Genomic DNA, 57,671 nt, shown 5'->3' with positions numbered 1-57,671 from the left:
GAGCCGATCGCGTGCGCGAGCGCGGCCGGATCGTCCGGATCTTCCAGCACGATCCCGCATTCGCGCGTGATGATTTCCGCGCCGCCGGCGGTGCGCGCGGTGACGACCGGCAGGCCGGCCGCCATCGCCTCCAGCAGCGACAGGCTCATCGCCTCGTAGCGCGACGGGAACACGTATGCGTCGACCGAGCGCATCAACGTCGGCATGTTCTTCACGAGCCCGAGGAAATGCACGCGCGACGCGATGCCGAGCGCGCGCGCCTCGTCCGGATACGGGCTGCCGGGCAAGTAGCCGGCCACCGCGAGATGGACGTTGGCCGGCAGCTTCGTCAGCGCCTTCAGCACCGTGCCGAGGTTCTTGCGCGGCGTGCGCAGGTCGCCGACGAACAGCAGCAGAAACGCGTCGTCCGGCAGCTTGAACGCCGCGCGGTCGGCCTGCGCGTCCGCGAACGCGCTGCCGTCGACACCGTTGTAGATCACGCTGATCTTCCGGCTGTCGATGCCGAGGCCGGCGATCTCGTCGGCCACCTTCTGCGACACGGCCGTGATCGCGCGCGAGCGGCGGTACGCCCAGCGCTCGAGCGCGGTGTTCACGCGCGTATAGACGTACTGATACGCCGACCACAGCCCCTTCGTGAGCCCGAACGGGTAGTACGGGCTCTTGAACCAGCCGCCGTGCACGAAGTGCGCGGTATTCACGTCGGCCTTGATCCACGAAATGAAGCCGTTCACGTGCAGCACGTCGTACTCGCTGCGATGCGCGCGCAGCCATGCGGCGCTCTTGAGCGCGAACACCTGCTGCTTGACGAGATTCGACGGCCAGAAGCCGCCGACCTCGATGGGCACCCAGCGCACGCGCGGATCGGCCAGCAGTTCGGGCGCGACGTGCGACGCGACCAGCGTGACCTGATAGTGTTCGGCCAGCGCCGCGCGCGCGATTTCGTAATTGACGCGGCCCTGGCCGTCGTTATGACGCACGACGTGCGTGACGATCGCGATTCTCAATGGTCGCCTCCCCGTGAACGCGCGGCGGCCAGCAGGCGTTGCGCCTTCTGCCAGTGCGCCGCGGCAAGTATCGAAAAAATGGCTGTGAACATCAGCAGGCCGCCGGTGCCGATCAGCGAGTTCGTGAACACGAGCATCGCGAACGTCGACAGGCACAGACTCAGGCACGCGCCGACGAACTTGTCGTGGCGCAGCTTGAACGCCGCGCGCACCGTACGGCCGAACAGCATCACGACGCCCGCGAGATACAGCAGCGTGCCGGGCCAGCCGAGCACGAACGGCACGTTCATCACGCCGCTGTCGAAGCTGCCGTACTTGCCGAGCTCGCCGCTGTCGCTCGACAGCTTCGTCGACGCGCCGGTCGCGCCCATCCCCTCGCCGGCGACGTCGGTGAACGCCGTCTGCGCGAAGGTCGCGTAGAACTTGTTGCGGTCGTCGTAGCTGCGGTCGTCCTTCAGGTTCGCGATGGACTGCAGACGCTGGCCGAGCCGGTCGGCCACCGGCCCGACGGTCAGCAGCGGCACGCACAGCCCGACCAGCACGACACCGCTGATCAGGATCCGCATCCGCACGCGGTTGCTCGACTGCACGAGCTGGATCGCGAGCGCGATCACCCAGCCGCCCCACGTCGAGCGCACGAGACACAGCGCGAACGACACGAAGCCGGCGGCGCCCGCGAACCACCGGATCTTCTGCGGCGCGACCAGCACGAACACCAGCGCGCCCATCATCGCGAACGCGAACGGCCCGGACGAGTTCATCGTGCTGAACACGCGCACGCCGTACGGCACCGGCTCGCCCTGCGAGCCCATCTGCGAGCCGACCATCCACAGCACGTCCCACTGCGGCATCACGAAGTACTGCACGACGCCGTACAGGCCCATCACGAGCATCCCCCACATGAACGTGGACAGCAGCACGTCGCGATACTCGGGGTAGTCGCGCGCGTTCACCATGATGTGAAAGCCGATCAGGATCGGGTACAGCCAGTTCGCGAGGTCGTACGTCGCGGCCATCACGCCGCTCGACACGATCCCGACGAGATACGCATACGTGAGCCCGAACAGGATCAGCAGCACCGGAATCCCGCGCCGCTGCGCGAGCACGCGATAGTGCCGGATCAGCCCGAGCCCCGCGATCATCGTCACCGCGAGCGGCGCGACCTGGATCAGGCTCGTCGGCGTGAACGCGCCCTTCGACCAGTCGGCCAGACGCCGCACTTCCGGGCTCAGGAACCACACCCACCACATGAAGCCGACGTATCGCGCGGGGCTCTTGAAATACAGCCAGATGCCGACCGCGATCGCCAGCACCGGAAACGCGAGCGTCAGCACCTTGCCCTGATGAATGGCGATCAGCGCGGCGGTGAACGTCCACAGCCCCGCCTGCCCGGCCCAGTGCTTCGGCTCCCCGAACCGGCTGCGCTTGTGCGACGGTGCGCGTTCTGCGGCAATCGTGCTCATCGATCCTCACTCACCGCGACGACGCGCTCGAATCCGCGAGCGGCATCGCGAGGCCCGCGGGCGCCGGCGTGCGGCGCCCGCGCAGCATGTCGCGCGTGATCCGCACGTGCTGCTCGGCGAACGCCTGCGTGGTCAGGTCGCGCTCGCGCAGGCACGCCGCCGCGGCGCGCGCGCATGCGAGCGCCGCGACCGGGTCGGCCACGAAGCGATCGGCGGCCTCACGCATCGCCTGCGCATCGAACGCGGGCACGTACGCGGCCGTGTCGTGCGGGAAGTAATCGCTGAGACCGCCGACGTCCGACACGATCATCGGCTTGCCGACCGCCGCAGCCTCGAGCATCACGGTGATGCCCGACGCGTGGAAGTTCGGCCGCAGCGGCACGACGATCACGTCGGCCCATGCGTACAGTTCATGCTGCTTCGCGAGGCCCGATGCCGAGCCGATCCGCACGTTCGGCGCGTGCCATTCGCGCGGCACGCGGCGCCGCGTCGCCAACCGCACGTCGTAGCGCGCGTCGCCGCCGAACGCCGCGAGGAACGTGCGCCAGTCGCGATCGCGATCGTTGCCGATCGCGGCGATCCGCAGCGGCCGGTGCGGCTGCCACTGTTGCGGCTCGGCCGGCGGGAAATCCTGCGTGTTCAGCCCGTAATAGACGAATTCCGCTTCGCGCCCGAGAAAGCGGCGGCACAGCTCGGCGTTGTCGCGGGCGAGCGTCGTCAGCGCGTCGGCGCGTGCGAGCAGCTTGCGGTACAGCCAGCGGCGCGGGCCGCTGAAACCGTTCCACTTGTCGAACAGCCACACGCTCTGCGCGAGCAGCAGCGGGCGTTTGCCCTGCGCGCCGGCGAGCTTCAGGATCAGCGCGGCGGCGAGGTGCTCCTGCTCGGTGTGCGTCCAGATCACGTCGGTGTTCAGCAGCGCGGCGCGATTGCGCCACGCGTGCACGACGTCGAAGCCGAGCGCGGCCTTCAGCGCGCGGCGCGCGACGCTCGCGACGCGGCCCTCGCGGCGGTCCTCCGAATAGGTCAGCCTGAATTCGTCGGATTCGGCGTGGTGATAGCCGTACAGGCAGCCGATGTTCTCGCCTTTCCGGTAGGTACGCGGATCGGCGCCGTAGAACAGATGGACGTGAACCTTCGTGGAACTCATGTCAGCCTCCGCCGGGCCGTCGGACAGGCCGACGCTTCCGGGAGATGGGGGCACTGCGCCCCGCCAAGCGAACGTGGGGATTGCTTCATGTCGAGCCCTCCGGGAGTGGCCGTGCGCACCGCGCGCGGCCCGTTCAAGACGTCACCGGCGGCATTGCCGCACGGTGGGGGGCAAGCTCCGCGCGGCGCGCATCGCGTGCGCCGCGGCGCACCGCACGCCAGTGCTCGCGCACGCGGTCGCGCCGGGCGGTCGGCAGCGACAGCAACAGGTGCGCGAGACCGGGATAGACGCGCGTGCCGACGAGCGTCCACCACCACCACGCGATCTCGCGCCGCACCGGCGGCAGATGCTCGCGCAGGATCAGGTGCAGGTTGTACGCGCCGTTGCTGATCGCATTGAGCGATGCCGCGTCGCGCCGGTCGTCGTCGAACCGCTCGGCCGGGTAATGATCGACCGCGATCGCCGGGTCGTAGACGAGCTTCCAGCCGTCGCGCTGCACGCGCATGCTGAACGCCATGTCGTTGTGCACCTGCGCGCCGGCGCCGCGCAGCCGCGTGTCGAAACGCAGCCGCTCGATCGCCGCGCGGCGATAGCTCATGTTCGCGCCTTTGAGCATGTCGACTTCGCGCGCGCCGCCGACGCCGAGGTGATGGTTGCCGACGATCTTGCCGGACAGCGTGAGCTGGCCGACGAGCTCGCGCGACTCGTCGAGCACGCGACCCTTCTCGTGCACCCAGTCGCGGCCGCCGACCGCGCCGACGCGCGGGTCGGCCAGGAACACGGCCTCGATGCGCGCGAGCCAGTCGGCGCGCGGCGCCGCGTCGTCGTCGGTGATCGCGACGACGTCGCCGTGCGCGGATTCGAGCCCCTTGTTCAGCGCAGCGACCTGCCCCGGCACGTCGACCGGCACGATCCGCAGCGGCAGCGCGCCGCCGACCGACGGATCGGCGAGGCGCTCGTGCGTGGCATCGTCCTCCGGGCGCGCGACGACGATCACCTCGTCGGGCAGCCGCTGCTGGCGCTGCAGCGCCAGCAGGCAGCGCGCGAGGTCGGCGGGGCGCCGGTAGGTCGGAACGAGCACGGATATTTTCATCGGGGGTTCTCCAGTCGGCCGGGCAGGCGCGGCTCGCGCCGGCGCGGTGTCGTGAAATGCGATCAAGCGCTCAGGTATTCGTGGACGGCCGCATAGCCGCGGCCGTAGCCGCGCGCCTTCGGCGGCACGCCGTTGAAGATCCCGCCTTCGAGGTCGACGCCGGCGGTGCGCAGACGCTTGATCGCGTCGGCGATCTCGCCTTCGGTATGCATGCCCGAGCGCAGCACCAGGAACGTCGCGCCGGCCATGCGGCCGATGATGGTCGCGTCGGTCACGGCCAGCACCGGCGGCGAGTCGATCAGCACGACGTCGTAGCGCTTGCCGAGGCCTTCGAGGTATTGCGGCAGACGCGCCGACATCAGCAGTTCCGACGGGTTCGGCGGCCGCGTGCCGGCCGAGATGAACGACAGCCCCTGCACGGGCGTCTCGCGGATCGCTTCCTCGAGCGGCGACTGGTCGCTCAGCAGTTCGGACAGCCCCGGCTGCACGGTGAGGCCGAAGTAGCGGTCGAGCATCCCGCGGCGCATGTCCGCATCGATCAGCAGCACGCGCTTGCCCGAATGCGCGAGCAGCACCGCGAGGTTCACCGTCAGGAAGCTCTTGCCGATGCCCGGCGTCGGGCCGGTCAGCACGATCACGCGGTTCTTCGCGTCCATCATCGCGAACTGCATCGCGGTGCGCAGGCTGCGCATGCTCTCGACGCTCAGGTCCTTCGGACGCAGGCTCGCGAGAATCGGCCGCGCGCGGCCGCCGCCCTTCTCGGCCATCGCGTCGAGCTTCACCTGCTCGGCGCTTTGCGGCACCAGCCCGTACAGCGGCAGGTTGAACGTGCGTTCGACACGGTCCGGATCCTCGATGCCCTGGAACAGGTTGCGGCGCAGGAACACGACGCCGGTGCCGAGAATCAGCCCGAGGAACACGGCAGCCGACAGGATCAGCACCTTCTTCGGCTTGACCGGCTCGCCCGGACGCATCGCCGAATCGACGAGATGGATGTTGCCGCCCGTGCCGGCCTTCTGCACCGACAGCTCCTGCACGCGGTTCAGCAGCAGCACGTAGATGTCCTCGGCCACCTTCGCGTCGCGCTGCAGCTGCACGGCCTTCACTTCGGTCGCCGGCAGGCTGCGGAAGCGGTTGCTGAACTTGTCCTTCTCGGCCTGCAGTTCCGCGAGCTGCTGCTTCGCGGCGATCACCATCGGATGCGAATCGGTGAAGCGCTGCGCGAGCGATGCGAGCTGCAGGCGCTGCGCGGCGATCTGCTGCTCGTACTGCACGCTGCCTTCGAGGTAGACCTTCGCCTCGTCGCTCGCGTTGATCGAGCCGGACGTGCGCTGGTACTGCGTCAGCGCGGCTTCCGCGCGCTCGAGGTCGGCCTTCAGGCGCGGTTCCTCGCCCTTCAGGAACTCGAGCATCTTCGTCGCTTCGGCCTGCTTTGCGATCACGTGCTGGTTCAGGTACGACTGCGCGAGCGCGTTCGCGATCGCGGCGGTCTGGTCCGGATCCTTGCCTTCGAGCGAGATCTGCACGACACCCGTCTGCTTGCCCTGCTCGCTCACCTGGATGCCCGACTGGAAGCCGGTGATCGCGTCGAGGTCGTTGTAGCGGACCACGGTGAACTGCGTGCCCGGACGCGCGACGAGCTTCTGCACGAGCAGCGTGACGCCGCCGCCCTGCTCAGACTCGCCGACGCGGCCCGACAGCAGGCGGCGGCCGTCCGGGTCGACCAGCGTGTACGTGCCGTTCGGGCCGGCGGTCAGCGTCATCTTCTTGCCTTCGAGCGCGGGCACGACGTTGATCGAGTCGATGTCGGCCATTTCGCCGCCCCACGCATACGAGCGCAGCCCGAACCACGCACGCGACGGCTCGCCCGGCGTCGCGACGCGCGCGGCCAGGCTGCCGATCAGCGGCAGCGTCTTCGGCACGATCGAGAAGTTCAGCTTGAACTGCTCGACGACCGGCGCGACGACGCCGCGGCTCTTGATGATCTCGATTTCCGCATCGGTCGGCGCCTGCTGCGGACCGCTGTTGATCATCGCGCCGGTCTGCGTCTGCGTGAGCGCCTGCGTCGTGTTGTCGTTGCCCTCGACCCGCACGTGCACGTCGGCCTGATAGACCGGCTTCGCGACGTAGCAATACAGACCGGCGAGCGCGATGACCGTCACCGCGATGCCGAGCAGCAGCCAGATGTCGTCCATGATCACCTGGAGCAGCTGGCCGAGGACGACGTCCTCTTCCTCGGTTTTCGCGTTCAGGTCCGCGTAGGAGTGTTTCGCTTGCGTGTTCACCATTCGTTCCCGCTTGAGTGGTGCCGGGGCGGAGGCGCCGCCCCGGCGGGCTATCAGCGCGTGATCTGCCGCATGTAGAAGATCGTCTGGATCGTCGGCAGCACCTGCTGCAGCACACGGTTGAACTGCACCGAGCTGGCCGTGCTGACGTAGACGACGTCGAGCGGCTGGAGCGGGAAGCGGCTCGACAGCATCAGCGCATCCGGCTGCGTCATGTCGAGGCGGAACACTTCCGGCTTCGTCGGGTTGTCACGCATCCCGCGCATCACGTAGATCTTGCGCGGGTTCGCATCGGTGTCGAGGATGCCGCCGCCGGCCGTCAGCGCGTCGGCGATGGTCAGCCTGCCCTTGAGCATCGGCACCGTGACCGGCGTCTTCACCTCGCCCATGATGAACACGCGGCTGTCGCTGCGGTCCGGCACGTTGACGATGTCGCCCGGCTGCAGCATCACGTTCTGCTTCACCTCGCCGCGATCGAGCACGCCGTTCGCGTCGAGCGTGTACAGCTTGCCGTCGCGCGTCAGGCGCACGCGCTGCAGGTCGGCCTCGGCGGTCGAGCCGCCCGAGCGCGAGATCGCGTCGACCAGCGTCAGCGGCACGTCGCTCACCGCGAGCGGGCCCGGCTGCTTCACCTCGCCCGTCACCTGCACCTTCTGGCTGCGGAACGACAGCACGCGCACGTCGAGCTGCGGATTCTTCACGTAGCGCGCGAGCGTCGATGCCATCTGGTCGCGGATCTGCGCGACCGTCTTGCCCGCCACGCGAATGCGGCCGACGAACGGGAAGAAGATCGTGCCGTCGGCGGCGACCGTCTGGCCGTACGGATCGGCCTGGCCCGGGAGCGCGGTCGTATACGGCTGCTGCAGCGCGCCCGCGACCGACTGCGTCGTGTTGCCGCCGCTCGAGAACGACTGGCCCTGCGGCGTCGTCAGCTCGGGGTGATCCCACACCGTGACGCCGAGGATGTCCTGCGGGCCGACGTGATACACGTACTGCGACGGATCGGTGTAGCGGCCCGGCGGCAGCGGATGCTCGACCTGCTGCTTCTGCAGCTGATCCATCACCAGCTTCGCGTCGATGTAATGAACCGGATAGGTTTCAGGCTGGCCCTGCCGGCCTTCGTCCTTCAGGTTCGACGAGTCGAGATAGTTGCCGGGCGCGCTCGCGCAGGCCGACAGGAAAGTCGTCAGCGCGACGGCGAGCGCCAGCGGGCGCATGGGACGTTTCAGCATAGTTTTTGCAGCCATCCTTGAACCAGACGTTCGATCAATGAGTAGCTCTCGCGATAGTCGGCCTCAGGGCCGCCATGCGGATCCGCGATCTCGGCGTCCTCCCACTTGCCGAGCAGGTGGACCTTGCCGCGCGCGAACGGATCGACCGCTTCGACGGCCTTGATCTGATCGCGCTCGCTCACGAGAATCAGGTCGGCGTCGCGCACGATCCGGCGCGACAGCCGACGCGACCGGTGCGTCGTCGCATCGACGCCGCGCTCGGCGAGCAACCGCCGCATCACCGGATCGATGCCGTCGCCGTCGTTCGCACGCACGCCGGCGGAGTGAAAGGTCACGCGCGGGCCGCCGCGCGACGCGGCGTGCGACTTGAACAGCATCTCCGCCGCCGGACTGCGGCAGACGTTCGCGTGACAGACGATCAGGATGTTCCGGAACATGGCAGCTCGAATCGGTAACGGGTAACGGCGTGGTAACGACGACGGGCGGCGCGGCGGCGCGGCGCTTACGCGTTCGCGCGCGCGGCGCCCGGCACGCGGGCGGCGACGGCCTGGCGCGAGCCGGGCCGGCCGATCGGGTGATACTCGATGCCCTGCTCGCTCATCGTCTCCGGCTCGTACAGGTTGCGGCCGTCGAAGATCACCGGCGACTTCCACAGCCGGCCGAGCGCGACGAAATCCGGGCTCTTGAACGCCTTCCATTCGGTGACGATCACGAGCGCGTCGGCGTCGCGCGCGGCCTGCGCCTCGTCGTCGGCGAACGTCAGGCGTTCGAGCCAGCTCGGGTGGTCCGCGAGATCGAGCGCAAGCACGCGGCGCGCTTCCTGCTGCGCGACCGGGTCGTACGCGGCGATGCGCGCGCCGCGCGACAGCAGCTCGGCGATCAGCTCGCGGCTCGGCGCCTCGCGCATGTCGTCGGTGTTCGGCTTGAATGCGAGACCCCAGATCGCGAACGTGCGGCCGGTCAGGTCCTCGCCGAAGCGCGCGACGATCTTGTCGGCGAGCACGCGCTTTTGCGCGGCGTTGACCGACGACACCGCCTTCAGGATCTGCAGCGACTGGCCGTGCTCGTCGGCCGTGCGGATCAGCGCCTCGACGTCCTTCGGGAAGCACGAGCCGCCGTAGCCGCAGCCCGCATACAGGAAGTGATAGCCGATGCGCGGATCGGAGCCGATCCCGCGGCGCACGGCCTCGATGTCCGCGCCGAAGCGGTCGGCCAGGTTCGCGAGCTCGTTCATGAACGAGATGCGCGTGGCCAGCATCGCGTTCGCCGCGTATTTCGTGAATTCGGCCGAGCGCACGTCCATGTACAGCGTGCGTTCGTGGTTGCGGTTGAACGGCGCATAGAGCTTCTTCATCAGTTCGCGCGCGCGCTCGCCCGGCACGTCGTCGTCGCAGCCGATCACGATGCGGTCCGGCCGCGTGAAGTCGTCGACCGCCGCGCCCTCCTTCAGGAATTCCGGATTCGACACGACCGAGAACATCTGGCCGTCGTCGCCGCGCTTCGCGAGTTCCTCGGCGACCGCCGCGCGCACGCGCTCGGCCGTGCCGACCGGCACCGTCGACTTGTCGACGATCACCTTGAAGCCCTTCATGTAGCGGCCGATGTTGCGCGCCGCCGCGAGCACGTACTGCAGGTCGGCCGAGCCGTCCTCGTCCGGCGGCGTGCCGACCGCGATGAACTGCACGTCGCCGTGCGCGACCGCGGCCTCGATATCGGTGGAGAAGCGCAGGCGGCCCGCGGAGCGGTTGCGCGCGATGACTTCCTTCAGGCCCGGCTCGTGGATCGGCACGCCGCCGCCGTTCAGGATGTCGATCTTCGCCTGGTCGACGTCGAGACAGAACACGTCGTGCCCGATGTCCGCGAGACAGGCGCCAGTGACAAGTCCTACGTAACCGCTGCCGATGATAGTCAGATTCATGATGTGTCGGACCTCGTGACCAATGATTCGAAATTCGTGAAACCGGAAGGTGCGCGCGATGGCGCGCCACTGTCAGTAAGCGTTGCTGCCGGTGAAGCCTTTCCACAGCGTCAGCACGACGATCTTGATGTCGAGCCAGAACGACCAGTTCTGCATGTAGTACAGATCGAGCTTCACGCGTCCCATCATCTTCTCGATCTGGTCGGTCTCGCCGCGGTAGCCGTTGATCTGCGCCCACCCGGTGATGCCCGGCTTGATCCGGTAGCGGAACATGTAGCCCTTCACCAGATCCTTGTAGATGTCGTCGTGCGCGAGCGCATGCGGCCGCGGGCCGACCACCGACATCTCGCCCTTCAGCACGTTGATGAACTGCGGCAGCTCGTCGAGGCTCGTGCGGCGCAGGAAGCGGCCGACCGGCGTCACGCGCGAGTCGTTCCGCGTCGCCTGCGTGACCTGTCCGGCGACTTCCTGATGCACCTTCATCGAGCGAAACTTGTAGATCTCGAACTCGTGCCCGTCGATGCCCTTGCGCTTCTGGCGAAAGAACACCGGGCCGGGCGACGTGAGCTTGATCAGGCACGCGATCACCAGCATCAGCGGCGCGAGCATCGTCAGCGCCGCCAGCGCGAACAGCCGGTCGAACACGAACTTCGGCAGGATCCGCACGTCGGTGATCGGCGACGCCGCAAGGTTGATCGCGGGCACGCCGAGCAGCTCCACCACCTCCTGGTTGAAGAACGACAGCGTGCGCACGTCCGGGATGAAGCGGATGTTCACGAAGTCGTGGCGAAACACCGTCACGATCTGATGGATGCGCCGCTCCTCCGTGATCGGCAGCGTGAGCCACAGCTCGCTGATCGCGCGGCTGCGCACCAGCCACACCAGCGATTCGAACTGCCGCTCGATGCGCACGTCGTCGAGCGCGACCTCGCCCGGCGCCTCGCTTTCGTCGTACACGCACACCGGGTTGAAGCCGGCTTCCGGCCGCGCCCGCATCTGCGCGATCAGCCGCCGCGCGGCCGGCGTGCCGCCGACGATCGCGACCGCCTTCAGGTTGTAGCCGCCGCGGCGGAGCTGCCGCAGCACGACGTGCACGCAGGCCTTCGAGCCCGCGAGCAGCGCCATCGTGACGAGCGCCCAATAGCCGAGCCACAGCCGCGACAGGTCGCCCGACTGGTGAAAGCTGAAGCTCATCAGGATGCCGGCGAGTTCGACGACGAGCCACGCGAACGCAACGCGGACCACCAGCCCGACGAGACGCTTGCCGCGCCACGACTGATAGATGCCGACGGCCGGAAAGAACACGACGACGAGCAGGCAATCGAACAGCACCGTCGTGCGCTGCAGGTCGCTGAGCCAGATGCTGCCGCCGTGCAGCGCGGCGGCGATCAACGCCCCCAACACGACCATCGCGATATCGATGACTCTCGCCAGCACGCTCAACATGTCTGCTTCCTCTTCTGTGAACAGGCGTTAGCCGAACAGCTCCTTGCGCAACCCGTGCCGCGCATCCGATTCAAACGTTGCATGACGCTATTGAAGCGACAAGAAAATTCCGCCTCAAGCGCACAAGTATTTCGAAAAATAATCGGAAATTCTTGCCGCGATATTCTTGAATTAATTCGGCACGTTTTCCCGAAACGGGCGTGGAGCGCGAATGCTTCGGCAACTTTTCGGTTCCCGCCAACGCCTTGCGGGAAGGGCTGCCAGCCCGGCTCACCGAATTATTTTTTAATTTTTTGTTTGCGCCGGATGCTATCGCGGAAATTTTTCCCGGATACGTGCGCGACGAGTGCGCGACAAATATCGCGTGAGGAACGCCGGTTTTATTGTCGATTTACTTCATGCTACAAAACAGGCACTGACTTCAATCGAGGAGAGTGTCCATGAATGCTCCGGACGTGTTAGCCGATACGCGCCCTTCTTCTTCCGCCGCAGCCGATGCCGGGTCGCGCGTCGCGGTGCAGCCGGTGATCCTTGCCGGCGGTTCGGGCACGCGTCTGTGGCCAATGTCGCGCGAGCACTATCCGAAGCAGCTGATCGGCCTGCTCGGCGACCACTCGCTGCTGCAATCCACCGCGCTGCGGCTCGACGGCCTGACGACCGGCCATCCGCTGAACGACGACGTGCTGATCGTGTGCGGCGAGGATCACCGTTTCACCACCGCCGAACAACTGCGCCTGACCGGCAAGCGCGCGTCGATCATGCTCGAGCCGCTCGGCCGCGACACCGCGCCCGCGCTGACGCTCGCCGCGCTGCGGATCGTCGCGGGCGGCGCCGATGCCGTGATGACCGTGATGCCGGCCGACCATGCGGTGGCCGACCTGCCGCGCTTTCACGCGGCCGTCGCAGCCGGCGTGCACTGCGCGGCGCAAGGCAGGATCGCGACGATGGGCATCGTGCCGGGCCGCGCCGAAACGGGCTACGGCTACATTCGCGTCGGCGCGCCGCTCGGCGATGCCGGCACCGGCAATCTCGACGTGCGCCGTCTCGACCGCTTCGTCGAAAAGCCCCACCTCGAGCTCGCTCGGCAATACGTCGCGTCCGGCGAATACTGGTGGAACAGCGGCATCTTCATCGTGCGCGCGTCGGTGTGGCTGAACGCGATCCGCCAGCTCGAACCGGAGATCTACGCGGCATGCGAACAGGCCGTCGCGCGCGGCAAGGAAGACGGCGACTTCTTCCGCGTCGATCGCGACGCGTTCGCCGCGTCGCCGTCGAACTCGATCGACTATGCGGTGATGGAGCCGCTCGCGAACCAGCCGCAGCTGTGCGAAAGCGTCGTCGTGCCGCTCGACGCGGGCTGGTCCGACGTCGGTTCGTGGGACGCGATCTGGCAGATCCTGCCGAAGGATGACGCCGAGAACGTCGGCCGCGGCCGCGTGCTGTTCGAAGACGCCGAATCGACGTTCGCGCATGCGGAAAGCCGGCTCGTCGCGTGCGTCGGCACGCAGAACCTCGTCGTCGTCGAAACGCCGGACGCCGTGCTCGTCGCCGACAAATCCCGCGTGCAGGACGTGAAGAAGATCGTCGGCCGCATCAAGGCCGAACGCGGCGCGGAAGCGACCGATCACCGCAAGGTCCATCGCCCGTGGGGCCACTACGATTCGGTCGACAACGGCGAGCGCTTCCAGGTGAAGCGCATCGTCGTGAAGCCGGGCGCGCGGCTGTCGCTGCAGATGCACCATCACCGCGCCGAACACTGGATCGTCGTGCGCGGCACCGCGCGCATCACGCGCGGCGACGAAACGTTCCTGCTGTCCGAGAACGAATCGACGTACATCCCGCTCGGCGTGTCCCACCGTCTCGAGAACCCCGGCAAGATGCCGCTCGAGCTGATCGAAGTGCAGTCGGGCGCGTATCTCGGCGAGGACGACATCGTCCGCTTCGACGATACCTACGGCCGCCAGTGACGCGGTGCATGCCGGGCGCTTCGATCACGTGCCCGGCATCCGTCGCATCGGCAGACAAAACGACGGGCAAAAAAAACGCGCGGGCATCGTGATCCACGATGGCCCGCGCGTGTCCGCCCGGATGACGATCAGCCTACGCGATACGCATACTCGCGGCGCTCCGACTGCACCGGGTCGTTGCGGCTTTCGCCCAGCCCGCCCGTGCGGCGCTCGGCGATGAAGCGCTTGATGTCCGACTCCGCGCGCGCCAGCGCGGACAGGCCGGCCAGCACTTCGCTCTGCGGCACACGCACCGGTTCGTCGCTCGCACCGTGGCGATCGATCCACTGACGCGCCCAGTCGAGCGCGTACTGCTGCGCCTCTTCCGCGTCGGTGAAGCGCGGGCCGATCAGGCCCGAGCGTTCGACGCGCCGGTCGTCCTGCATGATCTCGGCCCACGCGCGGTACATCAGGTTCTGCACCGGCTGCGCGGTCCCGTAGATCGTATAGCCGCGATAGTCGTCGACTTGCGGCTCGGCCGTCGCGAAGCTCGCGGCGGACGGACGCCCGTGGCGCAGCGCCGCGGGTTGCGCGCCCGGCACCGCGAACGACACGGCGGCCGCTTGGTCCGCGCGCGCGTCGGCCCTCTCGGCCGCGGTCGCGCCCTCGCCCTCCCAAACGTTTGCCTGAGCGACCGGCAATTGCCACGACTCGGGGTTCTGCCAGAACACGCCGCGCAGACGGTCGTTGTCGGGCACCGGCTCTGCCCGGCACGTCGGCGCGGCCGGCGCGGGCGGCGGCGGCACGTATGCGAACGTGCGCCCGCTGAACTGCGTCAGCACGTCGATCATCTGCAGCAGCGTGCCGTTCGCGAGCCACTCCTCGTAGCGGCGGCGGCATGTCGGCCCAGACGGATAGCGTCCGGGCAGCTTGGACCACGCTTCGCCGGTCGTCAGGATCCACAGCACCGCGTTGGCGACCACACGTGGCTCCGCACGTGGACGGCCCCGGCGGTTCAACCGGATGGGTTCGTCGGCGATCAGTGCCGAAATCCGCAACCACTCTTCATCGTTAAGCTCATCGAAGAACATAGTTGATTTCTCCACGCAGCCAGGCCGGGGCTGCGATTGTCGGCGCCGTCGTCACGCATCGCGTCACGGGGCGACCCGGTTGCACATTATGGTTATCCGATTGTTGTGCATGCCGGCGCGACACCGCACTTTCCCGGTGCCGCCATTCCCGGCAATGGCGCACAAATCACGGTCTCACTCCAATGTGGGAATTTTTGTGCACGAAGCATACCATCCCTAGGGTTTATCTCAATATGACAATGACTTAATGTTACTCACTGAAACAACCTGCCAAGGAAGCGCAATCCATTTACCCTTGAATTTTTTTACGCGATCGTTATGCGTGCGGCTGGAAAGCCCCGTCCGGCGGGGCTTTCCGGGGTGTGCCAGCGGGCTGCGCCACGGCTGTTCGCGAGTGATCCGACCCTCGTCGGTAACAAACAGCGGGACTGCCGCCTAAAATCGGTAAATCAGGGATAAATTCGTAACAAGACATTCACGGATCGGTAAATCGTTCAAATTGCGCCGAACCGAATTATCTCCGTGCACAATCTTTTTATTGTTTCTCTGCGAGTCACGAAAGCGCGCTGACGTCCAATGCACATTGCTTCTCGGCATGCAAGCGCGGACACGCTTGTTACATCTTGGACGCGAAATGCGCACGGCGCCTGCCGGCGGACTGTGCCGCAGGGGCCGGCGAACGCAGTGGCCGCGATCGTTGCCCCGGCAACGAACGCGTCAGCGCAGATCACCGGCGAGCGATGCGGCCACGTCGGCATCCACGCGTTGCGGCGCGACCGTATAGGCCGAATGATCGCAGCCGATCGACAGCGCGGCGCCGTCCTTGAGCGCCGTGCGGATCGGCCCGCTCAATTCGAAGCGCACGAAGTGCACGGCCGACGTCTTCTCCGCGTTGTCGCGGTCGAGATCCTCGTCGGCGATCGCATACACGGCCGGATGGCCGTCCACCTGCAGGTACACGCGATCCTCGACGCCGATCAGCCGCGCGAGCGCCGCCCGCCGCTCGGCCTCGTGCTCGTATTCGATCTGCAGCGTCGCCTTCAGGTTCGTGCCGTCGGGCACGAGCGGCAGATAGGCTTCCAGCTCGCCTTCGATGCCGGCCTCGTCGAAGATCTTCTCGATGTGCAGCATCTCCTGGATCTGATAGCGGATCGTCGTCTCGTCCTCGAACAGCAAGCGCAGATGGTTGCCGAGCGCCACCGCGCGGCGGCGCTTGTACGCGACGAGCCGCGCGTGTTCGGCCTTGCGGATCTTCGCGTACGCTTCGAGCGTCAGCAGGGAGTTGCGGGTCAGCGTCATGGGATGTCCTCGATGTCGTCGGATGTCGTCGATGTGTTCGCAACGAAGGGGGTTCCAGCGCGTCAGATGCCGTACGCGCGGCGCAGCAGCGTGAGCGGATGCGCGAGCGGCGCGTCCGGCAGCCCCTTCTCGCCGATCCCCTGCACGATGTGATGACCGGCGAGCGCGCAGTCCGACGACACGACATCCGGCTTCGGCTCGGCCATCGCGTTGAACACCGGCGTGCCGATGCGCATCGCGTCCGCATGGAACGCCTTCTTCACGCCGAACGTGCCCGCGTGACCGGAACAGCGCTCGACGACGTTCACGCGCGTATCCGGCACGAGCGACAGCGTGTCGGCCGTCTTGCGGCCGATGTTCTGCACGCGCGCATGGCACGGCACGTGATACGACACGGTGCCGAGGCCCTGCTTGAAATCCGTCTTCAGCAAGCCGTCGCGATGCCGCGCGATCACGTATTCGAACGGATCCCAGAACGCATCGGCCACCGCGCGCACGGCTTCGTCATCGGGAAACATCAGCGGCAGTTCGCTCTTGTACATCAGCACGCAGCTCGGGATCGCGCCGATCAGCGCATAGCCGTCGCGCGCGTAGCGCTCCAGCACGGGGATGTTGACGGCCTTCTTCGCGGCGACACCGGCGAGGTTGCCCTGCTCGAGCAGCGGCATCCCGCAGCAGGCTTCGCGGCTGACGAGCTCGTACGGAATCTCGTTGTGCGCGAGGATCGCGAGCAGGTCGTGGCCGATGCCGGGCTCGTTGAAATTCACGTAGCACGTCGCGTAGATCGCGACCTTGCCGGGCGTGCGTTCGCCGTCGCGTACCGGCGGGCCGTCCGAGCGCTTCGCGGCGCGGCGAAATTTGCGCGGCGCGAATTCCGGCAGCCACGCATTGCGGTCGACGCCCAGCACCGCTTCGAGCGCGTGGCGCGCGGGCGGCGTGCGATTCACCGCGTTCACCGCCTGCGTGACGATCGGAATGCCCGCGAAATGGCCGAGCGCGTCGGTGTTCGACAACACCTCGTCGCGCAGCGGCGCTTCGCCGCGCTGGTAGCGGGCCGCCTTCGCGCGCAGCATCAGGTGCGGGAAGTCGACGTTCCATGCGTGCGGCGGCACGTACGGGCATTTCGTCATGTAGCAGAGGTCGCACAGATAGCACTGGTCGACGACCTTGCCGAACGCGGCCTTCGGCACTTCGTCGACGTCGCCCATCGGTGTGTCGTCGACGAGGTCGAACAGCGCGGGAAACGCGCCGCACAGCGACACGCAGCGCCGGCATCCGGCGCAGATGTCGAAGACGCGCGTCATTTCCGCGTCGATCGCGGCCTGGTCGTAGAACGCTTCGGACTGCCAGTCGAGCGGATGCCGGGTCGGGGCTTCGAGACTGCCTTCCTTGTGGGGCATGGTGCGCTCCAGCGTGGCGCGCATGCGCGCGGACGCACCGCCCGCGCGGCGGGCGGCGATCGACGCACGGCCGGCCGCCGGATGTTCCGCGCCGGTCGTGCGGGCTGGCGGCGGCTCGCGTCAGTCGACGAGCGCGTCCAGCGCCTTCGTGTAGCGGTTCGCGTGGCTGCGTTCGGCCTTCGCGAGCGTCTCGAACCAGTTCGCGATTTCGTCGAAGCCTTCTTCGCGCGCCGTCTTGGCCATGCCCGGATACATGTCGGTGTATTCGTGGGTCTCGCCGGCGATCGCCGATTCGAGGTTCAGCCGCGACGAGCCGAACGGCAGCCCCGTCGCCGGATCGCCGACGGCTTCGAGGTATTCGAGGTGGCCGTGCGCGTGGCCGGTTTCGCCTTCGGCGGTCGAGCGGAACAGCGCGGCCACGTCGTTCTGGCCTTCGACGTCGGCCTTCGAAGCGAAATACAGATAACGCCGGTTCGCTTGCGATTCGCCCGCGAATGCGGCCTTCAGATTCTCTTCGGTCTTGCTGCCCTTGAGTTGAGCCATTTGCGCCTCCGTTGAAGTCGGCGCGGCCGCGTGCGAAGCCGGGCCGATGATGTATGTGGGGAACGATGCGGGTGCGGAGCGCGCACGCATCGTGCTCTTCAATCTAGGCGCTTGCGTTCGCATCCCCCAATAGGCTTTTTCAATCCGGACGATAGGGGACGGATTTGGGGTCGGCTTGCGGCTTGCGGCTTGCGGCTTGCGGCTTGCGGCTTGCGGCTTGCGGCTTGCGGCTTGCGGCTTGCGGCTTGCGGCGCAGCATACCCATGCGGCGCCGCGAGTCACGCGTCACGCATCCGTCGCCCGCTTCAGCAGCAATTCCCTTTCGCGCTCGTTGCGGGTCAATTCGGCCGCGCGGCGGAATTCCGCCTTCGCTTCGTCCGCGCGCCCGAGCTTCGCGAGCAGGTCGCCGCGCACGCTCGGCAGCCAGTGATAACGCGCGAGCGCCGGATCGTCGCGCAGCACGTCGACGATCTCCAGCGCCGCGGCCGGCCCGAACGCCATTCCCACCGCCACCGCGCGGTTCAGCTCGATGACGGGCGACGGCGCGACCTCGGCAAGCGCGTCGTACAGCGCGACGATCTGCGCCCAGTCCGTCTCCGACGCATGCCGCGCACGCGCATGGCACGCCGCCAGCGCGGCCTGCAGCGCATACGGTCCGCGCACGCCGCCGAGCTTCGTTGCCCGGTCGAGCGCCGCGAGGCCGCGCCGGATCAGCAATGGATCCCACCGGCTGCGATCCTGGTCGAGCAGCAGCACGGGCCGCCCGTGCGCATCGGTACGCGCATGCATGCGCGACGCCTGCAGCTCCATCAGCGCGACGAGCCCGAGCACCTCGCTTTCGTCCGGCATCAGCCCGGCCAGCACGCGGCCGAGCCGCAGCGCCTCGTCGCACAGCGCCGGGCGCGTCCAGTCGTCGCCCGAGGTTGCCGCATGGCCTTCGTTGAACACCAGATAGATCACTTCGAGCACCGACGCGAGACGCGCGGGCCGCGCATCTGCGGCCGGCACCTCGAACGGCACGCGCGCCGCCGCGAGCGTGCGCTTCGCGCGCACGATGCGCTGCGCGATCGTCGGCTCCGGCGACAGGAACGCGCGCGCGATCTCGCCCGTGGTCAGCCCGCCGAGCAGCCGCAACGTCAGCGCGACGCGCGCATCGGTCGACAGCACCGGATGGCACGACGTGAAGATCAGCCGCAGCAGGTCGTCGCCGATATCGTCGTCGCGCGCATCGGCGATCGCGTCCGCGATGTCCGGGACGACGTGCGCTTCGAGTGCGTCCATTTCATGTCCGAGCTGGTCGCGTTTCGCCGCGTGCAGCGACTCCTGCCGGACCCGATCGAGCGCGCGCCGCTTCACGGCCGTCATCAGCCACGCAGCGGGGTTGTCGGGCACGCCATCGACGGGCCAGTGCTCGAGCGCCGCGACGAGCGTATCCTGCGCAAGCTCCTCGGCCACGCCGACGTCGCGCACCACCCGTGCGGCGCGGGCGATGATCTTCGGCGCCTCGATTCGCCAGACGGCCTCGATCGCACGATGGGTCGCCTCGCGCGTCACGACGCCGGCCCCTGGCCGGCCGCGTCGTGCTCCGCGTAGACCAGCCCCCATTCGTGGCCGTCCGGGTCGGCAAAGTCGTGGGTATACATGCCCGGATACGCGTGCGGCTCACGCGGCACCGCGCCGCCGGCCGCCCGCGCCTTCGCGACGAGCGCATCGACGTCGGCACGGCTGTCGCACGACAGGCACGGCAGCACCTGCACGTGCGTCGCCGGTTCGACCAGCGTCTTGCCGGTGAAGGTCTGGAAAAACGGCCGTACGAGCAGCATCACGAAGATCGCGTCGCCGACGCGGATGCACGCGCCCTGTTCGGTCGTGTACGCCGGCACGACGCCGAAGCCGAGCGCGACATAGAACGCCTTCGCGCGCGGCAGGTCGGCCACCGGCAAATTGATGAACACCATCCTGTGCATGAAGATCGCTCCTGGTGACGACGCGTTCACACGGGCCGGCTGCGCCCGACGTTGAGGTCGCGAAACCGCTCGACCGCTTCGCTCGGCGTCAGGTCGTCGAGTTCGAACAGCGGCCGCACCTCGATCTCGCAGTCCATCTCCGCGCCGAACGGCGCCGGAAAGCGGCGCGTCCATTCCAGCGCTTCGTCGCGCGAGCGCACCTGGATCAGCGTATAGCCGGCGATCAGTTCCTTCGTCTCCGCGAACGGGCCGTCAACGACCGTGCCCTTGCCGCCGGTGTACCGCACGCGCCAGCCGCGCTTGCTCGGGCGCAGGCCGTTCGCATCGAGCAGCACGCCGGCGTTGGCCAGTTCCTCGTGATAGGCCGTCATCGCCTCGACCAGCCGGTTGTCCGGCAATGCGTCGGATTCGCTGACGGCGTTCGCCCGGATCATGATCATGAATCGCATCGCTCACTCCTTGTCGGTGAATAGCGGCGTCCGCTCATCGGCGCCTCATACGGACGACGGGCGGCAAGCCGCCGGATCGACGTGCGGCACGACGAATCCGGGTTAACACCGAGAAGCGGCCGTCACAGGAAACACGGGCCGACCGCACGGACTTCGACCGTGCACCATTGCGCGGCCGGGCACTGGCGCGCGATCTCGATCGCTTCGTCGCGCGTGTCGACGTCGACGATGAAGAAGCCGCCGACCATTTCCTTCGCCTCGGCGAACGGACCGTCGACGAGGCGCGTCTCGCCGTCGCGCACCTGCACGCGCGTCGCGCGTTCGGAACGCTCCAGCGACTCGACGCCGCGCAGCACGCCGCGCGCTTTCAGCGTCTCGGCAAAATCGACCATCCGCGCGTAAAGCGCCTGCCCGTCTTCCAGCGTGCGCTCGGCGCGCTGGCCGGTCGGTTCGACAATCAACAGCATGTACGACATGGAGATCTCCTGTAGGGCCGTGCGTGCAAGCGTTCGGATCGCGGGCCGAAATGACACGCCAGATGCGAAGCGTAACAGCCCCGGCGCGCGCTGCCGCCATCGTTGGCCGTTCGGCATCGGCCTGATGGCCATTTCGACCGCAACACGCGATTTTGCCGTCAAGATGCCGTCCCGAATGCTCGAATTTTCTTCCTGGGGAACGCTCCATGTCACGCCTGCCGCCGCCGTTCGCGCTCGCCGCCTCCGTCGCCCTTTGCACCGCGCCCGCCAGCGCCGCGCTGCCGGTCAGCGCCGACTGCGGCGGCCCGACCATGGCGATCGCCGACATCCGGCATCCCGGCGGCCGCTCGCCGCTGGCCGGCCGCACCACGTCGATCGAAGCGGTCGTCACCGCGGCATTCGGCGGCGCCGACGGCTTCGGCGGGTTCTTCGTCCAGCAGGCGGACGCGCAGCGGCGGCACCGGCCCGGCGTCCCGGAAGGCCTGTTCGTCTATGCGCCGAACGCACGCGTCCGCCCGGGCGAACTCGTGCACGTCACCGGCAGGATCGAGCAGAAATACGGCCGCACGCAACTGACGCTGTCGGGCCACGCGGCCGTGTGCGCACGCGGGCAGACCGTCACGCCGGCCTCGCTGACGCTGCCGGTCGACGACGACGCCGTTTTTGCCGCGCATGAAGGCATGCGCGTGCGGTTTCCGCAAACGCTGACGGTCAGCGACACTTTCGAGCTGGGCCGCTACGGCAGCATCGTGCTCAGCCACGGCCGCCTATACGCGCCCACTCACGTGGCGCCGCCGGCGCAAGCCGCCGCGCGGGCTGCGGTCAATGCGCGCAACCGGATCGTGCTCGACGACGGCTCGAGCCGCGTAAACCCCGCGATCGCCCGCTATCCGCCGCCCGCACTGAGTGCCGCCAACACGTTGCGCGCGGGCTACACGGTTCGCGGCGTCGATGGCGTGCTCGAGAAGCGCTACGGCACCTGGCGACTGCAGCCCGTACCGGCGATGGCGCCCGTATTCGACGCCGCGCCGAATCCGCGGACCGATGCGCCGGCGCGGCATCCGCAGGCCGACGTGCGCGTCGCGTCGTTCAACGTGTTCAACTACTTCAACGGCGACGGCGACGGCGGCGGCCTCGGCGACCAGCCCGTTCGCGGCGCGAAGACACCCGCCGCGTTCGCGCGACAGGAAGCGAAGATCGTCGCCGCGCTGCGCGCACTGGGCGCCGACGTGATCGGCCTGATGGAGATCGCGAACAACGGCTACGGCGAAGCAAGTGCCGTGCAGCGGCTCACGGCCCGGCTCGGCGACGGCTGGCGCGCGGTCCACCCCGGCACCGCGCGGCTCGGCCGCGATGCGATCGCGGTCGCGCTGCTGTACGACAGCCGGACGATCGAACCGGTCGGCCGCGCGTCGACCGTCGCGCTCGACGGGCGCAACCGCCAGCCGCTCGCGCAGACGTTTCGACGCATCGGCGGCATCCGCGCATTCACGGTCGCGGTCAATCACCTGAAGTCGAAGAACTGCCCGCGCGCCGCCGGCGCCGATCTCGACCAGTCCGACGGCCAGGGCTGCTGGAACGCGGCGCGCACGCGCGCGGCCGAGCGCATCGCCGCGTGGCTCGCGACGACCCCGACCGGCGCCGCGGCCGACGGCGTGCTGCTGATCGGCGACCTGAACAGCTACGCGAACGAAGATCCGCTGCGCGCACTCGAAGCGCACGGCTACACGAACCTCGTTGCGCGCTTCGCCGGCCATGCCGGCTACAGCTACGTATTCCGCGGCGAAGCGGGCAACCTCGACCACGCGCTCGCGACGTCCCCGCTTGCCGCCCGCGTGAAGGCCGTGCACGCGTGGCACGTCAACGCCGACGAACCGGTTGCGCTGCAATCCGTGCCCGATTACAAAACGCCGGCGCAACGGGCGGCCTATTACGCATCCGATGCATACCGTTCGTCGGACCACGATCCCGTCGTGATCGACCTTGCGCTGGACGAAGGCGCGATTCGAGCCGCCGCGGGCACGAAGCGTGCTCGGTCACGACATGGCGATTAGTGCAATTGCATCAACGAAACGCATGCAACGGCACTATTTACCTGATTCACCAGGCGACGCCATATTTACCGGACTTTCGCTTCGTGCAACGAGCCCGCTACGCCGCTTCGGCCGATTGCGAAATTTTTTCAACCGCCGGCCTGCCCGATGGAGCGGGGCTTCCCGGGGATCTTGCCGGCGAATTGAAAATTTGTCTCGAAACTCAATTGGCTGATGTGAATCACACTGGTTGCTGGGATTCGTCTTATCTTCAAATTGGCCTGCAAATCAAATCGAAGGAGGATAAACACCATGGCGCTCACCGACTCGATCGAACACAAGCTGGACCGCGGCCTGTCCGACATCCGTCGCACCGGCCGGCGCGTGGGACGCACGACGCGCGCGGCCGCCCGCGACCTGCATGCGGACGTGACCGACGATCTGCGCGGGCTGGTCGACGAACTGGAAGACCTGCTGAAGAACGATGGCGACGGCGATATCGCCGCGCTGCGCAAGCGCGTGCAGGCACGACTCGACGAGGCACGCAGCACGCTCGACTACGCGTCGGGCACCGCGGCCGCCCGGCTGCGCGAATCGGCCGAACGCGTGTCGCAAGCGGTGCACGACAACCCGTGGCAGACCGCGGGCGTCGTCGCGGGCCTCGCATTCGTCGCGGGCCTGCTCCTTTCCCGCCGTTGAGCGGGTTCATCCCGTCCGTCCTCAACCCGACAACGAAGGAGAAACGCCATGCAGAAATCCCTCGCCCTGAAAGCCGCCGCAGCCGTGATGATCGGCAGTCTCGCGCTGGCCGGTTGCACCACCACGCGTGACAAACCCGATAACGCAGCGACCAGCGCGTCGAAGCGCCAGTCGATCGACTCGAGCGTGAACGCGACGCTGTCGCGCCTCTATTCGACGGTGCCCGGTTCGCGTGACCTGGTATCGAAGGCGCGCGGCGTGCTGGTGTTCCCGAACGTGCTGCAGGCCGGCTTCATCGTCGGCGCGCAGTCCGGCAACGGCGCGCTGCGCGTCGGCGGCAGCACCGTCGGGTACTACAACACGTCGTCGCTGTCGATCGGCCTGCAGGCCGGCGCACAGTCGAAGGCGGTCGTGTTCCTGTTCATGACGCAGGATGCGCTCGACACGTTCCGCAAGTCCGACGGCTGGTCGGCCGGCGCCGACGCGTCGGTCGCGGTCGTGAAGGTCGGTGCGAACGGCGCGGTCGATACCAACACGGCGACCGCACCGGTCGAAGTGCTGGTGCTGACCAACGCCGGCCTGATGGGCGACCTGTCGGTGAACGGCACCAAGGTCACGAAGCTCAACATCTGACGATCCGGCGCGGCGCGGCCGCGTGTGCATCCCGGCAACGCCGCGGCTCCGGCCGCGGCGTTTTCGCATGTGCCGCGCGCAGCGGCTATGATGGCGGCACCTTTGCGGGCATACTGCCGTTCGGGCCGCCGTGCGGCGCGCCGCGCCGCGAATGCGTGACGTTCGCGAGCCGATCGCGCGCGTGGCAACGAGATTCAATCAAACCAGACAACAATCTGCGCGAACCTTCCATGGACAGCGGACACGATCACCAAAAATTCTTCTATTTCCTGTTGTTCGCGGTCACCGTCGGACTCTGCTGGATCCTCGCGCCGTTCTCCGGAGCCGTGTTCTGGGGCACCATTCTCGCGATCCTGTTCCAGCCGGTGCAGCGCTGGCTCGCCGCACGCTTCGGCAAGCGGCGCAATCTGGCCGCGCTCGTGACGATGTCGCTGATCATCCTGATCGTGATTCTGCCGCTCGTGTTCGTCATGGCGACGCTCGTGCAGGAAATCGCGTACGTGTACCAGGAACTCAAGGACGCGCCGCCGAACTATTCGAAGTACGTCCACGACATCATTCAGGCGCTGCCGACGTCGATTCAGCACCTGCTGCAGAAGTACGGGCTGACCAACGTTCCCGGTATCCAGAAGAAGCTGACGGACGGCGCCGCGCAGATCAGCCAGTTCGCGGCCGCGCAGGCGCTCAGCATCGGCCAGAACACGTTCCAGTTCGTCGTCAGCTTCGGCGTGATGCTGTACATGGTGTTCTTCCTGCTGCGCGACGGCGGCGAGATCGGCCGGCGCGTGCGCCGCGCGATCCCGCTCGACGAAGAGCACAAGAACCTGCTGCTCGCGAAGTTCACGACGGTTGTGCGCGCAACCGTCAAGGGCAACATCGCGGTCGCGCTCGTGCAGGGTGCGCTCGGCGGGCTGATCTTCTGGATCCTCGGGATCGAAGGCGTCGTGCTGTGGGGCGCGCTGATGGCGTTCCTGTCGCTGCTGCCGGCGATCGGCGCGAGCATCGTGTGGGTGCCTGCCGCGCTCTACTTCCTCGCGACCGGCGCGATCTGGAAATGCGTGATTCTGGTCGCGTTCTGCGTCGGCGTGATCGGCCTCGTCGACAACCTGCTGCGTCCGGTGCTCGTCGGCAAGGACACGAAGATGCCCGACTGGGTCGTGCTGATCTCGACGCTGGGCGGCATGGCGCTGTTCGGCATCAACGGCTTCGTGATCGGGCCGCTCGTCGCCGCGCTGTTCATGGCGAGCTGGGACATCTACGCACGCGCCGAACAGGGCGAGTGACGCGCGGCCGCGCCGCCCCGCTCATGATCGGTGCGGCGCGCCACGGATGACGAAACCCTGATCACGACGGGCGCCGCGGCGCCCGTCTCGCTTTCCGGCGCCGGCCCGGCCACCGTCGGCACGCCGTCGCGACAGCGCATCGTTCGATCGCGCTGCGCTGCCGACGCTGCCTGTTCCATCTTCGTCCGCAAGCGGAGCCGCGCTTTTCGCCGCGCAAAAACACGGCGACGTGACGCGCACGCCACGCTGCCTTTTGCCGGCGATTCACTTCAAGAACAGCGCGCGAAACAATATATGTGGCAAGCCGTCGATCGATGCCCCCTGTTCGAAGTCAACGCGCGAACGCGCGGCCGGTCATGCGTCCGGATCGACGCGCAGCACGAGCTTGCCGCGATGGTCGCCGTCGAACAGGCGATTGAGCACGTCCGGCGCGTTCTCGAGCCCGTCGGCAACCGTTTCCTCGGCCTTGAGCCGGCCGTCGCGCAGCCAGCCGGCGAGCGTCTGCACCGCTTCGCGGCTGTTGCGGTAGTCGAGGATCAGGAAGCCGCGCATCGTGATGCGTTTCGAGATCAGCACGCCGACGTCGTCCGCCGCGCGGCCGCTGTTGTAGTTCGAGATCACGCCGCACAGCGCGACGCGCCCGCCGATCACCATCCGCGACAGCACCGCGCGCATCACCTCGCCGCCGACGTTCTCGAAGTTCACGTGCACACCGTCCGGCGTCGCCCGCTTCAACTGCTCGCGGAAATCGTCGGCCTTGTAGTCGACCGCCGCGTCGAAGCCGAGCGTCTCGGTCAGATAGCGGCACTTGTCCGCGCCGCCCGCGATGCCGACCACGCGCGCGCCGTGGATCTTGCCGATCTGGCCCGCAATCGAGCCGACCGACCCGGCCGCCGCCGACACGACGAGCGTCTCGCCCGCCTGCACCGGCGCGATGTCGGTCAGCCCGTAGTACGCGGTCTGGCCGCTCATCCCGCACGCGCCGAGCAGCGTCGGCAACGGCAGGCCCGGCTGCGCGGGCAGCTTCACGAGCTGCGCGGCCTGGTCGGCCGGCACCACCGCGTAATCCTGCCAGCCGACGAGCCCCTGCACGAGGTCGCCTTCGGCGAAACCCGCGTGGCGCGACGCGACCACACGCCCGATGCCGAGCGCGCGCATCACGTCGCCGATCGCGACGGGCGGCAGGTATTGCGGCACGTCGCTCATCCACACGCGGTTGGTCGGATCCATCGACAGATACAGCACGCGCACGAGCACTTCGCCGTCGGCGAGCGCCGGCACCAGCGTTTCGACGAACGAAAAGTGTTCGCGGCCGACTCGCCCTTCAGGGCGCGTCTTCAGCAACAGTTGACGGTTCACGAGTGTCGCCACGATGTTCTCCTCCGGTAGTTGTGTTCGGCGCGCGTCAGACCGCGCACATACCGCCGTCGATCACGAGTTCGGCGGCAGTCACGAAGCGGCTCTCGTCGGACGCCAGATAGACGGCCGCATGCGCGACGTCGTCCGGATCGCCGAGCCGGCGCAGCGGAATGCCGCGCACGAGCTTGCGCGTCGCATCGCGTTCGCCGAGCGACTCAAACAGCGGCTCGACGATTCCCGTGCGGATGAACGCCGGGTGGATCGAGTTGCAGCGCACGTCGAGCTCGCGGCGCGCACAATCGATCGCGACCGATTTCGTCAGCGACGCGACCGCCGCCTTCGACGCGTTGTATGCGGTGAAATCCGGCTCGACCTTGAACGCGGCCACCGACGAGATGTTGATGATCGACGCGGGATGGCTCTCGGCCAGGTACGACAGCGCATGCTTGCAGCCGAGCACGATGCTCTCGACGTTGATCGCCATCACGCGCCGCCATTCGTCCAGCTCGATTTGCGCGGGCGAGCCGATCGAGCCCACGCCCGCGTTGTTGACGAGCACCGACAGCCCGCCCATCGCATCGACCGCCTGCACGAGCAGCGCCTGCCAGCGCGCTTCGTCCCGCACGTCCTGCGTGGCTGCGAACGCGACCGGCGTCGCGCGTCCCGCATTGAGCTCGTGCGCGAATGCGTCGAGCACCGCCGCATCGGCGACGTCGGTCAGGAACACGCGCGCGCCCTGCTCAACCATCCGGCGCGCGATCGCGCGGCCGAGGCCGCCGGCGGCGCCCGTGATGTATGCGCACTTGCCTGCGAGGCGCGGGGAAACGACTGTCATGGAAGCTTGCTCCTATCGTGGATCGTCGTGGCGGAAGCGTACCGCGACGGCCGTTGCCGTGCGCGAGCGCGACGACCGCCGATTGCGCGAGTATAGCGACCCGGCCGTTGCGCATCGGACAAACCGCGCAGGCCGCCGTGGTCCGCGCCGATCGAATGCACGCCAGCGTACGCGAATGCCGCCAATCGATGAAATGAATATTCATCATGCCCGGTCATAGGCACGACTGATGACATTCGCGCCGAAACCGCGCAACGCGCCCGATCAACCGGGATACCGGTTCGGCGAAGGCCGAACCCCGGCCGGCTTGTGCGGACGACGGGAAGCGAATGGAATGAGCCGCGGGACAGCCGCCGGGCGACGGTCGCATCCGGCGCCGGCGCGCCGATGCCCGGACCCTTCCGGGCAAGCTCGTCAGAAACCGTCGCCGGACGCGCGCATGAACGCGCAGAACTGCGGGGAATGCGTGTCGATCATCTGCTGGAACGGCGCGCGATGCCCGTATGCGATGCCGGACACGAGCAGCAGGCAGACGGCCGCGATGCGCGGCGAGAACGCGCGCCGCGGCAAGCGGTTGTACGCGTGCAGGAACGCCAGCGCGACCGTTGCGCCGAGCAGCCAGCCGACGACGACTTCGGGCGTCGTGTGCGAATGGTCGAACACGCGCGCGACGGCCGTCAATGCGCCGACGATGAGGCCGGCCGCCACGCCCGGCGCCTTGCCGGGGAGAAACGCCTGCCACAGCATCGACAGGGCGACCGTCCACACGGACGTCGACAGCATGGTGTGGCCGCTGATCACGCGGAAGTCGAACTGCGGGAGCTCGATCCCGCAGCCCGCGTAGAGGATCTTCGTGGCGCCGACGACGCTCATGCCGGCCGCAAGCAGCACGACCCAGCGCACCGCGAGCCGCCAGTTCGACAGCGCGAGCCAGAGCGCGCAGGTCAGCGCGACCGGCAGGGTCAGTGCGGCATCGCCTATGTTGCTGATTTCACTCCACATAACGGACTTCTGACAGCGGGAGAAAGGCCGCAGTTTAACGCAAGCGGGCCGTGCGCCTGTTTCAGCCTGTGACAGGCTGTATCAGCCCGCGACACCCGTGATCAGCAGCAGGTTCGTCCCCGTGATGACGACGAACAGCGCCCAGGCGACGGCCTGCGTCTTGCGGCCGATCGCGTGCTCCCCCATCGTTTTGCGGTCGCTGACCGATCTGATCAGCGGCCACATCGCGAACGGCAGCTGCAGGCTCAGCAGCACCTGGCTCCACACGAGCAGCTGTCCGACCGAGTTTTCGCCGAGCCAGAGCACGCCGATCAACGCGGGCACCAGCGCGAGCCCGCGCGTGATCAGCCGGCGCTGGTAGCACGGGATCTTCGTGTGCAAGAAGCCGTCCATGATCACCTGGCCGGCGATCGTGCCGGTCAGCGTCGAACTCTGCCCGGACGCGAGCAGCGCGATGCCGAACAGCAGCGCGGCCGCGCCGCCGGCGATCGGCGTGATCAGCCGGTACGCCTGTTCGATGTCGGTCACGTTGTGCTGGCCGGTCGCATGGAACGCGGCGCCCGCGACGATCAGGATCGCCGCATTGACGAGCATCGCGACGAACAGCGACACGCAGGTATCGATGCGCACCAGCGCGAGCGTGTCGCGGATCAGCCCGCGCGCGCCGCCGACCACATGGCGCGTCTGCACGACCGACGAATGCAGATACAGGTTGTGCGGCATGATCGTCGCGCCGACGATGCCGAGCGCGAGCACGATCGCGTCCTTGCGGTCGCGGCCGGGGTCGCCCGGCACGAGCCCCTTCGCGACCGCATGCCAGTCGGGCGGCGTGATCGCGACCTGCGCGACGAAGCAGAACGCCATCGTCGCGATCAGCCCGAGCACGATCGCCTCGATCTGCCTGACGCCCTTGCCCTGCAGCCCGAGGACGATCACCGTGTCGAGCGCGGTGAGCACGATCCCCCATGCGAGCGGCACGCCGAGCAGCAGCTTGAACGCGAGCGCGCAGCCGAGCACTTCGGCGATGTCGCACGCGATGATCGACACTTCCGCCGTGACCCACTGCAACACGCGCCCGAACGGACCGTAGCGGTCGTAGCTGGCCTGCGCGAGATCCTTGCCGGCGACGAGGCCGAGCCGCGCGGCGAGCATCTGCAGGAAGATCGCGGCGACGCTCGAGAACGCGACGACCCACAGCAGCGCATAGCCGAACTGCGAGCCGGCCTGGATGTCGGTCGCCCAGTTGCCGGGGTCCATGTAGCCGATCGCGACCAGCAGGCCAGGGCCGAAGAAGCGCTTGAGCTTCATCCAGCGCGACGCGCCGGCGTCGATCGTGATGCTGCCCTTTACTTCCGACGGGCAGAAGGGGGCGGTGGCGGTGGTGGGAAGGAGGGGCATGAGTCGGACGCCGTCGATAATGCGCTGATTGTACGAAAAGGCGGCGGCCCCGTGGCGGGAGCGTCGAACGCCCCCGAACAGCTCAATGCCCGATACGCCGTGTCGGCATGCGGCGCGGCCGCGCCGCGAAACGGGCGCGCAACAACATCCACGCGAATCGGCTATTGGTCGTCCAGTAACGCCTCCACATGCGTCTCGGCTCCTGAAGCACCCGAAACAGCCATTCGAGACCGGCTTTCTGCATCCAGGCTGGCGCACGTCGGACTTTGCCGGCAACGACGTCGAACGTGCCGCCCACACCCATCACGAAATCGACACCGAGTTCGGCCTTCCATCGATTGATGAAATTCTCCTTGCGCGGCGACGTGATCGCGACGAACAGCAACCGTGCGCCGGACGCGCGGATCCTGGACACCACGGCTTCCTCGTCATCCCAGAAATAGCCGTGATGAATCCCGGCGATCTTCAAGTGCGGATATTTTCTTGCGATCGCAGATGCGGCCTGGGTGACGACGGCATCGGTTCCGCCGAGCATGAAGACCGGCAGTCCATCCTCCTGCGCCATTTGCAGCAAACGATCGAACAGATCGATGCCGGCGACGCGCTCGCCGACCGGATGGCCGAGCGCACGCGCGCCCCACACCACGCCCATGCCGTCGATGTTGATGATGTCGCACGCCGTCACCGACCCGGCCAGTTCCCGGTCGGCCTGCATATTGACCAGCTTGGCCACGTTGACGACCACGTGCTGGGTGAACTGCCGATGCGCGATACGATTGCGGATCAACTCGACGGTTTCCGACATCGTCGCGACGTCCATCGGACAACCAAACAACTCGATTCGATTCATAGGACTTCCGGTCTGGATAGGCAAGCGTTGGCGGTATCGGCGGCGTGAACCCGGTTCGCGAGCAACGCGATCGCGTAGAACGCCCACGCCTGGGTCCACCGCAAATAATCGACGCGGTTCGTGAAGCGCGCGCTGCGCTGGTAGACGAAGCGGCCGTCGTCCGGCATGTAGAGCGTCTCCACCGCCCGCTCGAATGCGCGCACGGCCAACGCGTAGTCGGCTTCCGACGTCGAGACGGTCAGCAATGTGATCAGCGCCTGTGCAACGGAGTGCATATCGAGCGGCCAGACGCTGTCGTCGTAATATTTGACGGTTCCATCGGGCAGAAAGAACGTGTCCCGATAGTAGGCGAGCCCCTGATCGATCGACTCGGCGAACACGCGGGTTCGACACACGTGCTGCAGCCGATGCAGCGCTTCGAGGTTGTAGCCGGTATGGAACCCGTCGACGAAGCCGTGATGGCCGCGTAAGCCGTACGCCCACGCGCCGTCCGGTCGTTGCATCGAAGCCGTCAACCGTGCGGCGGCGATCGCGCGTTCGCGCATCGACGCGTCGGCGGTCCGCACCGCCGTTTCGGCCACGAACGCCGCACTCCACAGATTGGCGTTGTGAACGAACGCGCGCTCGCCCGGGATATAGGCGAAATAGCCGGCGCCCTGATGCGGCAGGTACAGCGCATCCAGGAAATGGCCCGCATCGACCGCCACGTCGGTGAAGCGGGCTTCGCCGGTGACGTCGCCCAGCGCGTACAACGCACGCGCGACGTAGCAGGTACTGATCGCATTCGGCGTGCCGACCGGCACGAAGAATGCCCGGGCAGCCCAGTCGAAGTGATAGCCCCATGCGCTGTGGCGCCAGCGCTTGCGGTCCACGCGCTGCTCCAGCAGCCAATCGCCGAGCGTGCGGGCCTCGTCGAGGCTCGCTCCGTCGCCGATGCGTCGTTCGCGCTCGAGCAGGCCGAGCACGATGAGCGCGACGCCCTTCGGATTGCGCATTCGCGGAACACCGAGGACTTGTCTGAAATTGAACGGGCTGCGTTTGTGCATCTGCAACCAGGCGATGCGGGCCATCGGAAATTTCGACAACCCGGTGTATTTGAACAAGCGGCTGTTCAAACCGTCGAACGGGTCGTGGCCGGCATACGCGTGTCGGCGGCAATGCGCCAGCACGGCGTCCGAAACCTGCACGGGATCGGGCGTGGCGCTCATTGCCGGGCCTTCCTGGCGCCGATCGCGACCTTGCCGAAGTACAGCGTGATGATGTCGACGTCCGACGGGTCTGTCTGCCAACCCGGCTTGTATACGCCGAACTTCAGATAGGCGCTCACGTCGCCGGGATACGCATTCGGCTTCCCGCTTCCTTCGAAAACGCTCGTGCCGTTTTTCCACAGGTGCGTGATCGCACGCTCGCCGCTTGCATCGGGTGTGTACTGCAGCACCCAGTCGACCCATTTCCCGCGATCGGCGGACGCGCAGCAAAGCCGCCCGCCGAATCCATGGGCGGTATTGGTGCCGCCGCGCACGGAGAACGTGTACTCGTTGCCGAGCAGCGTCAGCATGAACGGCGGCGATCCGACCAGGCCGCTCTGATGGATCTGCGTGATGATCTCCATCTGCCGGGAATCGAATGCAAAGTCGCGCGGCAGATAAGTGCGCCACCAGATCAGATAATCGTGCCCCGGAGAAAAGACGACGTCGCGGGGCAACGCGAATTCCGCGCGCGGCAGTCCATTGATCAGATACGTGAAATTTTCGCTTTTCTGGATCTGCACGCGAATCGACCGACGTGCGGGATCCGCCGGATCCGCTGCCAACATGACGTCCGAGCGCCGTACCGCCTGAATTTCGATGTCGCCGATTCCGCTTTGCCAGTCGTTCGTGTAAATCGGCCGGTAGGATTCGACATGCACCGATTTCGTGAAATCCGACGCCGACGCCATCGCATCGGCCGCAATCGTCAAGCCGATGCATGCTGCCACCAGCGCACGTCGAAAATCTCGCTTCGTATTCATGTCAGCTCCTTCCGACTAGTTGTCGATAACAATCCACATACCGGGCAACGACCGCCTCGGCTCCGTACAAGCGCCGCGCACGCTCGCGGGCAGCCTGCCCCATGCGTTCGCGAAGCGCCGGATCGCCGGCGATCGCGTGCATCGCGCGCGCGAGTGCCGCCGCATCGTCCGGTTCGACGAGGTATCCGGTGACGCCGTCATCGACCAGCTCGGCCAGGCCTCCCACGCGCGTCGCCACCACCGGCACCCCGTAGAACATGGCCTCCAGCGCGGCGATGCCGAACGATTCGAACCGGCTCGGCAGGCAGAACAGCGTGGCTTCTTGATAGAAGCGGGATTTGACCGACCCGGTGAGCCAACCGGCGAATCGAACGCGATCGTCCAGGGCCAACGCCTCCGCATGGTCGCGCCACCGCCGTGTATCGCCATCGCCCGCCATCACGAGATCGATAGCGCCGCCCATTGAATTCACCACGGCCAGCGCGTCGATCAACGTCGCGATCCCTTTTTGCTCGGACAGACGACCGGCAAACGCAATGTACGGGCGGTCGGGCACCCCCAATGCCGGACGACGCGCGTTCTGCGCATCGACGGCCGTATTCGCGATCACGCGCGCGTCGCCCGCACCATCCCTGAACCGGTTCAGCACGCGCACACACGCGTTCGAGACGCCTACCGCCGCATCCGCGCTGCCCACGAACCGGGCAACCGCCATACGGGTCAATGGGCCCGCCCGCTCTGCAAAGCGATCGAAATTTCCCGAGTGCAGATGGAAGACGACACGTCGCCGACAGAGTTTCGCGATCCGCGACAGCAGCAGCTTCCGATAAAACGATCCTCGTTCGGACACGTGAAAGTGCACGATGTCCGCGCTCCATACGTCGCGGAGAAATCGCGCAACGTCCAGCCACATGAAGCTCGCCGCATCGCGTACCTTGCGAAATCCGTGCGTTCCGAAGAACGCGATCTGAATCGACGCGTTCGCAAACGCGTCGCGCTGCGCCATCAGTTCTCCGAGCACCGACGCAATGCCGCCGCGCTGGCCATACCCGGGTCCGACGTGCAGCACGCGTATCCGGCGCGTGCCTGTCGGCTCTTTCGCATCCGTCGCAACCTTTCTCATCAGCACGCCCTCTCCCGCACCGCCCGCTGCATGTCGCGCCGGATCATGACCGCGATCAACGCGAGAAACGGGCTGATCACGGCCGAACCGAGCACGTGTCCGGCCGTGGAAGCCATCGCGAACAGCACGACAAAGAACAGCCGACCGAATCTGCGCGACATGGTGCGCGGCCCGCGGCACAGGAATGCACGCGAAAGCGCAGCGAAATAGACGGCGAAGAGCGGCAATCCGAGCATCAGGATCAGATCGGGAATGTCGATCTCGACCATGTAGCGCACGACCGGATATCCGCCCGTCAGCAACGCGACGAAATTGCGTTGCTGCAGATCGTCCCAGACGTTTGCGAATTTCAGGTTCCGTCCGGACAGCAGCAGCGTGAGCATCTTGTCGTTGCCGATACGTCCGCCCTGATGCGAGAAATAGCGCAGGCTCAGTTCCACCGCGTCGTTCACCGCCGGAATGAACAGATACGCGAGGATCGCCGACGACACCAGCACCGCAGCAGCCATGCCGACATAGCGAGTCGCCTTGATGACGTCGAAGCGCGCGTAACAGTAGGCGCACGTCATCCCCAGCGCGCCGACCACCGCGCCTTTCGTGCCGGACAACATCGCCGCGACCAGCATGCACGTCGCGAGCGCCGCGCTGCGCGCGCGCCAGCCGCGTGTCAACGCGTGCAGGTACGCGAATCCCAGCGCGACGACGATCAACGCGGCGGCTTCGTTCTGCGCGTAGACGATCCCCTTGTATCCCGAGCGAATGTGCGTCTCGGCCTGATAGCTGCGGAACATCTCGATCGACATCGCCGCGCCCATCACGATCGATGCGCCATAGATCGACAACACGACGAACACCACCGATTCGATCTGCGCGAGGCGCCGATCGCTGAGCAGCGCCATGGCCGCCGGATAGACGAAGAACGAAAACACCTTCAGCACGAACACGCTCTGCTCGATCACCTCGCGATCGGTCAGCGTGCCGAGCACGTAGGCGCCAAGCGTCACGCAAACCGCCAGCACCGCCGCGATCGTGATGCGAACGCCCGACATCCTCGCGCGAAACCCGGATAACGTGAACGCCAGAAGGCCGGCGACCATCACGCCGCGGACCAGCAGGGAGATGCGCGCGTCGTTCCCGTGCGACGCCGCGCTGTTCGTCATGTAGACGGACAGGAAGTCGCCGAGCGGTGACAACACGAGCCCGATGCCGAGGGTCGCCCATACCAGCGTCGCGGCGATTCGCGTCGCCGGATCGGTGACGAATCGCGGCGAGCGCGGCCCGTACGAGAAGCGAAGGCTGTCATCCATGGCGAGCGAAGAGTCGGCCGCGCGATGCGGTGAGCGTCAGCGTGGCCACGATCAGCCAGCGAAAGACGGCACGCAGCACGCGCAGCGGTTTGAGCAACCATTCACGCGCGCCGTGACGCCGCGACGACAGCGCGGCGCGCCCGGCTTCGATGGCGCTCGGCATCGTCTCGAATGCCTCCCACACCGCATACGGACGCAACTCGGCGATGCGCAACCCGCCGTGATCGCGATGCCACGGCCAGTCGTCCAGCAGAGCCGCGACCGGACCGCGCGCATGTTCGAGCGCCTTGCGCGCGCCGTCTACGCTGATCCAGTAACCCACCGATCCACTCGTCCATTGCTTGAACGGCACGCCGATCCGCAGCCCGCCGATCCGCCGCGCCCGCTTCAGCGGTTCGTACAGGTAGGCCAGCGCCGCACGATCGCGGGACAGTTTCGAGCGGCCCAGCAGCACGATGTCCGCATGGTCGGAGAGCACCTCACCCGGAATCGACAGCAGACGTTCGAACAGCGCGTGATCGAGCATCGCGTCATCCTCGAGCACGACGGCCGCGCGCCCCGACCGCACGATTTTTTCCCACACGCGGACATGGCTGATGAAACAGCCGACTTCACCGCGGCTCAGCGGTCGTCCGTAGCGTGCGATGACCCGCGCGGCGTCCGTCATGGCCGAGCACGCTTGCGCGTCGAGCGCCCGTGCATCGAACGCGTCCTCGAAGTCGAACTCGACGCCGTGACGGCTCACGATCTCGCGAATCGCCGCGCGTCTCGGCGAATCGACCAGCGATATCACGCGAATATCAAATGTCATGGCGCGCCTTCGTTCTGGTTGACCGCGCAAAGTGTTCGCGCAGCGTCGCCGACCGCGCGATCCACAATGCAAAGACCGCGAGCAATGCGAGCTCCGCAACGAGGTACGCGGCAGCCGCGCCGGCCGCGCCCCATCGCGGCACCAGCAGCACCGCGAGCACTATGTTGAGCACGCCAGCCGCGAGCATCACGCGCGCGCGTCGGCGTGCGCCGCCGAACGGCACCAGCACCTGGAGCCCGAGGAAATACGCGAGATTGCCGAACAAGGTCGACAAGCAGAGGACGTTCACGATCGACGACGCGCCGGCGAATTTGTCTCCGAGCACGAGCCGCGTCAGCACATCCGAACAAGACAGGCAGATCGCAATGCCGATACTCGTCACGAACACGATCGCAATGCCGCCGGATATCGTGAGCCGGGCGGCTGCACGCGCGCCCTCCGGTTGCCGCTGTGCGAACAGCGCGGCAATCCGGGGATAGAGAACCGTGTTGATCTGCGCGGGCACCATGTTTCCCGCGGTCTTCAACTTGTCCGCCGCGGCATACAGTCCCACTTGATACGGTCCGCCGAGCGCCCCGACGATCACCGTGTTCGCAGCGCTGAACAGGCTGACCGATGCGGTGGACACGAACATGTCCGCCCCGTCGGCCAATTGCGCGCGAATTGCACGCCACGAAAAATGCCGGTGGCCGAGCAACCCGAGGCGGCGCGCCATCAGCATCGAACCGCCGGCCGCGAGCACCGACGTCAGCGACTGGATCGCGATCGCCATGTCGACGTCCGCCGGCGAGCGGACCAGCCAGAACGTCAGCGGCAATGCCGCGAACCGGCTCGCCAGCGCGACCGCGGTAAACGACGAGAATCGCTCGAGCCCCTGCAACAGCCAGTTGAGCGTCCACACGTTCGCGATCACACCCAGCCAGCCGATCCAGATCGCCGTGGACATGGCCGCGAGCGTGCGGTCGGCCATCAGCACGACGGCCAGAATCGCGCCGGACGCCACGCACAGGCACGCCTTCGCGCCGACGATCGACCAGACCAGCTCGCTCAACCGCCGCGGATCGCCGCGACACTGCGCGACCGCTCGCGGGCCGCTCAGGTTGAACCCCCATTCGGTCAGTATCGTTCCATACACCGTCAGCGCCGTGACATAGCCGACCACGCCGAATTGCGCCGGACCGAGCACGCGGGTCAGATACGGGAACGTCGCGAGCGGAATGGCATACATGCCGATCTGCCACAGCAGCATCGCGGCGAAATTGCGGCCGAGCCCTGCCCCGCCCGGCCGTGGGCCGGACGATGTGATCGCACGGGCTGCGTTCGACATGCGCGCCGTCATCGGATCACGCCGCCTGCCGCTCGCGCGCCAGCAACCCGCGCGTATCGATCACGATCTTCGTGTGCAGCTTCATCGGATCGATCTGCTTGAATTGCCGATGATCGACGAGGATCACGACGATATCCGCGCGCGCCAGCGCATCGGCAACCTCGCCGAGCATCACGCGCCCTTCCAGCGATGCGGGAAGCTGACGGATGTTCGGCTCGACCGCGATGACCTGCCCGATCTCGCGATTCGCCAGCTCGCGGACGATGCCGACGGCCGGACTCTCGCGCAAGTCGTCGATGTCGGCCTTGAACGCGAGCCCGAAGCACGCGATCACCGGCTCGCGAAAGCGCTTCGCGACATGCTCGATCCGGTCCAGCACGTGGTTCGGCTTGTCGTCGTTGACCGTGCGCGCGGTGCGGATCAGCCGCGCGTGCTCCGGCGCGGAATCGACGATGAACCACGGATCCACGGCGATGCAGTGCCCGCCTACGCCGGGCCCCGGTTGCAGGATGTCCACGCGCGGATGCCGGTTCGACAGGCGAATCAGTTCCCACACGTTGATGTCGAGCGACTCGCAGATGACCGACAGCTCATTGGCGAACGCGATATTGACGTCGCGGAACGAATTCTCGGTCAGCTTGCACATTTCGGCCGTACGCGCATCGGTCAACACGCACTCGCCGCGCACGAAGACCCGATACAGTTCCGCGGCCTGCTCGCTGCACCGCCGCGTCATGCCGCCGATCACGCGATCGTTTTCCACCAGTTCGCGAATCACGTGCCCCGGCAGCACGCGCTCGGGGCAGTGCGCGATCCGAATATCCGACTGTTCGCCGGCCTGCTGCGGGAACGTGAGATCGGGCCGCATCGCCGCGAGCCACGCGGCGATCTTTTCGGTCGTGCCGACCGGCGACGTCGATTCCAGCACGACGAGATCGCCCTTCTTCAGGACGGGCCCGATCGCGCGGCTCGCCGCCTCGACGTGGGTCAGATCCGGCTTGTGTCCCGCGCCGAACGGCGTCGGAACCGCGATCAGGAACGCATCGGCCGGCTCGATCGTGTCGGTTGCCCGCAGATGTCCCTGCGTCACGGCCGCACGTACCAGCATGTCGAGCTCCGGCTCGACGATATGCACGTCGCCGCGATTGATCGTATCGACCGTCGCGCGATTGACGTCGACGCCGACCACCGATTTACGTCGCGCCGCGAATGCGGCGGCGGTCGGCAAGCCGATATAGCCGAGCCCGATTACGGAAATGACATCGAAAGACATGGATGGATCTCGCTGTATTGGGAATAGGGTTCACGCAAACCGGGCGGCCGCCGCTGCCGCCGTGCATGATTCGGGCGCGGGAGCCGTCAGCAGGTCGACGATGCGCTCGCTCGCGTGGCCGTCGCCGTACGGGTTGTGCGCGCGGCTCATCGAGTGGTACACGTCCGGGCACTCCCACAGCTGCGTGACCGCGCTGACCAGCCGATGCGCGTCGGTGCCCACCAGCCAGACCGTCCCGGCCGCAACGGCCTCCGGACGCTCCGTCGTATCGCGCATCACGAGCACCGGCTTGCCGAGCGACGGCGCTTCCTCCTGAATGCCGCCGGAGTCGGTCAGGATCAGCCACGCGCGACTCATCAGATAGACGAACTGCAGATATTCCTGGGGTTCGATGAGCACGACGTTGTCAATGTCGCCGAGCAAGCGCGTCACCGGCTCGCGGACGTTCGGATTCAGATGCATCGGATAGACGATCCGGCACTCGGGAAAACGCGTCGCGATCGTCGCCAGTGCCGTGCAGATCCGTTCGAAACCCACGCCGAAATTCTCGCGGCGGTGCCCGGTCACGAGGATCATTCGGCGCGCGTCGCCGAGGAACGGAAATGCGGCACGCATCCGCGACGCCAGCTCCGGCTCATGCGCCAAACGTTCGGTCACTGTCAGCAATGCGTCGATGACCGTGTTGCCCGTCACGTGAATCCGTTCGGCAGCCACGCCTTCGGACAGCAGGTTCGCCTTCGACGTCTCGGTCGGCGCGAAATGATGCAGCGCGAGCGTGCCGGTCATTTTCCGGTTGGCCTCCTCGGGCCACGGCGCATACAGGTTGCCCGTGCGCAGGCCGGCCTCCACGTGTCCGACCGGAATGCGCCGGTAATACGCGGCCAGCGAAGCACCGAGCGTCGTCGTGGTGTCGCCGTGCACGAGCACCAGGTCCGGCTTGAACGATTCGAGAACCGGATCGAGCGTCGTCAGGATCTGACCGGTGAGGTTGCCGAGCGTCTGCCCGTTGCGCATCAGGTCGAGATCGAAATCGGGCACGATGCCGAACAGGTCGAGCACCTGGTCGAGCATTTGCCGATGCTGAGCGGTCACGCATACCGCGCATCGCACGCCGGCACGCGCCTTCAGCCGCCGCACGACGGGCGCCATCTTGATGGCTTCCGGCCGCGTGCCGAAAGTGACGAGAATGTTTTCATGACGGACAGTCATCGGCTTCTCCGTGAAACGGCTCACATCCGCTCGGCGCGTGCTTCCGCGTCGGCGCCTTCGTACGCATACGCGCCGTAGTTGCCGTACTGCGCGGAGCGCAGCCCCGGCCGGAAGCCGTTGAACACCACGCCCGTCACCGTCGCGCCCACGCGCTCGATCCGCTTCACCGATTCCAGGATCTCGCCCTGGGTCGTCATGCCGGAGCGGGCGGCGAGCAGAATCGTGCCCGCGTGCCGCGCGAACACCGTCGCGTCAGTGACCGGCAACAGCGGCGGCGCATCGAGCAGAACGATGTCGTAGCGATGCGAAACGTCGGAGAGCACCATCGCGAGGTCGTTCGACGCGAACAGCTCGACCGGCTGCCCGACGCGCGGGCCGGTGGGCAGGAAGTCGACATGCGGCGACACACCGCGCACGATCGCCTGATCGAGCACCGCTTCGCCGCGCAGGACGCTCGACAATCCGGACGCCGACTGGGCTCCGAAATCCTTCGCGAGACGCCCGCGCCGCAAATCGCCGTCGATCAGCAACACGCGCTTGTTCGATTGACCGAGCAGCGCCGCGACGTTTGCCGAGATGAACGACTTTCCGATGCCGGCGGACGGTCCCGTGACGAGCACCACGTTGTTTTTCGGCCGATCGAGCAGCAGGAACTGCAACGCCGTGCACAGGCTCCGCAGCGCCTCGACCGCCGGCTCGTGCGGCCGGGCCAACGCCAGAATCGTCGCGCCCTGGCTCGCGCCCGTGCCGGCCCGCGTCAGCTGGCGCTGCACGGGACTGAGCGGAATCGTCGCGACGACGTTCAGGCCGGCGTCGCGCTCGATGTCCGACGGATCGGTCACGCCGCCGAACAGCACGGCCCGCGCGATCGCGACGCACGCGCCCGCCACGAGGCCGATCACCGCAGCCAGCGCGACGACGAGCGCCGGCTTCGGCCACACCGGCTGATCCGGAACGATCGCGTGGTCGATCACGCGCACGTTGCCTATCTTGCTCGCCGTCGCGAGCCGCAACTGCTGGATGCTGTTCAGCAGCCCGACATAGATTTCCGTCTGTACGGTCACGTCCCGCCGCAGCCGGACGATGTTCTGCTGCGCGTCGGGCAGACGCTGGATCGCGTCGTTGAACGTGCCGACGTTGGCCTTGGCCGCGGCGATCTGCTGGTCGAGCGACGCAAGCTGCGGATGCTCCGGCGTGTAGACGGACGCCAGTGCCTTGCGCTTCTGCTCCAGTTCGAACAACGAGGTCTGCGCCGTGACCGACTGGTTCAGCATCGCCTTCGCCTGCTCGGTCAGGTCGATCACCTCATGCTTCGTCTGGTAGGCGTTCAGGCGATCCTCGACCGCGCGCAACTGCTTCTCGACGTCCGGAACCTGCTCGGTCAGGAAGCGCAACGATTTCTCCGCGGTCGCCGCCTTCCGGTCGGCATTCTGGCGAACGTAGTTGTCGGCGATCTCGTTCAGCACGGCAGCGCCCAGGACCGGATCGTCGTTCTCGTACGCGACGCCGATGACGCCGGACTGATCCTTGCCCTTTTCGGTGATGGTCAGCGCCTTCTGCAGTTTCGTCAGCATCTTCTGCTTCGAGAATGCCTTGACGACGAATTGCGCACCCGGGCGCCCTTCGATCGCCGCTACCGTCAGCGTTACGTCGCCGGCCGGCGTGCCGACATGCAGCGGGACGCCGATCCGGCCCGTTGCGTCGGCGTCCAGGTCGCCTCCCGAGAGACGAAAGCGGCCATCGCCGACGAACGTGACGAAGAACCGGTCCTCGAGGAAATCCCGCGGCACCTCGAATGCCGACACCGAAATACGTTCGCCGCCCCACACGAATCCGCCCATCCCGAACAGGCCAGGGGTGGACAGCTTCTTGTTGAAGCGTGCGATCACCGCGCCGATGATCGGGAAATGGTTGGGCTTCGCATCGATGGCCAAACGCTGATCGGCGACGACCGGCTCGGTGACGAGTCTCGATCGCAGGATCTCCATTTCGCCGTCATCCGTCGACTTGACGTCGAACAGCGAGCCGAGACCGCCGACGAGACCGCCGGCCGCCCCGCCCATCATGTCGGCGCCGTTGCTCTCGACCTGCACGACGATGTCGACGCTGTAGACGGGCTTCGCGACGAGCGCGTAGAGGCCGCCGAACAGCACGAAGACGCACGTGACGATGCCGATGATCCCGACGTTCTTGATCATCATGTCGGCGATGCCGCGAATGTCCACTTCGTCCGGGTCTCGCGGGAATTGAGCGGATGCTTTCATAGAGTTCATGTTGACTGCCGATATCCTTGGGCCGACGAGCCGAACGGCTCAACGGGCACGTTCGATCAGGTTGCCGATGCGCTCGACCCAGTCGTTGACGCCGTGTTCGATCAGCGTCAGCGCATAGTCGTAGCTGCGCTGCGACCGGCGGTACGGATCGGCCACGTCGGACGGAAAGGCTTCGGCGATGCGATAGATGCGCCCTCGCGATGCGGGATGGAAGCGCTCGATCGCCCTGCGTTGCTCGAGCTCCATCACGAGAATCAGGTCTGCGGCGCTGCACATGCGCTCGTCGAGCCGTCTCGCGCGGTGCGTCGACATGTCGATTTCCCGCGACTTCAGCAGCGCCGCGGCAACCGGATCGATCGCCATCCCGTTCCTGGCCGACAAACCGGCCGACGACACCGTCACCCCGGGCAGCAAGCGCTGGAACAAGCCCTGCGCCATCGGGCTGCGGCACACGTTGCCGTGGCAAACGACGAGCAGATGCTTGATCATTTGGAGACGATCGCCGCGGTCAGGCCTGCGTTGATGGCGGGCAGCAGCAGGCTCAGAACCCGGCTGAATCGGACGAGCCCGTTGCCGTCGACGTAGACGACGTCTTTCGGCCGCAACTCGAACTGGTTCGCCAGCACCATCGATACCGGCGATCGCGCATCCAGGTGATAGACCTGCGGCGTCTCGCCGTGCGCGCCGCGAATCACGTAGAGTTGCGCAGCGTCGGCGCTCGTGCTGTTGAGGCTGCCGGCTTGCGACAGCGCGTCGCTCAACGTCAGCTTGCCGGTTCGCAGCGGCAACGCCGTCACCGGCTTGGCCACCTCGCCCATCACGTACACACCGTTGTCTTCGCGCGGCACGACGCGCAGCAGATCGCCGTCGCGCAGCGCGATCGACGCCGGGTTCACGTTGCGCGCAAGCATGCCCGGCACGTTGAGCGGATACGACACGCCGTCGCGCACGAGCACCAGATGGCTCTGATCCGCCGTGGGAGCGAATCCGCCCGCGCGATTGACCGCCTCGAACAGCGTCATCGGAATATCGTTGATCGGCACGTTGCCCGGCGTGCGGACCTCGCCGTCGACGTAGATCTGCTTCGCCCTGAACGACGCGACCCTGACCATGACCTTCGGCGTGACGAAGTAGCGCGCCATCGCCGTCGTGATCGCGTTGCGCGCGTCGTCCACCGTGAGTCCGGCCACATGCACGTTCCCCGCATACGGCACCTGCACGTTGCCGACGTTGTCGACGACGAAACCCTGCGGCGGATCGAACGGGCGCCCGTTCGTCTGCTGCGGTGCGCCCTGCGCCTGCGTCAATTCCGGATGATCCCAGACCGTGATCTGAAGGACGTCGCCCGCGCCGAGCGTATAGGGCTGGGCCTTGCCGACGAGCGATCTGACACGCTCGCCGTCGTCGGCGCTGGCCGCCGCGCTGAGCTGGCGAATCAGCGTCGCGTTGATTTCCTCGATCGGAATCTGCATCGACTCCGCGGGCGCGTTGCCGCCCCCGCCGGATACCGCGAGCGTCGCGGGTCCGGTCATGCGCATCCCGGGCGCGGCGGCACATCCCGACAACACCAGGCACGCGCTCGCGATGAACATTGTCGTCCAGCGACCGCGCAGGCCTGGCGAGCCGAACCGGACAGCTTGTTTCACTCGATTTTTCATGGTTTCGATTTCATCGACACGCTTGTACACATCCGCCTTCCGTCGTCACGCCAGCGGCCTTCTCACCCCGCGCGACGCCCTCGCCGCCGCGCAATCAATACGCATTGCTTCCCGCGAACCCTTTCAGAATCGTCGCGCCCACGATCCTCATATCCAGCCCGAACGACCAGTTCTGCAGGTAATAGAGATCGTGCTCGACCCGCCCCTGCATCTTCTCGATCCGATCGGTTTCACCCCGATATCCATTGACCTGCGCCCACCCCGTCATTCCGGGTTTGATCCGGTAGCGCTGGATGTAGCGATCGACGACCTTGCGATACAGCTCGTCATGCTCGAGCGCATGCGGACGCGGCCCGACGACCGACATGTCGCCCAGCAGCACGTTGATGAACTGCGGCAATTCATCGAGACTCGTGCGGCGCAGGAAACGCCCGAGCGGCGTGATCCGCGCATCGTTGCGAGTCGCCTGCACGACCACGCCCGGCTGCTCCGCATGCAGCCGCATCGTGCGAAATTTGTAGATGCGGAACACGCGTCCGTCCGCGCCCTTGCGGCGCTGCCTGAAAAATACGGGCCCGCGCGACGTCGCCTTGACGGCGATCGCGATGATCAGCATCACGGGCAGCAGCGCGACGAGCGCGCACGCCGCGAAGCACCGATCGAAAATCTCCTTGCTCAGCAGCGCATGCGGCGGCAACGGCGACGCGGCCAGATTGATCGCCGGCACGCCGAGCACGTCGGTCATCGCGCTGTCGAACAACGACAACGTGCTGACGTCCGGCATGAAGCGGATGTTCACGAGCTCGTCGCGGAATTCGGATACGAACCGCAGGATCGTGCGTTCCTCCGACAACGGCAGCGCGAGCCAGAGTTCGCGCATGCCCTGCTGGCGTACATACGCAATGAACGCGGCTTCGTTCTCGAACGCCGGAATACCGGCCACCGTCCCGCGCGCCGCGGAATCGGCGTCGAACACCGCAGCGGCCCGAAACCCGCTCGCGGGCGCCCGCTCGATCGTGCCGAGTACGCGACGGCAATACTCGCCGCGGCCGACGACCGCGACCGATCGCAGATTCATGCCCGCATGCCGCAACCGACGCAGCATCGCGTGCACGGCCAGCCGCACCACGACGAGTGCGGTGCCCGTCATGCCCGTCCAGTATGCGAACCACAACCGCGACACGGTGTCCGACCTGTGAAGCGTGAACGTCACCACCAGCGCACCACCCTGCGCGATCAGCCAAGCCAGCGCCAGTTGCCCGGCCAACCGGAACAGCGAGCGCCCGCGCCACGACTGATACACACCGAACGTCGGAAACAACATCAACGAAAAGGCACTCGAAAACGCAACGACCGACACGTCGAACCGGGCATTCATCACCGCGTCGAAACGGAAATGCGCTGCCAGCACCGCACCGAACACGATCAGCATCAGATCGACCGTACGCGCGACGGCGCCCTGGACGCTCGGCGCAACCGACCTGTATTCGAAATGTGACGTGTCGCTCATCTAGCCCCCGCATTCGCGACGTAATCGGCAGCGCCGGAATACCGGAGCCTGCTCGCTTGCATGAACCGTTGCACCACTGCGCGCGACGGCATGCGTGAAGCCGGTCGATAGCCGCTCGCCATAGAGGATTCCTATTTATCGCTCTCCATGAGATGAAGAACGATATTTCACGTTATTGATTCAGACCGGCGCTCACGGCATGACGCACGCATTGGCGACGAGCGAATACGCCGTCGCGCATGCCCCAAAAAGCAATGTACGCAGTGATGCGGTCGAGGATTAACTCAGCGACGAGCGTCGCGGCGCTGTCGAATACGCAGGATGACCCGCCAGATGGCGGCGGCACGAATGAATGGCATCGACGGCATTTCCCCGGCGCCGATACCGAAAGTCGGAATCGAATTCATGATTGGTCTGATGTTATTGATGTTGATTTACTGCGGCACGCAGTCGAATAAGCAGAAAGCGTGCCATCAGCGCAAACCAGGTCGGCGCCCGTTCCTTGTCGGATGGAAACCCTTGTGGAATCCGTGGATTACGCGAAGTTGTTCAGGAATTGAATGCCGGCTTGACGGGTGCGCGCGATACGTCGCGGCGGCGTTGTTACGTTACACGTCGCGTAACACGCGGCGTAACGGACGCGCTTTCGGGCACCGCTGCGTCATCACGTATCGATCGAGTCGTCGCGCCCCTGGAATACCGGACGTTGCCGCTCGATCGTCGGTTCGTCGGTTCGCACGCTCGTGCGTCACGCGCGCGATCGGGCGTCGGCGGGGACGAGAGGTCGATGCCGGCCTTCGCGATTCGCTCGCGCTCGATCACGCGAAATTCGGTCGGCGACAGCGCAACGTGTTGCCGGAACAGCTTTGCCAGGCGCTCGCCGTTGCCGAGACCGGTGCGCCGTGCAACCTTGTCGGCAGGCAGCGTCGTGTGGACGAGCATGTGGCGTGCGCGTTCGAGACGAACGCTCAATACGAATTCCGTCGGCGTGACGCCGACTTCCTTTTTGAAGCGCCGCAGAAAGTTGCGCTCGCTCATCGCGACGGCCTGTGCGACCTGGACGATCGAGATCCGCCCGGCACTGCGTGCGCGCAGTAGCTGCATGGCCGCGCGAATCGGCTGGCTCGCGGCGAGTTCGCGCATCGACCAATCGGGCGAATGCGCGAAAAGGCCGCCGGAATCGCGGCAAACGTGCCGCTCGATCTCGTCGGCCGCGCCGGCGCCGAGTTCATGTCTGAACAATTGCAGCAGAACCGCAGGCACCTCTGCGTCTTCGGCCGGCTCGTCGGCACGGTCCGCCGCCGACACCAAGCTCACGATCGATGCCGCGGGCTGCCGTACGCCGGCCCGCTTCGACACGATGGTCGCGGGCATTTTCACGTCGTCGGCGATCCACCGGGCGCGCGCGTGCACGGCGCGAAACCGGAGCAGCAGCGCTTCGGTCCATGCGAACAGCAGATGGTCGCCGTGGAGATGCAAGAACGCATGCGCGCGCTGCGCGTGGGTATCGTCGAACATGTCGGTCGTCACCTGCACACCGGACGACGACGGCAACAATCCTCCGCCGGCCGACACGAACGTCAGTTGATAGCGGGGGCCCACGGGCAACAGACGATTGGCGAGGTTGAACGCCTCGATCACGTACGCGGCCTGGGCCAGCGAGAAACCCGCACTCAAAAAGACGACAACCGCCCGTTGTTCACCAGCATCCACTTGCCCAGCCCCCGTATTTCGCTGCCCACTTCTCTCAAATGCGCTTTTATTTGATCGATGCGCTTCTCTGTGCTTGAAAAAGCGTCCGCATCATATCTTTAAACCGAAACCCGCTTCGGAACTGGCCGATGCCGACAGGGTTGTGGCGGATTGATACAAGTCCCGCCGTGAAGCGCGCCCGAATTATTGGATAAAGCTCGCATTCCCGTCACGACAATAATTCGCCCCATCGAACACGAAAAAATCGCACTGTCCGTTGTAAGATTAAAAACAAACAGCAGCTGCGAATCTCGAATTTTTAAAGTTTATTAAACAGCTTTCACCAAGACAGCGGGTTTGCGCGAAATAGACGCAAATGGTTCATAAAGGAATGAATTGATTCGGGGCAAACGTTGTCGCAATCCGCAATCTGAAAAACCGGCACGAATCGACGGCACGGCGCGCGTTCGATCGCACGCGCACCGGCGCGCCCGGCCAACACGGTCCGATCGCTCTAGAATCGGCGACGTTCCCACTTCCGCTCACACCCCGTGCCCGCCGATCATCGTCTCGACCTGAACCTGTTCCGCGTGTTCGACGCCGTCTATGTGCACGGCGGCATCGGTGCGGCCGCCCGCGCGCTGCATCTGACACAGCCGGCCGTCACGCATGCGCTCAACCGGTTGCGCGCGCACTTCGACGATCCGCTGTTCGTGCGCCAGGGCAACCGCATCGTGCCGACCGAACGCACGCGCGCGATCATCGCCGACGTGCAGCTTCACCTCGCCGGCCTGCAGCGCGCCGCGCGCGAACCCGCGGCATTCGACCCGGCGACGCTCGACCTGAGCATCGCGGTGGGGATGCGCGACGTGCTGGAATCGCTCGCGCTGCCGCAGATCGTCGCCGCGTTCGCGGACGAAGCGCCGGGCCTGCGCGTCGTGAGCCGCCGTGTCGCGGTGCACGACATCGAGCGCGAACTTGCATCGGGCAATCTCGACCTCGTCGTCGATCGCCGCGTGCGCACCGGCCCGCGGATCGCGACCGAGCACCTGCTCGACGATTCGCTCGTCGTCGCAATGCGGCGCGATCATCCGCTGACGAGCGGCCAACTGCGGCGCGGCGACTATTTCGCTGCCCGGCACATCGCGGTGTCGTCGCTCGGCGAACCGCAATCGCTCGATGTGCTGCTCGGCAACGACGGACGCTTCCGTCATATCCAGCTCGTCTGCCAGCACTATTTCGCCGCGTGCCAGATCGCCGCGGCGGGCGATCTGCTGCTGACGCTGCCGCGCACGTATGCGCTGCGCATGGCCGCGCTGCTGCCGATCGCCGTGCAGCCGCTGCCGCTGCGGCTCAAGCCGTTTCCGCTGCTCGCGTACTGGCACGAATCGCGCGCAACCGACCGCGCGCACCAGTGGGTGCGCGAACGCGTCGCGGCACTCGTGCGCCGGAGCGCCGGGGTCGGCGCGGACTGATCGCGTCGAGCGCCGGCGAGACACGCGGCGTCCGCGATTTCGGCCAAGGCGGTATGCTGACGGTCGACGTGCCGCGCGACGACGCGGCCTCTCGTTCACGCTTACCGGAGACTCGCCATGCCGCTCATCCACGCTGCCGCCACCCTCGGCGCCGATGCACCGAACTATGTCGTCCAGCTACAGGCCGGCACGCACGCGCTGACCGGTGACGAAGCGCCGCGCGAAGGCGGACAGGGCGTCGGCCCGGCGCCGTTCGAGCTCGTGCTCGCGGGCCTCGCGCAATGCACGGCCGCGACGCTGCGCATGTACATGCAGCGCAAGACGTGGCCGGCCGTGCGCATCGACGTGCGCACCGAACTGCATGCCGATCGCGAAGGCCAGCAATACGTGCGCCGCGTGGTGACGCTCGACGGCCCGCTCGACGACGCGCAGCGCGAACGTCTCGCGGAGATCTGCGAGAAGACGCCGGTGACGCTGTTCGTCAAGCGCGGCACGCGCATCGAAACGACGCTGACCTGACACGCCGCGTGCCGATCTTGCCGAGCCGCACGCGCCGACACGCAACAAGCAAAACGGGCGAACCGCGCACGATGCGCGGCCCGCCCGTTTGCGGATGGCGTTCGGCGTTTACAGCCCGAGCGCGGACAGGTCCAGCTTGCCGCCCTTCACCGGCGGACACCAGAAATACGCGCCGGTCAGCGGCCGCGTGAAGCGGAACAGGCCGTCCACGATGCCGTCGTCCGCGCCGCTCATCCGGCGCATCTGCACGTCGAACGCGCGGAACGACGCGCCGAACGCGACGAAGTAGAGCCCGGCGCGGCGCGCATCGGCCCACGGCGACGAACGGCGCAGCATGAACGCTTCGGGCTCGAAGCTCTCCTGCGCGGTGCGCTTCACGTGCGCGAACTCGGGCGCATCGTCGAGTTCCTCGTTGTCCGAGCGGCGGCGGCCGATGATGTGGTCCATGTCGCCGGCGGCGATACGCTCCATCTGGTCGAAGTCGTGCAGCCACTGCTGGACCGCGACGAAGCTCGAACCGTCGAGCCCCGCGCCTTGCCCGGTGACGATCGCCGCGGCCAGCGCGTCGTCGCCGGTCGGGTTCTCGGTGCCGTCCTCGTAACCCGACAGGTCGCGATCGTTCGAATAGCGGAATCCGTCGACCACGTCCTGCAGCGCGAACGCCGGCGCGAGCGCACGCTCGATCGCCCGCGAACGCAGCACGAGATCGCCGCGATCGTCGCCGCGCAGCCAGACCCAGACGTCGGCCGGCGTGATCGGCAGCGTGCGGTCGTTCACCGCGAACGCCGGGTATTCGGCAAGGCCCGGCACCGGACGCCCAAGGTGCGCGGCCAGCGCGTGTCCGAAACCCGCGACCGCGCCGCGCCCGTCGACGAGCTCGCGCAACGCCTTCAGTGCCGCGGCGACATTGCCGTTGTTCGAAATCGTGAAAGTCAGGTATCGGGCCGCCGTGTCGATCGGAGTCAGGATGCCTTGCTGAACGTCGCTCATCGTTTCCTCGGGAAGATATCGTGGTGAATCTGCGGGGCCGCATCGGCCCGCGCGCAACCGCGAAGTGTAATCGATGCCGCACGCCGCCCCGTGCGGCACCGCACCGCGGGACGCGCGCGAAAAAGGGCGGGATGGCATCCGTATCGACGCTGCTACGGCGCATTCGTCAGACATTGCGGCACATCGCGCACTGCTGATAAGATGGCGACACGCCTTTTCGGCGTCTTTTCAACCGTTCACTTCAGGGAGGTGCAGATGTTCCGAATGCCAGCAGCCTTCCCGAACGTGGTCTCGCGACGCGGCTGATCCCGCCCGTCGTCCGCGCCGGCTCCCGAGTGCTCCGCTAACCCGCCAGCCCGCGCATTTTCCCGACAGCCCGTTTCATTTCGTCCGCGTGGTCCGTGCGGGCCGGCTGTTGCGTTTTCGACGTTCTCCGAACCGGAAAGTCCCGCCGCGCGATGCGCCGGGCAACGAGACATGACCAGAAAAACCACCCATCCGGGCGGCCCGGCATTCCAGGCCGTCTTCGGCTTCACCATCCGTTACTGGCGCAAGCAGCCGGCGCGCATTGCCGCGGTCGCGAGCCTCGCGCTGCTCGCCGCGCTCGCCGACGTCCTCACGCCGCTGTTCGCCGGCCGCCTCGTCGACGCGCTGTCGGCCGGCCTGACCGATCGCGCCGCCGCGTGGCACGCGGCCCTCGTCGCGTTCGGCGCGCTGGCCGCGCTCGGCATCGGCGCGACGCTGCTGCGCCAAGGCGTCTACCTGAACATCATCACGCTCACGCTGAAGATGATGAGCGAGATCGCCGCCGCGTCGTTCCATCGCGTGCAGCGCTTCTCGACCGACTGGCACGCGAACAGCTTCGCGGGCTCGACCGTGCGCAAGATCACGCGCGGCATCTGGGCGCTCGACCTGCTGAACGACACCGTGCTGATCGCGCTGCTGCCGTCGGTCACGATGCTCGTCGGCGCGACCGTGCTGCTCGGCACGCACTGGCCGGTGATGGGGCTCGTCGTCGGCGCGGGCTCGCTGCTGTACATCTCGGTGACGGTCGCCGTGTCGCTCGGCATCGTCGCGCCGGCCGCGCGGCTCGGCAACATGTGGGACACGCGCATGGGCGGCGCGCTCGCCGATGCGGTCAGCTGCAACGCGGTCGTCAAGGCGTTCGGCGCGGAAACGCGCGAGGAAGCGCGGCTCGCGCGCGTGATCGGCAAGTGGCGTCAGCGCACGCGCCGCACGTGGGTGCGCGGCACGTTCAACGGCGGCCTGCAGGGCGCGATGCTCGTCGCGATGCAGGCGGCAATGATCGGCGTCGCGCTGCGGCTGTGGGCGAACGACCAAGCGAGCGTCGGCGACATCGCGTTCTCGCTGACGATGTTCTTCGTGCTGCAGGGCTACCTGCGCGATGTCGGCATGCACATCCGCAACCTGCAGCGTTCGGTCAACGACATGGAAGAACTCGTCGCGCTCGAGCGCCAGCCGCTCGGCATCGACGATCGCCCCGGCGCGCCGGCGATCCGGATCGACCATGGCGAGATCCGCTTCGAGCACGTGACGTTCCGTTACGGCAACCATCCGGTGCCGCTGTACGACGACTTCTCGATGCGCATCGCGCCAGGCGAACGCGTCGGCCTCGTCGGTCATTCGGGGTCGGGCAAGACGACGTTCATCAAGCTGATCCAGCGTCTGTACGACGTATCGGGCGGGCGCATCACGATCGACGGCCAGGACATCGCGCAGGTACGGCAGGATTCGCTGCGCAGCCAGATCGCGATCGTCCAGCAGGAGCCCGTGCTGTTCCACCGCACGCTCGCGGAGAACATCGCGTATGCACGTCCCGGCGCAAGCCGTGCGGAAATCGAGCGCGCCGCGCGGCTGGCGAGCGCGCACGACTTCATCGCGGCGCTGCCGGATGGTTACGACACGCTCGTCGGCGAGCGCGGGATCAAGCTGTCGGGCGGCGAACGCCAGCGCGTCGCAATCGCGCGCGCGTTCCTCGCGGATGCGCCGATCCTGATCCTCGACGAAGCGACGTCGAGCCTCGACAGCGAAAGCGAGGTGCTGATCCAGCAGGCGATGGAGCGGCTGATGGTCGGCCGCACGACGCTCGTGGTCGCGCACCGGCTGTCGACGGTGCGCTCGCTCGACCGGTTGCTGGTGCTCGATCGCGGCAAGGTGATCGAGGAGGGCAACCACGACGCGCTGATCCGGATCGACGGCGGGGTCTATCGCCGGCTGTTCGAGCGGCAGGCGCTGGAGCTGGCGAAGGGCCTGATCGATTCGCCGCCGCGCCTGACGGGCGACGATGCCGGGCGGCGCGGGGAGCCGGCGGAGGCGTGATGCGAACGGCTGCGATGCAGGCCGGCGGCGCGGTCGCGGTGGCCGCCGCCGCGCCGCGTTCGCGATTGCGCCGCATCGGGGCCGTGCCACCGCACGGCCCTTCTCGCTGGGCGTCGGCGCCGCGCGCCCGACCCTGTTCGTCATGGGGGTTCCCCGGATCACTTATCATACCGGCCACGCAATTCGCGACGAAAGGCAGATCATGTTTACAGGCATTGTTCAGGGTGTTGGCGTCATCAAGGCCGTCAAGGATCACGGCGAACTGAGGACGTTCAGCATCGAATTCCCCGAGCGGTTCACCACCGGCATCGAGATCGGCGCGAGCGTGTCGGTCGACGGCGTCTGCCTGACGGTGACGACGATCCATTCGCCGGTGCTGATCGACTTCGACGTGATGCTGCCGAGCCTGCGCATTACCACGCTGGCCAACCTGACGACCGGCGCCCGCGTCAACGTCGAACGGGCCGCGAAGGACGGCGCGGAAATCGGCGGGCATCCGCTGTCCGGCCACGTCGACTTCATGGGGACCATCCTGCACATCGCATCGTCCGAACACAACCGGATGATCCGCATCGGCGTGCCGGCCGAATTCAAGCGCTACGTGTTCGCGAAGGGCTATATCGCGATCAACGGCTGCAGCCTCACGGTGTCGGACGTCAATCGCGACGAAGGCTGGTTCGACGTCTGGCTGATTCCCGAAACGCGCCGCGCGACCACGTTCGATGCGAAGGGCGTCGATGACAACGTCAACATCGAGATCGAACGCAGCACCCAGGTCGTCGTGGACACGATCCGCGACGCGGTCAACGAAACGCTCGGCGAGTTGAGCGGAATCGTCACGACACTGCTGGCCGACAAGGGCATCGATATCGAAGAACTGCTCGCGCGGAACGTCGCGAAGCTGCCGAAGGAATGATGCACGCCGGTTGACCCGGTGGTCCCGCGATCACCGGATACCGGCTTTCATCCGCGCGCCGGCGCCGGCTTTGCGCAAGCCGCCGTTCACTCCACCTCCGCCCGCGCCCCCTTCCCGACCGCCACGCGCTGCGACCGGTAAATCCCCGCGTGTCCGGAAAACAGATACGCGACCACGCACACGACGACCGCATACACGCCCACATCCGCGCCGAACAGCTCGATCGCCATGATCGTCGACGCGATCGGCGTGTTCGCCGCACCCGCGAACACCGCGACGAAGCCGAGCCCTGCGAGTACCGGCACCGGCAGCGCGAGCACCTGGCCGAGCGCGTTGCCGAGCGTCGCGCCGATGTAGAACAGCGGCGTCACTTCACCGCCCTTGAATCCCGACGCGAGCGTGACGACGGTCAATGCGAACTTGCCGGCGAACTCGTAGACGGGCAGCGGCCCGTGGAAAGCGGCTTCGATCGTCGGAATCCCGAGCCCGAGATACTGCGGCACGTTCAGCATGGTCGCCGCCGCGGCGACCATCGCGCCGCCGAGCACCGGCTGCAGCGGCGCGTAGCGGACGACGCGCCGGAACCATGCGGTCAACGCGTGCGTCGCGAACGCGAACATCCGCCCGACGACACCGAACGCGACGCCCGCGACGACCGTCGCGGCCAGCCCCGTCGCCGACACGGCCGGCACGAACGGAATCGCATACACGGTGTGATGCACACCCCACGCACGGCACACGACATCGGCGACGATCGCCGACGCGACGCACGCCAACAGCGCGTCGTACCGCACGCGGCCGATCGCGAGCACCTCGAGCCCGAACACGGCGCCCGCGAGCGGCGTGCCGAACACCGACGAGAACCCGGCCGCGATGCCGCCCATCAGCAGCACGCGCCGGTGCTCGCGATCGAGCCGCAGCACGTGCGTGATGCGATCGGCGAGCGCGCCGCCCATCTGCACGGCCGTGCCTTCGCGGCCGGCCGACCCGCCGAACAGGTGCGTGACGACGGTCGCGACGAGCACGAGCGGCGCCATCCGCTTCGGCACGAGCGCCTTCGGATCGTGAATCTCGTCGATCAGCAGGTTGTTGCCGCGCGCGACCGACTGGCCGAACCGGTGATAGACCCAGCCGGTCGCGAAGCCGGCGGCCGGCAGCCCCCACAGCAGCCACGGATGCGCGACGCGCGTGCCCGTCGCCCAGTCGAGCGCGATCAGGAACAACGCGGAAGCCGTGCCGGCCAGCGCGCCGAGCAGGGCCGAGAGCGCGAGCCAGCGGCACACGTAGCGCACGGTCGCGAAAATATCGGCAGAAGTCGAGAAAAACATGATTTCCAGATTCGACGGGACATCGAAACCTGGGCGGCAGAACACCGCATGGACGGCCTGCGACCTCCTGACAACCCAGGAACACGCAGGCATCATCAGCCGGGCGAACCGGCGGTTGAGGGCCGAACCGCACGCACAACGCGCCGGACTCGACCGCAGGGAGGCATGCCATCTCCGCAGGCGGCAATTGTACGCGACGCCGCGCACCGCGCGCAACGCGGGCCGTCAGTCGCGCGGCACGCGCGTCACGCGCGCAATCAGTTGTGGTGCGATCCGGTCGAGCGGCAGGATCGCCGACGCCGCCCCGATCGCCGCGGCCGCCTTCGGCATCCCGTACACGGCGCTGGTCGCCTCGTCCTGCGCGATCGTGTAGCAGCCCTTCGCGCGCATCGCCTTCAGCCCGAGCGCCCCGTCGCGCCCCATCCCGGTCAACAGCACGCCGAGCGCATTGCCCTGCCAGCCGTCGGCGACGCTGTTGAAGAACACGTCGATCGACGGCCTGTACGGCGTTTCCGCCGGATGCCGCGTATAGCCGAGCACGCCGCGCGGCGACAGCCACAGGTGATCGTTGGTCGCCGCGAGCAGCACCTCGCCCGCCTGCGGCACGCTGCCCTGCCGCGCGACGCGCACGGGCAGCCGCGTATAGCCGTCGAGCCACTCGGCCATCCCGAGCGCGAACGCCTGGTCGACGTGCTGCACGATCACGAGCGCCGCCGGAAAATCGGCCGGCAGCGCACGCAGCAGCGCGGCGAGCGCGGTCGGGCCGCCGGCCGATGCGCCGATCGCGATCAGCGTCGGCTGGCCGCGCGCGGGCGCCGGCCCGGGCGGCACGAGCGCCGCGGTCCGGCTTTCGAGCAGCCGGCCGATCTGGTCGATTTTCGCGAGCAGCGGCTGCGGCGCCGCATCCGACGGCAGGCCGAGCGCGAGCGTCGGCGTGTCGACTGCGTCGAGCGCGCCGGCGCCCATCGCCTCGTACACCGACGACGTGTTCGCACTGACGCTCGCGGTCACGATCAGGATCGCGCACGGCGCACGCGCCATGATCCGCCGCGTCGCGGCCACGCCGTCGAGCTTCGGCATCACGAGATCCATCAGCACGAGATCGGGCGGATGCGCGACGCAGAAGTCCACGGCCTCGTCGCCGTCGGTCGCCACCCACAGCACGCGGTGATCGGTGCGCAGCGCGATCACGCGGCGCAGCGCCTCGACGGCAAGCGGCAGATCGTTGACGATGCCGATGTTCATGCGCGCGCATCCCCGATCAAGTCGTGCACCGCATCGAGCAGCGCCTCGTCGTGGAAGCTGCTCTTCGCGAGGTAATAGTCGGCGCCGGCATCGAGCCCGCGGCGGCGATCCTCATCGCGATCCTTGTACGACACGATCATCACCGGCACGCGCTTGAGCATCGGGTCGTTCTTGATCAGCGTGACCAGCTCGATACCGTCCATTCGCGGCATGTCGACGTCGGTCACGACGAGATCGAACGTGTCGCTGCGCACCGCGTTCCAGCCGTCCATTCCGTCGACGGCGACGGTCACGTCGTAGCCGCGCTTCTCCAGCAGCTTGCGTTCGAGCTCGCGCACCGTCAGCGAATCGTCGACGACGAGCACGCGGCGGCGCCGGTCGGCGAGCGCGAGCTGCGGATCGCGCGTGAGCTTCGCGAGCTGGCCGCCGCGCACGAGCTTGTCGACCGAACGGATCAGGTCCTCGACGTCGACGATCAGCACCGGATCGCCGTTCTCGAGCAACGCGCCGGCCGCGATGTTCTGGATCTTGTGCAACCGGCTGTCGAGCGGCTGCACGACGAGCATCCGCTCGCCGAGGAAGCGGTCGACGGCGACGCCGTACAGCTCCGGCTCGGCACCGACGACCACGACCGCCGTGCTCGCGCGCGCGGCGTCCGGCTCGCCCGCATCGAGCAGCTGATGCGCGGCGACGAGCCCCGCGCGCCGGCCGTCGAACGGAAAATGCGGCTGGCCTTCGAGCACGTCGATGTCGTCGTGCGCGAGCTCCAGCGTGCGGCGCACGTGCGCGAGCGGAAACGCATACGGCTCGCCGCCGACCTCGACGAGCAGGCTGCGGATCACCGACAGCGTCAGCGGCAGCTGCAGCACGAAGCGCATGCCCGCGCCCGGCTCGTTGAAGATGCGCACCGCGCCGCGCACGCCGCGCACCATCTCCTGCACCGCGTCGAGGCCGACGCCGCGGCCCGATACGTCCGTCACCGCGTCGCGCATCGAGAAGCCCGGCAGCAGCAGGAATTCGAGCAGCTCGGGATCGGACAGGCGCGCGGCCGTCTCGTCGTCGGTCAGGCGCTGGCGCACGACGGCCGCGCGCAATGCGTCCATGTCGACACCGGGCCCGTCGTCGATCACGCTGACGAGCAGCGAGCCGGCGCTATGGCGCGCCTCGAGCGTCACGCTCGCCTCGGCCGGCTTGCCGCGTGCGCGGCGCGCCTCGGGCGGCTCGACGCCATGGTCGATCGCGTTGCGCAGCAGATGGCCGAGCGGCGCATCGAGCAGGTCGAGGATGTCGCGATCGACCTGCGTGCCTTCGCCGACGATCGAAAAGCGCACCTGCTTGCCGAGCGAGCGTGCGAGATCGCGGACGATGCGCGGATATGCGCGCGTCGCGTCGCCGAACGGCCGCATCCGGCACTGCAACGCCTCGTCGTACAGTTGCTCGGCGATATGCGTGCTGCGCCGCTCGAAGCGGTCGAACTCGTCCATGCGCTCGGCGAGCGAACGCTGCAGGTCGTTGAGCATGTGCCGCACTTCATTCACCGACGCGAGCACGCCCGCGTCGAGATCGTCGGCGAACTGTTCATACAGCAGATCGAGCGAGCGGGCCGCATCGCGCTGCGCACGCTTCACGCGCAGCATCGACTCGGCGAACGGCTTCAGCCAGCGCGATTCGACGAGCGATTCGCCGGACAGGCTCAGCAGCCGGTTCAGCGTATCGGCGCGCACGCGGCGCATCGCGCCTGCGCCGGCCGCGCGGCCGGCCTGCGCCGGATCGGGCACGGCCGCCGACACCGCGAGCGGCGGCATCGCGGCGC

General features: G+C 67.1%; 51 protein-coding genes and 1 riboswitch (1 of these 52 running past the window's edge). Of the genes, 11 read left to right on the top strand and 40 right to left on the bottom strand.

Translation table 11 applies throughout. The features are described from left to right. From BSE24067_RS19635 to BSE24067_RS19595, 9 genes are all read right to left on the bottom strand, one after another. Window positions 1-1,004 carry the 5' portion of a glycosyltransferase family 4 protein gene (locus BSE24067_RS19635; RefSeq protein ID WP_151066738.1) on the bottom strand. Its footprint begins 181 nt before the window's first position, so only the first 1,004 of its 1,185 coding nucleotides appear in the window; its start codon is at window positions 1,002-1,004; its stop codon lies off the left edge, out of view. Beyond that, the gene (locus BSE24067_RS19630) at window positions 1,001-2,467 is read right to left on the bottom strand and encodes an O-antigen ligase family protein (RefSeq protein ID WP_151066736.1); all 1,467 of its coding nucleotides are present in this window, start codon (window positions 2,465-2,467) and stop codon (window positions 1,001-1,003) included. The genes BSE24067_RS19635 and BSE24067_RS19630 overlap by 4 nt, the downstream gene beginning before the upstream one ends. A gap of 10 nt (window positions 2,468-2,477) precedes the next feature. After that, a complete protein-coding gene (locus BSE24067_RS19625; RefSeq protein ID WP_151066734.1) occupies window positions 2,478-3,614 on the bottom strand; it encodes a glycosyltransferase family 4 protein in 1,137 nt (378 codons plus the stop codon). Between the two features lie 133 nt (window positions 3,615-3,747). Beyond that, entirely contained in the window at window positions 3,748-4,707 is a 960-nt protein-coding gene (locus BSE24067_RS19620) for a glycosyltransferase family 2 protein (protein ID WP_151066732.1), read from the bottom strand. A gap of 62 nt (window positions 4,708-4,769) precedes the next feature. Next, window positions 4,770-6,995: a polysaccharide biosynthesis tyrosine autokinase gene (locus BSE24067_RS19615; RefSeq protein ID WP_151066730.1), complete on the bottom strand. Its 2,226-nt coding sequence runs from the start codon at window positions 6,993-6,995 to the stop codon at window positions 4,770-4,772. 50 nt (window positions 6,996-7,045) lie between these two features. After that, entirely contained in the window at window positions 7,046-8,224 is a 1,179-nt protein-coding gene (locus tag BSE24067_RS19610; RefSeq protein ID WP_151066728.1) for a polysaccharide biosynthesis/export family protein, read from the bottom strand. Next, window positions 8,218-8,661, bottom strand: coding sequence for a low molecular weight protein-tyrosine-phosphatase (locus BSE24067_RS19605; protein WP_151066726.1), 444 nt, complete (start codon window positions 8,659-8,661; stop codon window positions 8,218-8,220). Before BSE24067_RS19605 ends, BSE24067_RS19610 begins: the two co-directional genes overlap by 7 nt. 65 nt (window positions 8,662-8,726) lie before the next feature. Beyond that, window positions 8,727-10,142: a UDP-glucose dehydrogenase family protein gene (locus tag BSE24067_RS19600; protein ID WP_151065461.1), complete on the bottom strand. Its 1,416-nt coding sequence runs from the start codon at window positions 10,140-10,142 to the stop codon at window positions 8,727-8,729. A 72-nt stretch (window positions 10,143-10,214) separates the two neighbouring features. Next, window positions 10,215-11,588, bottom strand: a complete 1,374-nt coding sequence (locus BSE24067_RS19595; protein ID WP_151065462.1) for an undecaprenyl-phosphate glucose phosphotransferase — start codon at window positions 11,586-11,588, stop codon at window positions 10,215-10,217. A 200-nt stretch (window positions 11,589-11,788) separates the two neighbouring features. On the opposite strand from BSE24067_RS19595, the gene BSE24067_RS19590 reads away from it, so the two are divergent. Both BSE24067_RS19590 and BSE24067_RS19585 read left to right on the top strand, forming a co-directional pair. Then, a complete protein-coding gene (locus BSE24067_RS19590) occupies window positions 11,789-11,956 on the top strand; it encodes a hypothetical protein (RefSeq protein ID WP_170297496.1) in 168 nt (55 codons plus the stop codon). 72 nt (window positions 11,957-12,028) lie between these two features. Next, window positions 12,029-13,555: a mannose-1-phosphate guanylyltransferase/mannose-6-phosphate isomerase gene (locus tag BSE24067_RS19585; RefSeq protein WP_151065463.1), complete on the top strand. Its 1,527-nt coding sequence runs from the start codon at window positions 12,029-12,031 to the stop codon at window positions 13,553-13,555. 128 nt (window positions 13,556-13,683) lie between these two features. Here BSE24067_RS19585 and BSE24067_RS19580 read toward each other — a convergent pair whose 3' ends face one another. From BSE24067_RS19580 to BSE24067_RS19545, 8 genes are all read right to left on the bottom strand, one after another. Further along, window positions 13,684-14,625: a transposase gene (locus BSE24067_RS19580; protein ID WP_151065464.1), complete on the bottom strand. Its 942-nt coding sequence runs from the start codon at window positions 14,623-14,625 to the stop codon at window positions 13,684-13,686. Window positions 14,626-15,342: 717 nt separating this feature from the next. After that, window positions 15,343-15,924 (bottom strand): DUF3501 family protein, encoded by a 582-nt coding sequence (locus BSE24067_RS19575; RefSeq protein WP_151065465.1) that lies wholly within the window; start codon window positions 15,922-15,924, stop codon window positions 15,343-15,345. A 62-nt stretch (window positions 15,925-15,986) separates the two neighbouring features. Continuing rightward, the gene (locus BSE24067_RS19570) at window positions 15,987-17,324 is read right to left on the bottom strand and encodes a heterodisulfide reductase-related iron-sulfur binding cluster (RefSeq protein WP_151065466.1); all 1,338 of its coding nucleotides are present in this window, start codon (window positions 17,322-17,324) and stop codon (window positions 15,987-15,989) included. Window positions 17,325-17,444: 120 nt separating this feature from the next. Beyond that, a complete protein-coding gene (locus tag BSE24067_RS19565; protein ID WP_040140994.1) occupies window positions 17,445-17,867 on the bottom strand; it encodes a rubrerythrin family protein in 423 nt (140 codons plus the stop codon). A 285-nt stretch (window positions 17,868-18,152) separates the two neighbouring features. Next, a complete protein-coding gene (locus BSE24067_RS19560) occupies window positions 18,153-19,421 on the bottom strand; it encodes an RNA polymerase sigma factor (RefSeq protein ID WP_151065467.1) in 1,269 nt (422 codons plus the stop codon). Beyond that, a complete protein-coding gene (locus tag BSE24067_RS19555) occupies window positions 19,418-19,834 on the bottom strand; it encodes a VOC family protein (protein ID WP_151065468.1) in 417 nt (138 codons plus the stop codon). Before BSE24067_RS19555 ends, BSE24067_RS19560 begins: the two co-directional genes overlap by 4 nt. Window positions 19,835-19,860: 26 nt before the next feature. Then, window positions 19,861-20,283, bottom strand: coding sequence for a YciI family protein (locus BSE24067_RS19550; protein ID WP_151065469.1), 423 nt, complete (start codon window positions 20,281-20,283; stop codon window positions 19,861-19,863). Window positions 20,284-20,405: 122 nt separating this feature from the next. Further along, on the bottom strand, window positions 20,406-20,759 hold the full coding sequence (locus BSE24067_RS19545) for a YciI family protein (protein WP_121858737.1): 354 nt from the start codon (window positions 20,757-20,759) through the stop codon (window positions 20,406-20,408). 206 nt (window positions 20,760-20,965) lie between these two features. On the opposite strand from BSE24067_RS19545, the gene BSE24067_RS19540 reads away from it, so the two are divergent. The 4 genes from BSE24067_RS19540 (at window position 20,966) to BSE24067_RS19525 (ending at window position 25,407) form a co-directional block, all read left to right on the top strand. Beyond that, on the top strand, window positions 20,966-22,813 hold the full coding sequence (locus tag BSE24067_RS19540) for an ExeM/NucH family extracellular endonuclease (protein WP_151065470.1): 1,848 nt from the start codon (window positions 20,966-20,968) through the stop codon (window positions 22,811-22,813). Window positions 22,814-23,104: 291 nt separating this feature from the next. Beyond that, on the top strand, window positions 23,105-23,491 hold the full coding sequence (locus BSE24067_RS19535; RefSeq protein WP_040139310.1) for an ElaB/YgaM/YqjD family protein: 387 nt from the start codon (window positions 23,105-23,107) through the stop codon (window positions 23,489-23,491). Between the two features lie 48 nt (window positions 23,492-23,539). After that, window positions 23,540-24,124, top strand: coding sequence for a BPSL1445 family SYLF domain-containing lipoprotein (locus tag BSE24067_RS19530; RefSeq protein ID WP_151065471.1), 585 nt, complete (start codon window positions 23,540-23,542; stop codon window positions 24,122-24,124). Window positions 24,125-24,354: 230 nt separating this feature from the next. Beyond that, window positions 24,355-25,407, top strand: coding sequence for an AI-2E family transporter (locus BSE24067_RS19525; RefSeq protein ID WP_151065472.1), 1,053 nt, complete (start codon window positions 24,355-24,357; stop codon window positions 25,405-25,407). 354 nt (window positions 25,408-25,761) lie between these two features. Here BSE24067_RS19525 and BSE24067_RS19520 read toward each other — a convergent pair whose 3' ends face one another. The 19 genes from BSE24067_RS19520 to BSE24067_RS32590 all read right to left on the bottom strand — a co-directional run bounded on the left by BSE24067_RS19520 (window position 25,762) and on the right by BSE24067_RS32590 (window position 46,391). Beyond that, window positions 25,762-26,778 (bottom strand): NADP-dependent oxidoreductase, encoded by a 1,017-nt coding sequence (locus tag BSE24067_RS19520; protein WP_151065473.1) that lies wholly within the window; start codon window positions 26,776-26,778, stop codon window positions 25,762-25,764. Between the two features lie 34 nt (window positions 26,779-26,812). Continuing rightward, window positions 26,813-27,601: an SDR family oxidoreductase gene (locus BSE24067_RS19515; RefSeq protein WP_151065474.1), complete on the bottom strand. Its 789-nt coding sequence runs from the start codon at window positions 27,599-27,601 to the stop codon at window positions 26,813-26,815. 414 nt (window positions 27,602-28,015) lie between these two features. Then, on the bottom strand, window positions 28,016-28,603 hold the full coding sequence (locus BSE24067_RS19510; protein ID WP_151065475.1) for a phosphatase PAP2 family protein: 588 nt from the start codon (window positions 28,601-28,603) through the stop codon (window positions 28,016-28,018). A gap of 81 nt (window positions 28,604-28,684) precedes the next feature. Then, window positions 28,685-30,001, bottom strand: coding sequence for an Nramp family divalent metal transporter (locus BSE24067_RS19505; protein WP_151065476.1), 1,317 nt, complete (start codon window positions 29,999-30,001; stop codon window positions 28,685-28,687). 82 nt (window positions 30,002-30,083) lie between these two features. Next, complete coding sequence (locus BSE24067_RS19500) at window positions 30,084-30,851, bottom strand: WecB/TagA/CpsF family glycosyltransferase (RefSeq protein ID WP_151065477.1); 768 nt, start codon at window positions 30,849-30,851, stop codon at window positions 30,084-30,086. After that, the gene (locus tag BSE24067_RS19495; RefSeq protein WP_151065478.1) at window positions 30,848-32,059 is read right to left on the bottom strand and encodes a prenyltransferase/squalene oxidase repeat-containing protein; all 1,212 of its coding nucleotides are present in this window, start codon (window positions 32,057-32,059) and stop codon (window positions 30,848-30,850) included. The genes BSE24067_RS19500 and BSE24067_RS19495 overlap by 4 nt, the downstream gene beginning before the upstream one ends. Continuing rightward, window positions 32,056-32,862: a heparin lyase I family protein gene (locus BSE24067_RS19490; RefSeq protein ID WP_151065479.1), complete on the bottom strand. Its 807-nt coding sequence runs from the start codon at window positions 32,860-32,862 to the stop codon at window positions 32,056-32,058. The genes BSE24067_RS19495 and BSE24067_RS19490 overlap by 4 nt, the downstream gene beginning before the upstream one ends. A 1-nt stretch (window position 32,863) precedes the next feature. After that, entirely contained in the window at window positions 32,864-33,985 is a 1,122-nt protein-coding gene (locus BSE24067_RS19485) for a glycosyltransferase family 4 protein (protein ID WP_151065497.1), read from the bottom strand. Continuing rightward, window positions 33,985-35,292 (bottom strand): O-antigen ligase family protein, encoded by a 1,308-nt coding sequence (locus BSE24067_RS19480; protein WP_151065480.1) that lies wholly within the window; start codon window positions 35,290-35,292, stop codon window positions 33,985-33,987. Before BSE24067_RS19480 ends, BSE24067_RS19485 begins: the two co-directional genes overlap by 1 nt. After that, on the bottom strand, window positions 35,285-36,103 hold the full coding sequence (locus tag BSE24067_RS19475; protein ID WP_151065481.1) for a glycosyltransferase family 25 protein: 819 nt from the start codon (window positions 36,101-36,103) through the stop codon (window positions 35,285-35,287). Before BSE24067_RS19475 ends, BSE24067_RS19480 begins: the two co-directional genes overlap by 8 nt. Continuing rightward, on the bottom strand, window positions 36,093-37,430 hold the full coding sequence (locus BSE24067_RS19470; protein WP_244130460.1) for a flippase: 1,338 nt from the start codon (window positions 37,428-37,430) through the stop codon (window positions 36,093-36,095). The genes BSE24067_RS19475 and BSE24067_RS19470 overlap by 11 nt, the downstream gene beginning before the upstream one ends. A 16-nt stretch (window positions 37,431-37,446) precedes the next feature. Continuing rightward, window positions 37,447-38,703, bottom strand: a complete 1,257-nt coding sequence (gene wecC, locus BSE24067_RS19465; RefSeq protein ID WP_151065483.1) for a UDP-N-acetyl-D-mannosamine dehydrogenase — start codon at window positions 38,701-38,703, stop codon at window positions 37,447-37,449. Window positions 38,704-38,733: 30 nt separating this feature from the next. Further along, window positions 38,734-39,912 (bottom strand): non-hydrolyzing UDP-N-acetylglucosamine 2-epimerase, encoded by a 1,179-nt coding sequence (gene wecB, locus BSE24067_RS19460; protein ID WP_151065484.1) that lies wholly within the window; start codon window positions 39,910-39,912, stop codon window positions 38,734-38,736. A gap of 20 nt (window positions 39,913-39,932) precedes the next feature. Next, complete coding sequence (locus BSE24067_RS19455) at window positions 39,933-42,185, bottom strand: polysaccharide biosynthesis tyrosine autokinase (protein ID WP_151065485.1); 2,253 nt, start codon at window positions 42,183-42,185, stop codon at window positions 39,933-39,935. A gap of 39 nt (window positions 42,186-42,224) precedes the next feature. Beyond that, complete coding sequence (locus tag BSE24067_RS19450) at window positions 42,225-42,674, bottom strand: low molecular weight protein-tyrosine-phosphatase (RefSeq protein WP_151065486.1); 450 nt, start codon at window positions 42,672-42,674, stop codon at window positions 42,225-42,227. Beyond that, a complete protein-coding gene (locus BSE24067_RS19445; RefSeq protein WP_477021218.1) occupies window positions 42,671-43,843 on the bottom strand; it encodes a polysaccharide biosynthesis/export family protein in 1,173 nt (390 codons plus the stop codon). The genes BSE24067_RS19450 and BSE24067_RS19445 overlap by 4 nt, the downstream gene beginning before the upstream one ends. A 94-nt stretch (window positions 43,844-43,937) precedes the next feature. Beyond that, complete coding sequence (locus tag BSE24067_RS19440) at window positions 43,938-45,353, bottom strand: undecaprenyl-phosphate glucose phosphotransferase (protein WP_151065488.1); 1,416 nt, start codon at window positions 45,351-45,353, stop codon at window positions 43,938-43,940. A 284-nt stretch (window positions 45,354-45,637) separates the two neighbouring features. Beyond that, a complete protein-coding gene (locus BSE24067_RS32810) occupies window positions 45,638-45,760 on the bottom strand; it encodes a hypothetical protein (protein WP_279612131.1) in 123 nt (40 codons plus the stop codon). A 196-nt stretch (window positions 45,761-45,956) separates the two neighbouring features. Beyond that, complete coding sequence (locus tag BSE24067_RS32590; protein ID WP_244130471.1) at window positions 45,957-46,391, bottom strand: helix-turn-helix domain-containing protein; 435 nt, start codon at window positions 46,389-46,391, stop codon at window positions 45,957-45,959. 120 nt (window positions 46,392-46,511) lie between these two features. Here BSE24067_RS32590 and BSE24067_RS32585 point away from each other — a divergent pair, with 120 nt between their 5' ends. The 3 genes from BSE24067_RS32585 to BSE24067_RS19425 all read left to right on the top strand — a co-directional run bounded on the left by BSE24067_RS32585 (window position 46,512) and on the right by BSE24067_RS19425 (window position 49,039). Beyond that, window positions 46,512-47,120, top strand: coding sequence for a hypothetical protein (locus BSE24067_RS32585; protein ID WP_244130461.1), 609 nt, complete (start codon window positions 46,512-46,514; stop codon window positions 47,118-47,120). Between the two features lie 476 nt (window positions 47,121-47,596). After that, on the top strand, window positions 47,597-48,520 hold the full coding sequence (locus BSE24067_RS19430; RefSeq protein WP_151065489.1) for a LysR family transcriptional regulator: 924 nt from the start codon (window positions 47,597-47,599) through the stop codon (window positions 48,518-48,520). Between the two features lie 117 nt (window positions 48,521-48,637). Next, window positions 48,638-49,039 (top strand): OsmC family protein, encoded by a 402-nt coding sequence (locus tag BSE24067_RS19425; RefSeq protein WP_151065490.1) that lies wholly within the window; start codon window positions 48,638-48,640, stop codon window positions 49,037-49,039. Between the two features lie 108 nt (window positions 49,040-49,147). On the opposite strand, the gene BSE24067_RS19420 is transcribed toward BSE24067_RS19425, so the two are convergent. Then, on the bottom strand, window positions 49,148-50,029 hold the full coding sequence (locus BSE24067_RS19420; RefSeq protein ID WP_151065491.1) for a Dyp-type peroxidase: 882 nt from the start codon (window positions 50,027-50,029) through the stop codon (window positions 49,148-49,150). 477 nt (window positions 50,030-50,506) lie between these two features. Here BSE24067_RS19420 and BSE24067_RS19415 point away from each other — a divergent pair, with 477 nt between their 5' ends. Both BSE24067_RS19415 and BSE24067_RS19410 read left to right on the top strand, forming a co-directional pair. Continuing rightward, window positions 50,507-52,369, top strand: a complete 1,863-nt coding sequence (locus tag BSE24067_RS19415) for an ABC transporter ATP-binding protein (protein ID WP_151065492.1) — start codon at window positions 50,507-50,509, stop codon at window positions 52,367-52,369. Window positions 52,370-52,571: 202 nt separating this feature from the next. Next, window positions 52,572-53,285 carry a riboflavin synthase subunit alpha gene (locus tag BSE24067_RS19410; RefSeq protein WP_151065493.1) on the top strand — a complete coding sequence of 238 codons (714 nt, stop codon included), beginning with the start codon at window positions 52,572-52,574 and terminating at the stop codon, window positions 53,283-53,285. A gap of 86 nt (window positions 53,286-53,371) precedes the next feature. On the opposite strand, the gene BSE24067_RS19405 is transcribed toward BSE24067_RS19410, so the two are convergent. The 3 genes from BSE24067_RS19405 to BSE24067_RS19395 all read right to left on the bottom strand — a co-directional run. Beyond that, the gene (locus BSE24067_RS19405; RefSeq protein ID WP_151065494.1) at window positions 53,372-54,613 is read right to left on the bottom strand and encodes a voltage-gated chloride channel family protein; all 1,242 of its coding nucleotides are present in this window, start codon (window positions 54,611-54,613) and stop codon (window positions 53,372-53,374) included. A 79-nt stretch (window positions 54,614-54,692) separates the two neighbouring features. Continuing rightward, window positions 54,693-54,798: riboswitch (Fluoride riboswitch) on the bottom strand. Window positions 54,799-54,838: 40 nt separating this feature from the next. After that, on the bottom strand, window positions 54,839-55,858 hold the full coding sequence (gene cheB / locus BSE24067_RS19400) for a chemotaxis response regulator protein-glutamate methylesterase (protein ID WP_151065495.1): 1,020 nt from the start codon (window positions 55,856-55,858) through the stop codon (window positions 54,839-54,841). Then, window positions 55,855-57,671 (bottom strand): hybrid sensor histidine kinase/response regulator (locus BSE24067_RS19395; protein WP_420883520.1); only part of this gene is annotated, 1,817 nt, incomplete at its 5' end. The genes BSE24067_RS19395 and cheB, both read right to left, overlap by 4 nt.

The organism is Burkholderia latens, assembly GCF_902499045.1.
GTDB classification, from domain to species: domain Bacteria; phylum Pseudomonadota; class Gammaproteobacteria; order Burkholderiales; family Burkholderiaceae; genus Burkholderia; species Burkholderia latens.
Note: the sequence above shows the minus strand (reverse complement) of the source record. Positions and strands in the feature narration are given on the sequence as shown.

Coding starts and splice junctions, on each gene's coding strand:
- BSE24067_RS19440 (WP_151065488.1), bottom strand. CDS start 45,353: ATGAGCGACACGTCACATTTCGAATACAGGTCGGTTGCGCCGAGCGTC.
- BSE24067_RS19455 (WP_151065485.1), bottom strand. CDS start 42,185: ATGAACTCTATGAAAGCATCCGCTCAATTCCCGCGAGACCCGGACGAA.
- BSE24067_RS19405 (WP_151065494.1), bottom strand. CDS start 54,613: ATGTTTTTCTCGACTTCTGCCGATATTTTCGCGACCGTGCGCTACGTG.
- BSE24067_RS19580 (WP_151065464.1), bottom strand. CDS start 14,625: ATGTTCTTCGATGAGCTTAACGATGAAGAGTGGTTGCGGATTTCGGCA.
- BSE24067_RS19425 (WP_151065490.1), top strand. CDS start 48,638: ATGCCGCTCATCCACGCTGCCGCCACCCTCGGCGCCGATGCACCGAAC.
- BSE24067_RS19495 (WP_151065478.1), bottom strand. CDS start 32,059: ATGAGCGCCACGCCCGATCCCGTGCAGGTTTCGGACGCCGTGCTGGCG.
- BSE24067_RS19610 (WP_151066728.1), bottom strand. CDS start 8,224: ATGCTGAAACGTCCCATGCGCCCGCTGGCGCTCGCCGTCGCGCTGACG.
- BSE24067_RS19620 (WP_151066732.1), bottom strand. CDS start 4,707: ATGAAAATATCCGTGCTCGTTCCGACCTACCGGCGCCCCGCCGACCTC.
- BSE24067_RS19605 (WP_151066726.1), bottom strand. CDS start 8,661: ATGTTCCGGAACATCCTGATCGTCTGTCACGCGAACGTCTGCCGCAGT.
- BSE24067_RS19570 (WP_151065466.1), bottom strand. CDS start 17,324: ATGCCCCACAAGGAAGGCAGTCTCGAAGCCCCGACCCGGCATCCGCTC.
- BSE24067_RS19595 (WP_151065462.1), bottom strand. CDS start 11,588: ATGTTGAGCGTGCTGGCGAGAGTCATCGATATCGCGATGGTCGTGTTG.
- BSE24067_RS19500 (WP_151065477.1), bottom strand. CDS start 30,851: ATGAATCGAATCGAGTTGTTTGGTTGTCCGATGGACGTCGCGACGATG.
- wecB (WP_151065484.1), bottom strand. CDS start 39,912: ATGACTGTCCGTCATGAAAACATTCTCGTCACTTTCGGCACGCGGCCG.
- BSE24067_RS19515 (WP_151065474.1), bottom strand. CDS start 27,601: ATGACAGTCGTTTCCCCGCGCCTCGCAGGCAAGTGCGCATACATCACG.
- wecC (WP_151065483.1), bottom strand. CDS start 38,703: ATGTCTTTCGATGTCATTTCCGTAATCGGGCTCGGCTATATCGGCTTG.
- BSE24067_RS32590 (WP_244130471.1), bottom strand. CDS start 46,391: ATGAGCGAGCGCAACTTTCTGCGGCGCTTCAAAAAGGAAGTCGGCGTC.
- BSE24067_RS19545 (WP_121858737.1), bottom strand. CDS start 20,759: ATGTCGTACATGCTGTTGATTGTCGAACCGACCGGCCAGCGCGCCGAG.
- BSE24067_RS19505 (WP_151065476.1), bottom strand. CDS start 30,001: ATGCCCCTCCTTCCCACCACCGCCACCGCCCCCTTCTGCCCGTCGGAA.
- BSE24067_RS19480 (WP_151065480.1), bottom strand. CDS start 35,292: ATGGATGACAGCCTTCGCTTCTCGTACGGGCCGCGCTCGCCGCGATTC.
- BSE24067_RS19475 (WP_151065481.1), bottom strand. CDS start 36,103: ATGACATTTGATATTCGCGTGATATCGCTGGTCGATTCGCCGAGACGC.
- BSE24067_RS19410 (WP_151065493.1), top strand. CDS start 52,572: ATGTTTACAGGCATTGTTCAGGGTGTTGGCGTCATCAAGGCCGTCAAG.
- BSE24067_RS19445 (WP_477021218.1), bottom strand. CDS start 43,843: ATGAAAAATCGAGTGAAACAAGCTGTCCGGTTCGGCTCGCCAGGCCTG.
- BSE24067_RS19575 (WP_151065465.1), bottom strand. CDS start 15,924: ATGACGCTGACCCGCAACTCCCTGCTGACGCTCGAAGCGTACGCGAAG.
- BSE24067_RS19485 (WP_151065497.1), bottom strand. CDS start 33,985: ATGAGAAAGGTTGCGACGGATGCGAAAGAGCCGACAGGCACGCGCCGG.
- BSE24067_RS19420 (WP_151065491.1), bottom strand. CDS start 50,029: ATGAGCGACGTTCAGCAAGGCATCCTGACTCCGATCGACACGGCGGCC.
- BSE24067_RS19625 (WP_151066734.1), bottom strand. CDS start 3,614: ATGAGTTCCACGAAGGTTCACGTCCATCTGTTCTACGGCGCCGATCCG.
- BSE24067_RS19585 (WP_151065463.1), top strand. CDS start 12,029: ATGAATGCTCCGGACGTGTTAGCCGATACGCGCCCTTCTTCTTCCGCC.
- BSE24067_RS19510 (WP_151065475.1), bottom strand. CDS start 28,603: ATGTGGAGTGAAATCAGCAACATAGGCGATGCCGCACTGACCCTGCCG.
- BSE24067_RS19490 (WP_151065479.1), bottom strand. CDS start 32,862: ATGAATACGAAGCGAGATTTTCGACGTGCGCTGGTGGCAGCATGCATC.
- BSE24067_RS19530 (WP_151065471.1), top strand. CDS start 23,540: ATGCAGAAATCCCTCGCCCTGAAAGCCGCCGCAGCCGTGATGATCGGC.
- BSE24067_RS19630 (WP_151066736.1), bottom strand. CDS start 2,467: ATGAGCACGATTGCCGCAGAACGCGCACCGTCGCACAAGCGCAGCCGG.
- BSE24067_RS19535 (WP_040139310.1), top strand. CDS start 23,105: ATGGCGCTCACCGACTCGATCGAACACAAGCTGGACCGCGGCCTGTCC.
- BSE24067_RS32810 (WP_279612131.1), bottom strand. CDS start 45,760: ATGAATTCGATTCCGACTTTCGGTATCGGCGCCGGGGAAATGCCGTCG.
- BSE24067_RS19450 (WP_151065486.1), bottom strand. CDS start 42,674: ATGATCAAGCATCTGCTCGTCGTTTGCCACGGCAACGTGTGCCGCAGC.
- cheB (WP_151065495.1), bottom strand. CDS start 55,858: ATGAACATCGGCATCGTCAACGATCTGCCGCTTGCCGTCGAGGCGCTG.
- BSE24067_RS19555 (WP_151065468.1), bottom strand. CDS start 19,834: ATGCACAGGATGGTGTTCATCAATTTGCCGGTGGCCGACCTGCCGCGC.
- BSE24067_RS19565 (WP_040140994.1), bottom strand. CDS start 17,867: ATGGCTCAACTCAAGGGCAGCAAGACCGAAGAGAATCTGAAGGCCGCA.
- BSE24067_RS19540 (WP_151065470.1), top strand. CDS start 20,966: ATGTCACGCCTGCCGCCGCCGTTCGCGCTCGCCGCCTCCGTCGCCCTT.
- BSE24067_RS32585 (WP_244130461.1), top strand. CDS start 46,512: ATGCGCGAAAAGGCCGCCGGAATCGCGGCAAACGTGCCGCTCGATCTC.
- BSE24067_RS19470 (WP_244130460.1), bottom strand. CDS start 37,430: ATGTCGAACGCAGCCCGTGCGATCACATCGTCCGGCCCACGGCCGGGC.
- BSE24067_RS19525 (WP_151065472.1), top strand. CDS start 24,355: ATGGACAGCGGACACGATCACCAAAAATTCTTCTATTTCCTGTTGTTC.
- BSE24067_RS19600 (WP_151065461.1), bottom strand. CDS start 10,142: ATGAATCTGACTATCATCGGCAGCGGTTACGTAGGACTTGTCACTGGC.
- BSE24067_RS19415 (WP_151065492.1), top strand. CDS start 50,507: ATGACCAGAAAAACCACCCATCCGGGCGGCCCGGCATTCCAGGCCGTC.
- BSE24067_RS19615 (WP_151066730.1), bottom strand. CDS start 6,995: ATGGTGAACACGCAAGCGAAACACTCCTACGCGGACCTGAACGCGAAA.
- BSE24067_RS19550 (WP_151065469.1), bottom strand. CDS start 20,283: ATGCGATTCATGATCATGATCCGGGCGAACGCCGTCAGCGAATCCGAC.